The organism is Sphingobium sp. SYK-6 (assembly GCF_000283515.1).
In the GTDB taxonomy this organism is placed as follows: Bacteria; Pseudomonadota; Alphaproteobacteria; order Sphingomonadales; family Sphingomonadaceae; genus Sphingobium; species Sphingobium lignivorans.
In genome coordinates, this window is record NC_015976.1 from 3557692 (window position 1) to 3612785 (window position 55094).

The 55094-nt window shown below is 67.4% G+C and carries 58 protein-coding genes (2 of these 58 only partly in view); 16 read left to right on the forward strand and 42 right to left on the reverse strand.

Annotation, left to right across the window (positions count from 1 at the left end):
* Nucleotides 1-1286: the 5' portion of a glycosyltransferase family 2 protein gene (locus tag SLG_RS20570; protein WP_051003792.1), read on the reverse strand. It extends 709 nt beyond the left edge of the window; the window shows 1286 of its 1995 coding nt (coding positions 1-1286); its start codon is at nt 1284-1286; the stop codon falls past the left edge of the window.
* Nucleotides 1287-1538: 252 nt separating this feature from the next.
* Nucleotides 1539-2495 carry an L-threonylcarbamoyladenylate synthase gene (locus SLG_RS16315; protein WP_014077605.1) on the reverse strand — a complete coding sequence of 319 codons (957 nt, stop codon included), beginning with the start codon at nt 2493-2495 and terminating at the stop codon, nt 1539-1541.
* A 229-nt stretch (nt 2496-2724) separates the two neighbouring features.
* On the opposite strand from SLG_RS16315, the gene SLG_RS16320 reads away from it, so the two are divergent.
* Nucleotides 2725-3576 carry an ATP-binding protein gene (locus SLG_RS16320; RefSeq protein WP_014077606.1) on the forward strand — a complete coding sequence of 284 codons (852 nt, stop codon included), beginning with the start codon at nt 2725-2727 and terminating at the stop codon, nt 3574-3576.
* Between the two features lie 73 nt (nt 3577-3649).
* Here SLG_RS16320 and SLG_RS16325 read toward each other — a convergent pair whose 3' ends face one another.
* A complete protein-coding gene (locus SLG_RS16325; protein WP_041392141.1) occupies nt 3650-5002 on the reverse strand; it encodes a PQQ-dependent sugar dehydrogenase in 1353 nt (450 codons plus the stop codon).
* Between the two features lie 58 nt (nt 5003-5060).
* Complete coding sequence (locus SLG_RS16330) at nt 5061-5243, reverse strand: hypothetical protein (RefSeq protein WP_041392143.1); 183 nt, start codon at nt 5241-5243, stop codon at nt 5061-5063.
* Nucleotides 5244-5434: 191 nt separating this feature from the next.
* Between SLG_RS16330 and SLG_RS16335 the strand changes: the two genes are divergently transcribed.
* Nucleotides 5435-5644: a hypothetical protein gene (locus SLG_RS16335; RefSeq protein WP_014077609.1), complete on the forward strand. Its 210-nt coding sequence runs from the start codon at nt 5435-5437 to the stop codon at nt 5642-5644.
* Between the two features lie 101 nt (nt 5645-5745).
* On the opposite strand, the gene SLG_RS16340 is transcribed toward SLG_RS16335, so the two are convergent.
* The 7 genes from SLG_RS16340 to SLG_RS16370 form a co-directional block, all read right to left on the reverse strand.
* The gene (locus tag SLG_RS16340) at nt 5746-7431 is read right to left on the reverse strand and encodes a long-chain-fatty-acid--CoA ligase (RefSeq protein WP_014077610.1); all 1686 of its coding nucleotides are present in this window, start codon (nt 7429-7431) and stop codon (nt 5746-5748) included.
* A gap of 136 nt (nt 7432-7567) precedes the next feature.
* Nucleotides 7568-8200: a DUF1013 domain-containing protein gene (locus SLG_RS16345; protein WP_051003886.1), complete on the reverse strand. Its 633-nt coding sequence runs from the start codon at nt 8198-8200 to the stop codon at nt 7568-7570.
* A 135-nt stretch (nt 8201-8335) separates the two neighbouring features.
* Nucleotides 8336-9085: a class I SAM-dependent methyltransferase gene (locus tag SLG_RS16350; protein ID WP_014077612.1), complete on the reverse strand. Its 750-nt coding sequence runs from the start codon at nt 9083-9085 to the stop codon at nt 8336-8338.
* A 175-nt stretch (nt 9086-9260) separates the two neighbouring features.
* Entirely contained in the window at nt 9261-10319 is a 1059-nt protein-coding gene (locus SLG_RS16355; RefSeq protein ID WP_014077613.1) for a glycosyltransferase family 4 protein, read from the reverse strand.
* Nucleotides 10316-11155 (reverse strand): UDP-2,3-diacylglucosamine diphosphatase, encoded by an 840-nt coding sequence (locus SLG_RS16360; RefSeq protein ID WP_051003793.1) that lies wholly within the window; start codon nt 11153-11155, stop codon nt 10316-10318. Before SLG_RS16360 ends, SLG_RS16355 begins: the two co-directional genes overlap by 4 nt.
* Before the next feature lie 104 nt (nt 11156-11259).
* Nucleotides 11260-11880, reverse strand: a complete 621-nt coding sequence (locus tag SLG_RS16365; protein ID WP_014077615.1) for a glutathione S-transferase family protein — start codon at nt 11878-11880, stop codon at nt 11260-11262.
* On the reverse strand, nt 11880-12878 hold the full coding sequence (locus SLG_RS16370; protein WP_014077616.1) for an NAD(P)H-quinone oxidoreductase: 999 nt from the start codon (nt 12876-12878) through the stop codon (nt 11880-11882). Before SLG_RS16370 ends, SLG_RS16365 begins: the two co-directional genes overlap by 1 nt.
* 139 nt (nt 12879-13017) lie before the next feature.
* Between SLG_RS16370 and SLG_RS16375 the strand changes: the two genes are divergently transcribed.
* The 4 genes from SLG_RS16375 to SLG_RS16390 all read left to right on the forward strand — a co-directional run bounded on the left by SLG_RS16375 (nt 13018) and on the right by SLG_RS16390 (nt 17285).
* A complete protein-coding gene (locus SLG_RS16375; RefSeq protein WP_014077617.1) occupies nt 13018-13227 on the forward strand; it encodes a DUF1192 domain-containing protein in 210 nt (69 codons plus the stop codon).
* Nucleotides 13228-13372: 145 nt separating this feature from the next.
* Entirely contained in the window at nt 13373-15706 is a 2334-nt protein-coding gene (clpA, locus tag SLG_RS16380) for an ATP-dependent Clp protease ATP-binding subunit ClpA (RefSeq protein WP_014077618.1), read from the forward strand.
* Between the two features lie 202 nt (nt 15707-15908).
* Nucleotides 15909-16619 (forward strand): DUF7379 domain-containing protein, encoded by a 711-nt coding sequence (locus SLG_RS16385; protein ID WP_051003794.1) that lies wholly within the window; start codon nt 15909-15911, stop codon nt 16617-16619.
* Nucleotides 16620-16643: 24 nt separating this feature from the next.
* Nucleotides 16644-17285, forward strand: coding sequence for a glutathione S-transferase family protein (locus SLG_RS16390; protein WP_014077620.1), 642 nt, complete (start codon nt 16644-16646; stop codon nt 17283-17285).
* 102 nt (nt 17286-17387) lie between these two features.
* Here SLG_RS16390 and SLG_RS16395 read toward each other — a convergent pair whose 3' ends face one another.
* The 22 genes from SLG_RS16395 to lnt all read right to left on the reverse strand — a co-directional run bounded on the left by SLG_RS16395 (nt 17388) and on the right by lnt (nt 38322).
* Complete coding sequence (locus SLG_RS16395; protein ID WP_041392147.1) at nt 17388-18125, reverse strand: Bax inhibitor-1/YccA family protein; 738 nt, start codon at nt 18123-18125, stop codon at nt 17388-17390.
* Between the two features lie 235 nt (nt 18126-18360).
* A complete protein-coding gene (locus tag SLG_RS16400) occupies nt 18361-19425 on the reverse strand; it encodes an OmpA family protein (protein WP_014077622.1) in 1065 nt (354 codons plus the stop codon).
* 200 nt (nt 19426-19625) lie between these two features.
* Nucleotides 19626-20123 carry a DUF2793 domain-containing protein gene (locus SLG_RS16405; RefSeq protein WP_014077623.1) on the reverse strand — a complete coding sequence of 166 codons (498 nt, stop codon included), beginning with the start codon at nt 20121-20123 and terminating at the stop codon, nt 19626-19628.
* A 39-nt stretch (nt 20124-20162) separates the two neighbouring features.
* Nucleotides 20163-22388 carry a phage tail protein gene (locus SLG_RS16410; RefSeq protein WP_014077624.1) on the reverse strand — a complete coding sequence of 742 codons (2226 nt, stop codon included), beginning with the start codon at nt 22386-22388 and terminating at the stop codon, nt 20163-20165.
* Between the two features lie 4 nt (nt 22389-22392).
* Nucleotides 22393-22806 carry a hypothetical protein gene (locus SLG_RS16415; RefSeq protein WP_014077625.1) on the reverse strand — a complete coding sequence of 138 codons (414 nt, stop codon included), beginning with the start codon at nt 22804-22806 and terminating at the stop codon, nt 22393-22395.
* A 3-nt stretch (nt 22807-22809) separates the two neighbouring features.
* On the reverse strand, nt 22810-23631 hold the full coding sequence (locus tag SLG_RS16420; RefSeq protein WP_014077626.1) for a DUF2163 domain-containing protein: 822 nt from the start codon (nt 23629-23631) through the stop codon (nt 22810-22812).
* Entirely contained in the window at nt 23628-25958 is a 2331-nt protein-coding gene (locus SLG_RS16425; protein ID WP_014077627.1) for a DUF2460 domain-containing protein, read from the reverse strand. Before SLG_RS16425 ends, SLG_RS16420 begins: the two co-directional genes overlap by 4 nt.
* Before the next feature lie 81 nt (nt 25959-26039).
* A complete protein-coding gene (locus SLG_RS16430) occupies nt 26040-26618 on the reverse strand; it encodes a hypothetical protein (RefSeq protein ID WP_041393569.1) in 579 nt (192 codons plus the stop codon).
* Between the two features lie 7 nt (nt 26619-26625).
* Nucleotides 26626-26841 carry a phage tail assembly chaperone gene (locus SLG_RS16435; RefSeq protein WP_014077629.1) on the reverse strand — a complete coding sequence of 72 codons (216 nt, stop codon included), beginning with the start codon at nt 26839-26841 and terminating at the stop codon, nt 26626-26628.
* On the reverse strand, nt 26838-27152 hold the full coding sequence (locus SLG_RS16440) for a gene transfer agent family protein (protein ID WP_014077630.1): 315 nt from the start codon (nt 27150-27152) through the stop codon (nt 26838-26840). Before SLG_RS16440 ends, SLG_RS16435 begins: the two co-directional genes overlap by 4 nt.
* On the reverse strand, nt 27149-27556 hold the full coding sequence (locus SLG_RS16445; protein ID WP_014077631.1) for a phage major tail protein, TP901-1 family: 408 nt from the start codon (nt 27554-27556) through the stop codon (nt 27149-27151). Before SLG_RS16445 ends, SLG_RS16440 begins: the two co-directional genes overlap by 4 nt.
* A 49-nt stretch (nt 27557-27605) precedes the next feature.
* Complete coding sequence (gp17, locus tag SLG_RS16450; protein WP_014077632.1) at nt 27606-28001, reverse strand: tail completion protein gp17; 396 nt, start codon at nt 27999-28001, stop codon at nt 27606-27608.
* The gene (locus tag SLG_RS16455) at nt 27998-28537 is read right to left on the reverse strand and encodes a head-tail connector protein (protein ID WP_014077633.1); all 540 of its coding nucleotides are present in this window, start codon (nt 28535-28537) and stop codon (nt 27998-28000) included. The genes gp17 and SLG_RS16455 overlap by 4 nt, the downstream gene beginning before the upstream one ends.
* Nucleotides 28538-28642: 105 nt before the next feature.
* Nucleotides 28643-29782 carry a phage major capsid protein gene (locus tag SLG_RS16460; RefSeq protein WP_014077634.1) on the reverse strand — a complete coding sequence of 380 codons (1140 nt, stop codon included), beginning with the start codon at nt 29780-29782 and terminating at the stop codon, nt 28643-28645.
* Nucleotides 29783-29899: 117 nt separating this feature from the next.
* Nucleotides 29900-30373, reverse strand: a complete 474-nt coding sequence (locus tag SLG_RS16465; protein ID WP_014077635.1) for an HK97 family phage prohead protease — start codon at nt 30371-30373, stop codon at nt 29900-29902.
* On the reverse strand, nt 30370-31515 hold the full coding sequence (locus tag SLG_RS16470) for a phage portal protein (RefSeq protein WP_014077636.1): 1146 nt from the start codon (nt 31513-31515) through the stop codon (nt 30370-30372). The genes SLG_RS16465 and SLG_RS16470 overlap by 4 nt, the downstream gene beginning before the upstream one ends.
* Before the next feature lie 177 nt (nt 31516-31692).
* Nucleotides 31693-32400, reverse strand: coding sequence for a helix-turn-helix transcriptional regulator (locus SLG_RS16475; RefSeq protein WP_014077637.1), 708 nt, complete (start codon nt 32398-32400; stop codon nt 31693-31695).
* Nucleotides 32401-32497: 97 nt separating this feature from the next.
* Nucleotides 32498-33781 carry a DNA-packaging protein gene (locus tag SLG_RS16480; RefSeq protein WP_041393573.1) on the reverse strand — a complete coding sequence of 428 codons (1284 nt, stop codon included), beginning with the start codon at nt 33779-33781 and terminating at the stop codon, nt 32498-32500.
* A gap of 91 nt (nt 33782-33872) precedes the next feature.
* Nucleotides 33873-34466: a hypothetical protein gene (locus SLG_RS21820; protein WP_014077639.1), complete on the reverse strand. Its 594-nt coding sequence runs from the start codon at nt 34464-34466 to the stop codon at nt 33873-33875.
* 126 nt (nt 34467-34592) lie between these two features.
* A complete protein-coding gene (gene trmB, locus SLG_RS16490; RefSeq protein WP_014077640.1) occupies nt 34593-35306 on the reverse strand; it encodes a tRNA (guanine(46)-N(7))-methyltransferase TrmB in 714 nt (237 codons plus the stop codon).
* A 159-nt stretch (nt 35307-35465) separates the two neighbouring features.
* Nucleotides 35466-36674 carry a methionine adenosyltransferase gene (metK, locus tag SLG_RS16495; protein WP_014077641.1) on the reverse strand — a complete coding sequence of 403 codons (1209 nt, stop codon included), beginning with the start codon at nt 36672-36674 and terminating at the stop codon, nt 35466-35468.
* 73 nt (nt 36675-36747) lie between these two features.
* Nucleotides 36748-38322, reverse strand: a complete 1575-nt coding sequence (gene lnt / locus SLG_RS16500; RefSeq protein ID WP_014077642.1) for an apolipoprotein N-acyltransferase — start codon at nt 38320-38322, stop codon at nt 36748-36750.
* 64 nt (nt 38323-38386) lie between these two features.
* Between lnt and SLG_RS16505 the strand changes: the two genes are divergently transcribed.
* Complete coding sequence (locus SLG_RS16505; protein ID WP_014077643.1) at nt 38387-38803, forward strand: VOC family protein; 417 nt, start codon at nt 38387-38389, stop codon at nt 38801-38803.
* 40 nt (nt 38804-38843) lie between these two features.
* Here the strand turns inward: SLG_RS16505 and SLG_RS16510 are convergent, their stop codons facing one another.
* A complete protein-coding gene (locus tag SLG_RS16510) occupies nt 38844-39740 on the reverse strand; it encodes an AraC family transcriptional regulator (protein WP_014077644.1) in 897 nt (298 codons plus the stop codon).
* A gap of 144 nt (nt 39741-39884) precedes the next feature.
* On the opposite strand from SLG_RS16510, the gene SLG_RS16515 reads away from it, so the two are divergent.
* The 3 genes from SLG_RS16515 (at nt 39885) to SLG_RS16525 (ending at nt 42965) form a co-directional block, all read left to right on the forward strand.
* Complete coding sequence (locus SLG_RS16515; protein WP_014077645.1) at nt 39885-40610, forward strand: SDR family oxidoreductase; 726 nt, start codon at nt 39885-39887, stop codon at nt 40608-40610.
* Between the two features lie 157 nt (nt 40611-40767).
* Complete coding sequence (locus SLG_RS16520; RefSeq protein WP_041393579.1) at nt 40768-41529, forward strand: 16S rRNA (uracil(1498)-N(3))-methyltransferase; 762 nt, start codon at nt 40768-40770, stop codon at nt 41527-41529.
* 62 nt (nt 41530-41591) lie between these two features.
* Nucleotides 41592-42965: a glutamate--cysteine ligase gene (locus tag SLG_RS16525; RefSeq protein ID WP_014077647.1), complete on the forward strand. Its 1374-nt coding sequence runs from the start codon at nt 41592-41594 to the stop codon at nt 42963-42965.
* Between the two features lie 52 nt (nt 42966-43017).
* On the opposite strand, the gene SLG_RS16530 is transcribed toward SLG_RS16525, so the two are convergent.
* Together SLG_RS16530 and SLG_RS16535 are read right to left on the reverse strand one after the other, a co-directional pair.
* Nucleotides 43018-44328 (reverse strand): methyltransferase family protein, encoded by a 1311-nt coding sequence (locus SLG_RS16530; protein ID WP_014077648.1) that lies wholly within the window; start codon nt 44326-44328, stop codon nt 43018-43020.
* Between the two features lie 70 nt (nt 44329-44398).
* Nucleotides 44399-45037: a DUF1345 domain-containing protein gene (locus SLG_RS16535; RefSeq protein WP_014077649.1), complete on the reverse strand. Its 639-nt coding sequence runs from the start codon at nt 45035-45037 to the stop codon at nt 44399-44401.
* Between the two features lie 163 nt (nt 45038-45200).
* Between SLG_RS16535 and SLG_RS16540 the strand changes: the two genes are divergently transcribed.
* Nucleotides 45201-46247: an aldo/keto reductase gene (locus SLG_RS16540; protein WP_014077650.1), complete on the forward strand. Its 1047-nt coding sequence runs from the start codon at nt 45201-45203 to the stop codon at nt 46245-46247.
* Between the two features lie 43 nt (nt 46248-46290).
* Here SLG_RS16540 and SLG_RS16545 read toward each other — a convergent pair whose 3' ends face one another.
* Nucleotides 46291-46641, reverse strand: a complete 351-nt coding sequence (locus SLG_RS16545) for a hypothetical protein (RefSeq protein ID WP_014077651.1) — start codon at nt 46639-46641, stop codon at nt 46291-46293.
* A 105-nt stretch (nt 46642-46746) separates the two neighbouring features.
* Entirely contained in the window at nt 46747-47070 is a 324-nt protein-coding gene (locus tag SLG_RS16550) for an ArsR/SmtB family transcription factor (protein WP_014077652.1), read from the reverse strand.
* A 60-nt stretch (nt 47071-47130) separates the two neighbouring features.
* Here SLG_RS16550 and SLG_RS16555 point away from each other — a divergent pair, with 60 nt between their 5' ends.
* Nucleotides 47131-47607, forward strand: coding sequence for an SRPBCC family protein (locus SLG_RS16555; protein ID WP_014077653.1), 477 nt, complete (start codon nt 47131-47133; stop codon nt 47605-47607).
* Nucleotides 47608-47675: 68 nt separating this feature from the next.
* A complete protein-coding gene (locus SLG_RS21955) occupies nt 47676-47813 on the forward strand; it encodes a hypothetical protein (RefSeq protein ID WP_014077654.1) in 138 nt (45 codons plus the stop codon).
* 69 nt (nt 47814-47882) lie between these two features.
* Here the strand turns inward: SLG_RS21955 and SLG_RS16565 are convergent, their stop codons facing one another.
* Entirely contained in the window at nt 47883-49100 is a 1218-nt protein-coding gene (locus SLG_RS16565) for an argininosuccinate synthase (protein WP_014077655.1), read from the reverse strand.
* A 79-nt stretch (nt 49101-49179) separates the two neighbouring features.
* The gene (locus tag SLG_RS16570; RefSeq protein WP_231848693.1) at nt 49180-50337 is read right to left on the reverse strand and encodes a DUF3667 domain-containing protein; all 1158 of its coding nucleotides are present in this window, start codon (nt 50335-50337) and stop codon (nt 49180-49182) included.
* Between the two features lie 38 nt (nt 50338-50375).
* Here SLG_RS16570 and SLG_RS16575 point away from each other — a divergent pair, with 38 nt between their 5' ends.
* Nucleotides 50376-50795 carry a DUF1801 domain-containing protein gene (locus tag SLG_RS16575; protein ID WP_014077657.1) on the forward strand — a complete coding sequence of 140 codons (420 nt, stop codon included), beginning with the start codon at nt 50376-50378 and terminating at the stop codon, nt 50793-50795.
* A 177-nt stretch (nt 50796-50972) separates the two neighbouring features.
* Here SLG_RS16575 and SLG_RS16580 read toward each other — a convergent pair whose 3' ends face one another.
* Nucleotides 50973-52208: an SAM-dependent methyltransferase gene (locus tag SLG_RS16580; RefSeq protein ID WP_014077658.1), complete on the reverse strand. Its 1236-nt coding sequence runs from the start codon at nt 52206-52208 to the stop codon at nt 50973-50975.
* A gap of 210 nt (nt 52209-52418) precedes the next feature.
* Here SLG_RS16580 and SLG_RS16585 point away from each other — a divergent pair, with 210 nt between their 5' ends.
* Both SLG_RS16585 and SLG_RS16590 read left to right on the forward strand, forming a co-directional pair.
* Entirely contained in the window at nt 52419-53708 is a 1290-nt protein-coding gene (locus SLG_RS16585) for an aminotransferase class V-fold PLP-dependent enzyme (protein ID WP_014077660.1), read from the forward strand.
* A gap of 20 nt (nt 53709-53728) precedes the next feature.
* Entirely contained in the window at nt 53729-54487 is a 759-nt protein-coding gene (locus tag SLG_RS16590) for a tetratricopeptide repeat protein (protein ID WP_014077661.1), read from the forward strand.
* A 225-nt stretch (nt 54488-54712) separates the two neighbouring features.
* Here SLG_RS16590 and SLG_RS16595 read toward each other — a convergent pair whose 3' ends face one another.
* Nucleotides 54713-55094: the end of a molybdopterin-dependent oxidoreductase gene (locus SLG_RS16595; protein WP_014077662.1), read on the reverse strand. It continues 383 nt past the right edge of the window; only the last 382 of its 765 coding nucleotides appear in the window; its start codon lies off the right edge, out of view; the stop codon is at nt 54713-54715.

A 55094-nucleotide genomic window follows, 5' to 3' on the forward strand; every position in this document is an offset into this window, starting at 1 on the left:
GGCGGCGCGAATGGGGCGGGCAGGAACAGGCGCCAGTGGCGACGCAACTGCTGAACCGGGCCGGCGGTCCACCGGAAGCGCTGCTTCTTGTAGTCGTCGAACGTATCGGGGATGAGGCCGTGCCCGAATGTCTCGCCGAAATAGAAGCCGCGATAGCCCACCGCGCGCAACCGGACGGAAACCTCCGAATCCTCGGTCAGGCACCATTCCGCCCATCCGCCCGCCTTGCGGAGCGCCTCGGTCCGCAGCAGGCACATCGTGCCGATGGTGAAGGCCCCGCCATATTCGTTGATGCCGGGATAATCGACCTTGTTGGTCGGCATATATTCCCAGTGGCAGGCGGTCAGATAGCTGTTGCCCTCATAATCGCGATAATCGTGCGGCGTCTGGATATAGCCGAGCGAGGGATCGTCAAAGAACGGCACGAGGCGCGAGAGGAAATCGTTGCGGGCAAGGTAATCGGCATCGATCACGCCGATGAGCTCGGCGTCCGGCGCCATCTCACCCAGGAGGAAGTTCAGCGCACCCGCCTTCGCGCCTTCGAGCGGCGCGACATGGAAGAAGCGGAAGCGCTCGACGCCCAGCCGCCGGTTCAGCACCGCGCAATGCGCTTCCAGCGGGCGCCAGAGCTGCTCATCGGCGGTATTGTTGTCGCAGACCAGGACTTCATAATCGTCATAGTCCAGCGCGGCCAGGCGGTTCATCGTCTCCATGACCACTTCCGGCGGCTCCGCATAGCAGGGCAGCTGCAGCGAGACCTTGAAGCGCGCGCGCGGGCGCGGCTCGTCCATCGGCGAAAAGGGCAGGCTCCAGCGCTCATGCGTGAGCACCGCCTCCCGCGCGAAATTCGCGATCTGGCCGAGGACGAACAGCAGGCCGGCAAATCCCAGCGCAACGAACGCCGCGACCGTCAGCGGCCCGGGGAAATCCGCCTCGAGGATGAACAGCACCGCCCAGAGGCTCCCTACCACCCAGCCGGCAGCCACGCTCGTGAGCCAGAGAATGCCCGGCATGCTGAGCTGGTCGACCAGATAGCGCACCACGGCCGCCCCGCCCAGGCAAAGCAGGAAAACGGGGAAGACGGCCAGGAAAGCCCCTGTGGTCAGCGTCGTGGCGAGCAACGCGCCGATGCAGGCACCGACCAGCTCATAGCCTTCCGCCGAGACCGGACGGGACAGATTGTGGGGAGAGGAGACCGCCCGCAAGGTGAGCAATGCGGAGAAGAGGGCGAGAAACGCAACAAAGACCAGTGAGGAATCAAGCTCCGCTCGAGATAGCGCGATCAATGCCACTTCCTTTTCTTCTTTGCCTCGCTTGCCCTTGGCGGGCTTGAACGAGACACGACCCGGGACGGGCTGTACAGGGCAGCGCGATATCACGAAGTGTCAAGCGACAAACCGTGCGTCTGCAGCCGCCGCCTGAAGAAAGGCGCCAACCGCGAAACGGTTGCATTTTGGGCGCCGAAGCCTCTTTTCCTGCGTCAACCCGTGGCACCGATGCGGCGAGAGCGCGTCACAAGGGGGCTAGATACCGCGCGGTCAGGCAGCGGCGCGGCGCAGCCTGTCATTGATGGCAAGGCCGATGCCGCGATGCGGAACCGGCGCGACCGTTATCGCCGGAAAGCCACTGGCATCCGCTTCATGCAATGCAGCGAAGAGATTGGCGGCCGCTTCCACCAGATCGCCCGATGCGCTCAGGTTGCGCTGGCTCGGGCCCGGGCCGAAGCCGATATGGAACTGACCTTCGACAGGGTGCGGGCAATCGAGCCGGAGCGGCTTGGATGGCGCATAATGGCTCTCGAGCTGCCCCGGCGCCGTGATCGGCCCGCCATGGCCAGGCGAGACGACCGGCAGGCCGGAGGCCTCTCCCAGCGCCTCGATCGTCACCGGACCGGGTCGCAGCAGCACGACCGCGTCCTCGCGCGGCTGCACGATGGTGGATTCAAGCCCCTCGCTGGTCGGCCCCGCGTCGAGGATCAGCGGGATTCGCCCGTCGAGGCTGGCAAGCACATGGCTAGCGCGCGTGGGGCTGATCGCGCCGGATCGATTGGCCGAAGGCGCCGCGAGCGGAACCCCCGCGGCGGCGATGAGCGCGCGCATGGCCGGGTGGGACGGCAGGCGCACGGCGAGCGTGGGGAGACCGGCGCTGGCCAGCGTGGCAACGGGGCAATCGGGGCGGCGCGGCAGCACCATGGTCAGCGCGCCCGGCCAGAACGCCGCGGCCAGCGCCTCGGCGACGGGCGGGAAAGTGACCAGTTGCTGCGCCATCGCGATGTCGCTCACATGCACGATCAGCGGATTGAAGGCCGGCCGTCCCTTGGCGGCATAGATGCGCGCGACGGCCATCTCGTTCGTGGCATCGGCAGCGAGGCCATAGACCGTCTCGGTCGGCACGGCGACCGGCTCGCCCGCGCGGATCAGCGCCGCCGCCTCGGCAAGCCCGGCGCTGTCATAAGCGCGAATCTGGGTCGTGATAGAACGGGCGCGAAGCGGCATCGTGCGGCTATAGCGGCGCTTCGTGACAGTATGAAGCCGGCAATAGCGGCTTTGCCCGAGCCCGGGCTTGCCCTAGGGCTGATCGACATTCAGATGATGGCGTGACGAAAATGGTGGTTTTTCGGGACCCGGCGCGCAGCGTACTCAAAGTACGTGAGCACCGGAAGACCGGGAAAGCGCCATTTGCAGGCCGCTAGCGCTGAATGTCGATTAGACCTAGAGAGCGCGCATGACAGAGGTTTTTTCCCAGGACGCGCTCACCCGCATCGCGGCGGCACTGGAGCGGATGGCGCCACCCCCTGCCACGTCGGCTGATCTGGAGGCGCATGCCGCCTATCGGTGGGACGGCAAGGCGATCACGCCGGTGCTCCATTTCCAGCCGGTGGACTATGCCCTGCTCACCGGCATCGATGCGCAAAAGCAGGCTTGCCTGGAGAACAGCCGCCGCCTCGCCCTGGGCCATGCCGCTCATGACATCCTGCTCTGGGGCGCGCGCGGCACCGGCAAATCGGCCACTGTCGCGGCCTGCGTGGGGCAAGTACAGAAGGAAGGCCTGCCGCTCGCGCTGGTGGAAGTCGCGACAGACGATCTGCGCAGCCTCGCGACGCTCTTCTCGCTGCTGAGCGGCACGCGCCGGCCGATCATCCTCTATATCGACGATCTCGGCTTCGATGGCGATTTCGGCGCGGACGCGCGGGCCCTGCGCTCGCTGTTGCAGGGCGGCGCGAGCGCGCGGGGCAGCAATGTCCGCCTCTACGCCACCTCGAACCGCCGGCATATCGTGCCGCGCTCGATGTCGGAGCAGGACGATCCGATCAACCTGCGGGACGTGGTGGACGACCGGCTGGCGCTGGCCGATCGCTTCGGCCTTTCGCTCGGCTTCCATGCCCTCGACCAGGAGGCCTATCTCGCCATCGTGACGCGCTATGCCGCGCGCCACGGGCTGGACTTCGAGCCGGCCGCCGCGATCCAGTGGGCCACGCAGCGCGGCAATCGCTCGGGCCGCGTCGCCTGGCAATATGTGGTCGAGCTGGCAGGCCGCGCGGGCCGGAACCTCGACGCACCGGACATCGGCGACTGAACCCGCCGCGCGGGTCCGCAGGCCTGCATGCGCTTCCTCGGCGGCAGCGCATTCGCGCGACCGCTGCCTGTCTTCATTGCGCGTTGGCGCTGGCCTTTGCCGCTGCGGGATTGCTGATCCGCCAGACCATCCCGCCCACATCGTCGCTCACCAGCAGCGCGCCGTCGCGCGCGACCAGGACGCCCACCGGACGCCCCTGCGCATCGCCATCCTCGTTGAGGAAGCCGGTCAGCAGGTCGACGAGCTTGCCTTGCGGCACGCCTTTCTCGTTGAACGCGACATAAGCGACCTTGTAACCGGCCGGCGGCTTGCGGTTCCAGCTGCCGTGCAGGGCCACGAAAGCGCCATGATCGAACGGCGCGCCGAGCGCCGCGCCGGGGGTGAAGGCGAGCCCGAGCGGCGCGGTGTGTGCGCCGAGGCCAAAGGCGGGCCGCCTTGTATATTCGCGCAGATCATTGCGCTCGGGCTGCACGCGCTTGTCGATATAACCGCCCCAGTAATTCCACGGCCAGCCGTAGAAGGCAGCGAAATCCACGTCAGTGAGATAGTCCGGCACGAGATCGGAGCCCAGCATGTCGCGCTCGTTGACCACCGCCCACAAGCCGCCCGTCCACGGATTGAAGGCGAGATCGGTGGGATTGCGCAGGCCGCTCGCGTAGATGTTGAACGCGCCCTCGCGCGGATCGATCTCGATCACGGCCGCGCGCAGATCTTCCTTCTCCAGACCGTTCTCGGCGATGTTACTGTTGGATCCCACGCCGATATAGAGCTTGCCGTCCGGTCCGGCGGCGAGGCTCTTGGTCCAGTGATAATTGGGCGCATTGGCGGGGAGGCTCGCGACTTTCCGGCCCGGCTCGGTGATCCGCACCGCGTCGGGCGTGTAGGGGAAGGCCATGAGGCTGTCGGTATTGGCGACGTAGAGCGTGTCCCCGACGAGCGCCATGCCATAAGGCGAGTTCAGCCCCTCCAGGAAGCTGTAGCGGTCTTCCGCCACGCCGTCGCCGTCGCTGTCACGCAGGAGGGAAATGCGATTGGCCGACGGCGCGCCTGCGCCGGCCCGGCCCATGAGCTTCGCCATGACCCAGTCGGTGATGCCGTTCGTCGGGCGCGGCGGACTGGCGGTTTCCGCCACCAGCACGTCGCCATTGGGCAGCAGCAGCATGGTGCGGGGATGATCCAGCCCGGCCGCGAAACGCTGGACGCGCAGCCCTTTCGCTGCGACCGGCGCGGCATGATCGGCCCAGCCCACGGCGCGCGCGACGACCACGGTCGGGATGATCTGGCGCCGGGGCTCGGTGAAACGCGGCTCGCGCCCTTCCAGCTCGGCTTCCGCGAGACGCGCCACATCCGGCCGCGACACATAGAAAAATATGCCGCCCGCCGCGATGACCAGCGCCAGCAGCGCCATGAGAATATATCTCTTCATGGGCACGATCTATGCCGCCGGCCCGCCGCGCGCAACCGGAAGCCGCATCATCGACGACTCAGCGCGGTCCCATTCGCCAGACAAGGATCGCGATGAGGACGCCGATCCCGAAGCCGGCGAGCAATCCGATCACCGGCTGGCCGAGAAAGCCGCCGAGAATCGTGCCGAGAAGCGAAAGCAGCGCGATCGGCGCGCCGCCGCCCATGCGTTGCCGGGGATCGGGAGAAGAGGGACCACTCATGCAGGCGCCTTGCCACGTCCCGGGGCGGGACGCCAGCCGTCCGATCGCGGGACCCTCTGTTTCGCGCCGGGACATGCCTAAGGCGCCTTTCACCACCGAATGCCCCGATGCCGTAGCGTCACGGCAAACTGGCACGATGCTTGGTTGGCTTTCCGGTGTCGGCGCCGGGCCGATCTCACGGGAAGCCATTCATGCACCTGCCGATTCTGGTGGACCGTCAAAGCTATGAAGATGCCGCCGCGCTCATGGAAACCTTCGGGGAGCATGCCAGCGTGGAAGCCGCCCTGCGCGCGGACAGGAGCCGCGAGCGCGGCAATCATGTCCACTTCTGCCGCTGGCGCCAGATCGAGCGGATGCTCCTGCTGCTGACCGCCGAGCAGGCGATGGGAACCATCCACTGATTCTTCCGTTGCGACCGTTGGACGCGTGTCGCCAGCCCCTCTCTTCCGGTTTCTCTCCCTATGTCCCCACGAGGTTTCCGGGAGAGAGGGGCTCTCGACTCTCAGGCTAGCCCGGCCTTGGCGCGCTCCTCGGCCACGAGTTCCTTGCGCGAGAGCTTGCCGACCAGCGTCCTGGGCAGGTTGTCGCGGATCTCGACCGCGCAGACCCGCTCATGCTTGCCGAGCTGTTCGTTGAGCCAGTCCTTGAGGCCGTCCCCTTCCACGCCTTCCGTCTTGTCCGCCCAGAGCGTCACGAAGGCCTTGGGGCACTCGCCCCGGTAGGAATCCGGAATACCGATCACTAGGGCCTCGCGCACGGCGGGATGGCGATAAAGCACTTCCTCGACCTGACTGGGAAACACCTTGAAGCCGCCCACCGCGATCATGTCCTTGATCCGGTCGACGACGCTGAAATAGCCATCCTCGTCCGCGGTCCCGACATCGCCGGTCCGCAGATAGCCATCGGCGAACACATCGCCGTCCGCCGCCGGATTGTTCCAGTAGCCTTGCATGATCTGGGGCCCGGAGACCGCGATCTCGCCCGGCACGCCCGGCGGCGCGCGTCGGCTGGGGTCCTCGCGATCAAGCAGCCGGATCCGCGTCGCGGGTATCGGTTGGCCGATGGTCCCCACCTTGCCGAGCCGGTCATAGGGATTGGCCGAGACCACGCCGCTGCTTTCCGTCAGGCCATAGCCTTCCACCAGCCGTGCGCCGGTCGCGCGCTCGAAATGCTCCTTGAGCGGCAGCGGCAGCGGCGCACCGCCCGAAATGCAGATGCGCAGGGATGAGAGATTGGTCTTCGCAAGATCCGGGCAATCCAGCAAGGCCTGGAACATCGTCGGCACGCCCGGAAGCGACGTGATCCTGGTGCGCTGGATCGCCGCCAGCACCTGCCGCGAATCGAACCGGGGCAGCATCACGATCTCACCGCCATTGGCGACCGTGCGATTGAGCACCGCGGTATTGGCGAAGACATGGAAGAAGGGCAGCGCACCAAGAATGCGATCATTGTCATGCCAGGGGTCGAGCATATTGACCTGCCGGGCATTGGCCGTGAGGTTCTGGTGCGTCAGCATCGCGCCTTTGGGCCGGCCGGTCGTGCCGCCGGTATATTGCAGCAGCGCGAGATCACGCTCCGGATCGATGGCTGGCAGGGTTCGGGCCCCGTCGTTCGAGAGCATGTCGGCAAAGCGGGTCAGACGAGGATCGTGGGGGATCGGCTCGTCCGCCTTCCGCTTGAACAGGCGATACAGCATCGCCTTGCCAGCAGGCAGGGCCTCCGCCACGTTGCCCACCACGAGGCGCTCCACGCAGCACCGGTCGAGCATGGCCCGGGCATTGCCGAGCAGTGGCCGGGCCGACAATGTCACCATCATCCGCGTGCCGCTGTCCTCGGCCTGATGATCCAGTTCCTCGACCGTGTAGAGCGGCGAGAAGTTCACCGCGATCGCCCCGGCCATCATGATCCCGTAATAAGCGGTGACATAATGCGGCACGTTGGGAAGATAGAGGCCCACCCGGTCGCCGGGACGGATGCCGAGATCGATCAATCCGCAGGCGAAGCGCCGCGCCGCGTCCAGGCACTCGGCATAATTGAATCGCCGCCCGTAGAAATCGATGAGCGAGCGCCCGCCATCGCGCTCCGCCGCCGCCTGCAACATGCCCGGAAGGGACAACGGCGCAAAATCCTGCGCCCAGCCGACGGGGTGATCATAATGGTCCTGCCAGACCGGGTTCTCGCTCTCCATGCCGGAAAACTATGCGATGGCGGCGAGCAAGGCAATGCAGACGCGCGGACGCTACGGCGCGGCCTGCAGCGTCGGTCCGCGCCAGCCGCGACTCGGGAGGGACCGGCCCGGTCGGGGGCCGGTCATGCCATGATGCTCAGTCCTGCGACGGGCTGGAAAACAGCGCTTCCTCGGCGCGGCGCTGGGCTTCCTCGCGCTCCAGGCGCAGCTCGGCGATCAGGGCCTCGCGGTCGCCGGCGAGACGATTGTCCGTCGGCGCTTCGATGCCTGCCTTCTTCGCCGCCTTGGTGACGAGCAGGTCAAGCTCGCGCTGCGAGCACAGGCCCAGGGTCACCGGATCCTTGGGCTGGATGTTGGAGATGTTCCAGTGCGTGCGCTCGCGGATCGCCTGGATGGTGGTCCGCGTGGTGCCGATCAGCTTGCCGATCGCGCCGTCGGAGATCTCCGGATGGTGGCGCAGGATCCAGGCGATGCCGTCCGGCTTGTCCTGCCGCTTGGAGACCGGCGTGTAGCGCGGCCCCTTGGTGCGACGCACCGGATCGGGCCCCTTGAGCATCTGCAGGCGATAATCGGCATTCGCCTCGCCCTTGTGGATTTCGTCCATGGACAGCTCATGGGCGCGCACGGGATCGCGTCCGGTATATTTCGTGCCGGCGGTATCGTCGGCGATCGCCTGTACTTCGAGAATGTGCAGGCCGCAGAATTCGGCGATCTGCTCGAAGCTGAGCGCGGTGTTGTCGACCAGCCAGCTGGCGGTGGCATGGGGCATGAGCGGCTGGGCCACTGGAAATCTCCTGACGGTCAAAAAATGACACCAAAATGATAAGGGCCGCCCCTTGCGGAGCGGCCTGCCACAGCCAGATTTAGTATAGTCCGGCCCGCAGGGCAAGACCGCGTGGCGCCGTCATTCGGCCAGTCGCGCCATGGCGACGAGCTTCTCCCGCCAGGTCGGCCGCATGTAGAGCGGCGCGAGGAGCCTGCGCGCCAGCCGAGCCTTCGTGGAATGGCCGCTCGTGCCCAGCTGGTCGTGGCGGATGTCCTCCACGGCATAGCCGGCATGCCGCAGCTGCCAACTCATGTGATCCATCGAATATTCCATCTGATGACCGAGCCCGACATGGGGCAGCGGAAGCTGGAACCGGTCGAGATAGTCCTTGCCCAGCACCATCCGCGTGATGTTGCGCAGGCGGAACAGGTTCGGCGTGGTCAGAAAGACGCGGCCGCCCGGGTTGAGCAGGGAGGAGAGCCTGCGGAACGTGACATAAGGCGGCTCCGGGATATGCTCGATCACTTCCAGCATCACCACGAGGTCATAGCGCTTGTCGGCGTCGGGCACCGGCGGCTCCCAGGTGAGATTGCCGATCACGAAGGAGAGGCCGGCCGCATCGATGACCTTGCGGTATGATTCATTGATGTCGGCCACGGTGCAGTCCATGCCGAACATCTTGCTGAGCAGCAGCGCCATCTGGCCCCCGCCGAACTCGATCATCTTCATGTCCGAATCGAGGCCCATGTCGCAAAGCAATTGCAGCGAGCGCCAGTATCGTTCCCGGTCGATCTCGTAATATTCGGGCACTTCGAGAAAGTTGGATCCGATGACATGGTCGTTATAAGCCCGGTCGAATTCCGCGCGCGTCGGACTGCACTTCCCCATGAGCTTAATCGTCCTGCCTTCAATTCGTGGAACAAGGCCCCGCTCGTATCGGGGAATGACGAAGAATTGGTATCGCCAGTCCCCCGCAAAGTCCATGCCCGCGCGGCATCGTGCGGCGGACGCGGCGCCCGTCCCGGGCATGCGATGGATCGGAGAGTCGCCCCGGGCGGGGATGTCAGGCAGCGCGCGCGTATCCGTCCTCGCCAAGCCAGTGCAGGCTGCCGAGGAACTGTTCGGCGCTCCGGCGCCAGCTGAAGCTGCGGCCAAAAGCAGCGCAGGCCGTGCGGTCCATGGTCAGCGCCCGCTCCACCGCCGTTTCGAGCCGCTCGTCCATGGCGCCGCTCGTTGGCGTGAGAACGTCGACCGGCCCCATCACCGGATAAGCGGCGACCGGCGTCCCGCAGGCCAGCGCTTCGATCATCACCAAGCCGAACGTGTCGGTGCGGCTGGGGAAGACGAGGACGTCAGCGCCCCGATAGGCGTTCGCCAGCGCCTCCCCGGTCAGCAGCCCGAGGAAATGCGCATCGGGGTAGCGCTGCTCCAGCGCCGCGCGGGCCGGCCCGTCACCGACCACGACCTTGGTGCCCGGCAGATCCAGTCGCAGGAAGGCCTCGATATTCTTCTCGACCGCCACCCGGCCGACATGCAGCATCACCGGCCCCGGCAGGCCGGCATAGGCCGGATGCGCCGGGCCATCGGGCGTGAAGAGCGCCAGGTCCACGCCCCGCCCCCAATGATGGGTCTGGCTGATGCCCGCGCGGTGGAGCCCGGCCCGGATCGAGGGCGTGGAGGTCAGCACCGCGCTGGCAGGACCATGGAACCAGCGGAAATAGGGCCAGAAGAGATCCGCCGAGAGGCCGGTCCGGCTCTGGACATAATCGGGGAAATTGGTGTGATAGGCCGTGGTGAAATGATAGCCGCGGCGCAGGCACCAGCGGCGCGCGGCGACACACAGCGGCCCTTCGGTCGCCAGATGGATGGCATCGGGACGGAAAGCGGCGATCATCCGGCCGATCGTCCCCGGGGCCGCCATGGCGAGGCGGATCTCGGGATAAGTGGGGCAAGGCAGGGTCGCGAAGCGGTCCGGGCCGATCACGTCCACCACATGGCCCATGGCCCCCAGCTCGGCACTGACGGACTGGAGCGTGCGCACCACGCCATTGACTTGCGGCGCCCATGCGTCGGTGACGATGAGAATGCGCCGCCCCGGGGCGATCTGCCCGATCTCCGTCAAGCCGCCAGTTCCAGGAGCTGATCGGTCTCGGGCGTTTCCCGCGCGGCCATGATGTCGGCCCAGTGCAGGATTTCCATGCGCCCGTCATGATGCTCGACAAGCGCGGTGCAGCCTTCCACCCAGTCGCCGTCATTATAATAAGTGATGTCGCCGAACTGGCGGATTTCCGCCGTGTGGATATGGCCGCAGACCACCCCGTCCACATGGCGCCGCTCCGCTTCATGCGCAACGATCTCCTCGAAGCGCGATATGAAGGCCACCGCATTCTTGACCTTGTGCTTCGCCATCTTCGAGAGCGACCAATAAGGCATGCCAAGCAGCCGCCGTGCCTGGTTGACGCGGCGATTGATCGCCATCAGCGCGGTGTAGGCAGCGTCTCCCACCACGGCCAGCCAGCGATGTGCCAGCATGATCGCGTCGAACTCGTCGCCATGCAGGACGAGCAGCTTGCGCCCGTCGACGGTGGTGTGGATCATCTTGCGGCGGATCTCGACGCCGCCGAAGCTCATGCCCGTGAACTGCCGGAAAATCTCGTCATGATTGCCCGGAATGTAGATGACGCGCGTGCCCCTCCGCGCGCGCTTCATGATGCGCCAGACGACGTCATTGTGCGCGGTCGGCCAGTAGACGCGCTTCTTGAGCTGCCATCCATCGACGATGTCGCCCACCAGATAGAGCGTGTCGCTGTCGACGCTATCGAGGAAATCGACCAGCATCCCCGCATTGCATCCCTTGGTGCCGAGATGAATGTCGCTGATCCAGATCGTGCGAAAATGGAGCCGTGAACGCTCGCCTCTTGCCAAACGTTCCGGCGCTATCGTGCCAAGCGCGGTCATGCTGGTGCGGACCCCCGAGTGGAGTTTGTCTCCGCGCATGCCCCTAGCTGAGGATTATGACAGTTTTTCTTGAATTATGACGAAGCTGCGTCAGTCGCGCCGGCTCAATCCGTTATCGGGACATAACCCGGCAGCGCCTCAACCCGGGCGATCCAGCGCAGAATCGCGGGCCAGTGTTCGAGGTCGAAACCGCCGGCATCGGCGACATGGGTATAGGCGAACAGGCAGACGTCCGCGAGGCTCGGTGTCGCGCCGACCAGCCAGTCGCGCCGGTCGAGCTCCGCCGCCATCAGGTCGAGGGCCGCTTCCCCGGCCGCGCGCTTACCGGCGATCTGGCCGCGCTGCGCGTCAGTGAGCGCCGCTTCTCCCACAAAGGCCAGCCAGAAGCGCAGCATCGCGATGTTCGGCTCGTGATTATACTGCTCCCAGAACATCCAGCGCAGCATATCGGCGCGATCATAGCGATCATCCGGGATGAGCGCCGAGCCGGTCGCGAGCCAGAAGCAAGCTGCGTTGCTTTCGGGAAGGAAGCGTTCGCCGATCTGCAGCACCGGGATGCGGCCATTCGCGTTCACATTCGCCAGAAAATCGGGCGTCCGGGTTTCACCCCGCATGATGTCATAGTGCCGCCGCGCGAGTGGCAGGCCAAGCAGCGCGGCCGTCAGCCTGATCTTGTAGCAATTGCCTGACGGCGCATATTCGTGGAGGATCAGGGGCTCACTCATCAGCGCACCTTGAGGACGATCTTGCCGACATGCTCGCCCGCTTCCATGCGGCTGTGCGCGTCGGCGGCCTGTGCCAGCGGGAATATCCGGTCCATCGCCGGACGCAGCGTCCCTTCTGCGACGAAGGGCCAGGCCGTGCGCATGATCTCGTCGACCAGCAGGGCCTTGAACGCGCTCGTGCGCGGCCGCAAAGTCGATCCGGTCAGGGTCAGCCGCCGGGTCATGATCTGCGGGATCAGTATCTCCGCCTTCGCGCCGCCCAGCACCGCGATGGACACATGCCGCCCGTCCTCGGCGAGGCACTGCAGGTTGCGCGGGAGATAATCGCCGCCCACCATGTCCAGCACGGCATCAACGCCGGCCCCACCCGTGATGCGCTTCACCGCCTCGACGAAATCCTCGTCACGATAATTGACGGCGTGGCCGGCGCCCCAGTCCAGCGCGGCACGGCATTTCCCGTCGCTTCCGCACGTGACGATGGAGGTAATGCCGAACAGGCGGCAGAGCGAGATCGCCATGGTGCCGATGCCGCTCGTCCCGCCATGGATGAGCACATGGTCGCCGCTCGCCACATAAGCGCGCTCGAACAGATTATGCCAGACGGTCATGAGCGTCTCGGGCAGTGCCGCGGCCTCTTCCATGGCGAGGCCCGGCGGCAGCGGCATGCACTGGGCATGATCGGCGAGCGCATATTCGGCATAGCCGCCGCCCGCCACCAGCGAGCAGACGCGGCGTCCCACCGCACCGGGATCGACGCCCGCCCCCACCGCTGCGATCGTGCCGGCGACTTCCAGACCCGGCAGCGGCGAAGCGCCGGCCGGCGGCGGATAACGTCCCTGTCTCTGCAGCACGTCCGGGCGATTGACGCCGGCGGCGGCGACTTCGATCAGCACTTCCCCCTGCCCCGGCACGGGCACCGGCACCGTCGTCTCGACAAGCATCTCGGGGCCTCCCGGTGCCTTGATTTCCACCGCCCGCATCATGCCCGGCACCGCCATATCCGTCCCCCTCGGCTGCTGATCCTGCATTGCCGCCCTGTCTAGTCGCCCTCGCGGAAAAGGCCAGACCTGCGTGACAGGAGACGGTGAGAGAGCGGCCGTCGCGACGGCGTTGACACCGTCTCGCTTTGCGGCAACCATGGTGGCAATGGATTCTGACGACGCCTTTCCCCGGGCGCGGCCCGGCAGCCTGACGGCACAACTTGCCAGCGAGGACCTTGAGCGGCTGTCCGTGTCCGAGCTCGATCAGCGGATCGCATTGCTCACCGCCGAGGTCGAGCGGACCCGCAGGCAGCGCGAGCGCTCGGTTAATCACAAGGCAAGCGCCGAGGCGCTATTCAGAAAATGAGGAGAGTGGAAGCAGGATCGCCCTCCGGCGCATATCGGCTTCCGCAGCATCGGGTCGTTGACAGCTTGCTCTTGAAGGCAGGCGCGGGGGCTCCGACATTGGTCAGGTCGTGGCCTGGCTCTCAGGCCGCAGGAGTAAGATAGACATGCCCTCTTTCGCCCCCGCCCTTGAAACCACGCTCCACAATGCGCTGGCCCATGCCACGGAGCGAAGCCATGAATATGCGACGCTGGAGCATCTGCTCCTCGCGCTGATCGATGACGAGCATGCCGCCAAGGTGATGCAGGCATGCGGCGTCGATCTGGGCGAACTCGGCGACACCGTGACGCATTATCTCGACAGCGAGCTGGACAGCCTGAAGGTGACCGGCAGCGTCGATCCCTCGCCCACCAGCGGCTTTCAGCGCGTCGTCCAGCGCGCCATCCTGCATGTCCAGTCGTCCGGCAAGGAAGAAGTGACCGGCGCCAACGTGCTGGTGGCGCTCTTCTCCGAGCGGGAAAGCTATGCGGTCTATTTTCTGCAGCAGCAGGACATGAGCCGCCTGGATGCCGTCAGCTATCTCTCGCACGGCGTCGGCAAGGGCGCTGCCACGCAGGAGCCGCCCAAGCCGCCTCAGGCCGAGGAAGAGAAGAAGGGCGAGACCAAGAAGAAGGACGGCGCGCTCGACCAGTTCACCGTCAACCTCAACGAGAAGGCGAAGGACGGCAAGGTCGACCCGCTCATCGGCCGCAGTGCCGAGGTCGATCGCACGATCCAGATCCTCTGCCGCCGCTCGAAGAACAATCCGCTCTATGTGGGCGATCCCGGTGTGGGCAAGACCGCCATCGCGGAAGGCCTCGCGCGCAAGATCGTGCAGGGCGAAGTGCCCGACGTCCTCAAGGAAGCGGTGATCTACTCGCTCGACATGGGCTCGCTGCTGGCCGGCACGCGCTATCGCGGCGATTTCGAGGAGCGTTTGAAGGCCGTCGTCTCGGAGCTCGAGAAGATGCCGCACGCGGTGCTCTTCATCGACGAGATCCACACGGTGATCGGCGCGGGCGCGACCTCCGGCGGCGCTATGGATGCGTCCAACCTCCTGAAGCCGGCGCTCTCGGGAGGCTCGATCCGCTGCATCGGGTCGACCACCTACAAGGAGTTCCGTAACCACTTCGAGAAGGACCGCGCGCTGCTGCGGCGGTTCCAGAAGATCGACGTGAACGAGCCAACGGTCGAGGATACCATCAAGATCCTGATGGGCCTGCGCTCGGCTTTCGAGGACCATCACGCCGTCAAGTACACGCCCGACGCGATCAAGGCGGCCGTGGAGCTCTCCGCGCGCTACATCAATGACCGCAAGCTGCCGGACAAGGCGATCGACGTGATCGACGAGGTCGGCGCGATGCAGATGCTGGTGGCGCCGTCCAAGCGCAAGAAGATGATCACGCCCAAGGAGATCGAGGCCGTGATCGCGACCATGGCGCGCATCCCGCCCAAGACCGTCTCGACGGACGACAAGAGCGTGCTGGAATCGCTGGAAACCGATCTCAAGCGCGTCGTCTTCGGGCAGGACAAGGCGATCGGGGTGCTCAGCTCCGCGATCAAGCTGTCCCGCGCGGGCCTGCGCGATCCGGACAAGCCGATCGGCAATTATCTGTTCTCCGGCCCCACCGGGGTCGGCAAGACGGAAGTTGCCCGGCAGCTGGCCACGCTGCTCGGCATCCCGCTCCAGCGCTTCGACATGTCGGAATATATGGAGCGGCACTCGGTCAGCCGCCTGATCGGCGCGCCTCCGGGCTATGTCGGCTATGATCAGGGTGGCCTGCTCACCGATGCGATCGACCAGAATCCGCACTGCGTCCTCCTGCTCGACGAGATCGAGAAGGCGCATCCGGACCTGTTCAACATCCTGCTGCAGGTGATGGACAATGGTCGCCTGACCGATCACCACGGCAAGACGGTCGATTTCCGCAACGTCATCCTCATCATGACCACCAATGCCGGCGCGTCCGACATGGCGAAGGAATCGATCGGCTTCGGCGAGTCCACGCGCGAGGACGTGCAGGAAGAAGCCGTGAAGAAGCTCTTCACGCCGGAATTCCGCAACCGTCTCGATGCGATCGTGCCGTTCGACTATCTGCCGACCGAGGTGGTCTCCCGGGTGGTCGACAAGTTCGTCATTCAGCTCGAGCTGCAGCTGGCGGACCGCGACGTTCACATCACGCTCGACAATGATGCGCGCGAATGGCTCACCGCGCGCGGCTATGACAAGCTCTATGGTGCCCGCCCGATGGGCCGGCTCATTCAGGAGAAGATCAAGCAGCCGCTCGCCGAGGAGCTTCTGTTCGGCAAGCTGGTCAATGGCGGCGAAGTGCATGTGCGCCTGAAGGATGGTGCTCTTACATTCGAGATCACGCCCGCGGCGCCCCGGCGCGGCAAGAGTGGTCCCGCCGGCAAGGCCAGCGGCAAGGGCCGCAAGGCGCCGGCGCCGACCTCACGCTGACGAGACGAAGGGTGGGGAAGCAGGCTTTCCTCACCCTTCGCAGCGCCCGGACCCGCTCTCGCAGGTCGGTGCCCGGCTGGTCAGGAACGGCCCGCCACCTGACCGACATCTTTCCCGCCCCGCGACTGCGACCCGGCGCGAACCGGTCACGCTTCCTCCATCAGCCCTTTCGCCCGGGACCGGCTCCGGTCATCATGGGATGATGTCGGACGCGTCTTCCGCCTTGCCCACGGTGGTCATTCTGCACGGCTTCGGCGGGATCGGCCTGATGAACCGGCCCCTCGCCATCATGTTGCGCCGCGCCGGCTATCGGCCGGTCGAGATCACCTATGATAGCTGGGGAACGCCGCTCGACCGGATCTGCGAGCGCCTCCTGCCACGCATCGCGGCGTGCGGCGACGGAGAGGCGCCGCTTCATATCGTGGCGCATTCCATGGGCGGGCTGGTTGCGCGGGCCCTCATCACGCGCGAGCGCCCAGCCAATCTCGGCAGCGTCGTGATGCTCGGCACGCCCAATGGCGGCAGCGAGATCGCGGATTTCCTCCATCAACGGCCCTGGCTGCGGCCCATCCTCGGCAAGGCGGCCGAAGCGCTGGTCACCCAACGGGATGCCGCCACCGATGCGCTGCTCGGGCGCGTCGACTATCCGGTGGGAATCATCGCCGGCGACAGGCCGATCATGCCGATTGCGGCCGCCCGGCTGGTGCCCTTGCCGAGCGACGGCAAGGTCAGCGTCCTCTCCACGCGCCTGCAGGACGCAGCGGACCACATCGTCCTGCCCCTGCCCCACAGCCTGCTGCCCTATCACCCCTCCGCCCATTTGCAGATCAGGCATTTTCTCGCGACCGGCCGGTTCTTCCGCGACGATGCGCGCCCCATCGAGGAACGGCTGGCCAACGAGACTTGTTCCTGATATGTTCTCATCAGGAGGTGACCCATGACTGCTGCAATCCAGTTCTACACGAACCCCATGTCGCGCGGACAGATCATAAGATGGATGCTCGAGGAACTCGGGCAGCCCTATGAGACTCATCTGCTCGATTATGCGGGAAGCATGAAATCGCCCGACTATCTCGCGCTCAACCCGATGGGGAAGGTCCCGGCCATCGTTCATGATGGCAAGATCGTGACCGAATGTGCGGCGATCTGCGTCTATTTGGCGGAGTGCTTTCCCGAGGCCTCGCTCGGTCCCCGGCCGGAGGAGCGCGCGGATTATTATCGCTGGCTGTTCTTCGCGGCCGGGCCGGTCGAAGCCGCTGTCACCAATCAGGCGGCGGGCTTCACGGTCTCGGAGGAACGGGCGCGGATGTTTGGCTATGGCACTTACGACCTGGCGATGCAGACGCTCGAAAGCGCCGTCACGGGGCGTGATTATGTCTGCGGGCCCCGCTTCACGGCGGCCGACGTCTATGTGGGTTCGCAGATCGACTGGGGCCTGCAGTTCGGGACCATGCCGGACCGGCCGGCCTTCCGTGCCTATGCCGAGCAGCTGCGGGCAAGGCCTGCTTATCAGCGCGCCAAGGACATCGACAATGCGCTCATCGCGCAGATGAAAGGCGCAGCGGAGAAGCAATCATAGTGGGGTTCGCCACAGTCTTGTCGTGACGAGACTTGGCGGATGCAGAAAGGCCCGGCGAACCTGCGTTCGCCGGGCCTTCTGTCGCAGTCCGAAGGGATGCGCTTATTCGCGGCTGCCCATGAAGCGCAGCAGGAACATGAACATGTTCACGAAGTCGAGGTACAGCGACAGCGCACCCATGATGACGGCCTTGCCCATCATGTCCGTGCCCGCGACATAGCTGTACATGCTCTTGAGCCGCTGTGTGTCATAGGCGGTGAGGCCAGCGAAGATCAGCACGCCCAGGATGCTCACCACGAGGCCGAGCGCGCTCGACTGCAGGAACAGATTGATGACCGACGCGACCAGGATGCCGACCACGCCCATGATCAGGAACGTGCCGAAGCCCGACAGATCACGCTTGGTGGTGTAGCCGTAGAGGCTGAGGCCCGCAAAGGCCGCCGCCGTCGCGAAGAAGGTCTGCGCGATGGATTCGCCGGTGTAGACCAGGAAGATGGAGGCCATGGAAAGCCCCATCACGACGCAATAGGCCCAGTAGAGCATTTGCGCGGTGCCGGTCTGCAGCCTGTTGATGCCGAAGCTGAGCACCATCACGAAGCCGAGCGGCGCAAACATCAGCAGATATTTGAACGGGCCGGGGCCGAGCAGGATCTGCGCAGCAAAGCCGCTCTGCGCGAACAGCAAGGCGACGATGCCCGTCACCAGCACACCGCTCGCCATATAGTTGTAGATCGACAGCATATAGGACCGCAGACCTGCATCGAAGGCAGCGTCGTCCGCGCGCGTCGAGACGCCGCCAAAACCCGCCGAGGTTGTCCGGGGATCCGGCCAGTTCGCCATGTTCATTCTCCTTGTGACCAGCTTCAGTGCCAATCATTCGGGTGCAATATCATGTCTTTGGTGCCGCGTTTCAAGCAAAACCGGCCCCTTGGCGCCCGCGAGAGGTCCGCCAGGACGCCCCGGCGCGGAAATGCGCGGCTGCGCGGACGCGGAAAATCGCGCGGGCACGAAAAAAGGGGCCGGTCGCCCGGCCCCTTCTTTGTGGATGACCGCCCGAGAGCGGCCTATCCGTATCTTAGTTGCCCGAACCCGGACCGTAGGTGATTTCCACGCGACGGTTCTGGAGTTCACGGACGCCATCGGCGGTTTCGACGCGCGGACGGGTCTCACCGAAGGCCTCGGACGAAATCACGCCGTCCGAAATGCCACGCGAGGTCAGGTAACCGCGCACCGCCGTGTTGCGGCGAGCCGACAGACCCATGTTGTAGCGGGGCGAGCCCGACTTGTCCGCGTGACCGGCCAGCATGACCGACGCGCTGCCGCAGTTGGCATAAGCCGAGATCGCGTTGTCGAGGATCGAGGCAGCGTCCGGCGTAATGTCGGCGCTATCCCACTCGAAGAACACGATGTACGGCCCAGGCGCACACTGCACCACCGGCGGAGGCGGAGGCGGCGGAGGCGGCGGGGGAGGCGGCGGCGGGGGCGGCGGCGGCGGGGGAGGCGGCGGCGGAGCCGGCTCGGCGCCACCGAAGTTGTAGATGATGCCCGCCAGGATGCTGTGCGTGCTTGCCTCGGACTCGAGACCCACGCCACGGGTGTTCCGCAGCTTGATGTCGTCGTGGTTGAAGTAGCGATACTTCAGCGACAGATCGACGTTGGTGGTCACCGGATAACGGACGCCGGCGAGAGCCTGCCAGGCGAAGCCGCTGTCCGAATCGCGCGTGTCGGGGAGAGAGATCTTCGAACGAGCGATACCGACGCCACCGCCGATGAAGCCCTGCAGACCATCGTCCGGACCGAAATCGAGCAGACCGTTGAGCATCAGCGAGTCGATGCGCATCTGGCCGCCCGACAGGTTCGTCGAGAGGTTCGAATAGTTGGTCTGCTTGTTCATCGCCTTCTTGTGCGAATATTCCGCTTCGAGACGGAAACCGCCGAAGTCGTAGCCGACCATGCCGCCGGCATCATAGCCGGTCTTGTGCGGCGTGTTCGCGGTAACGCCATTATCATACGTCGAGTCCGCGTCCTCGGCGATCATCGCGCCAACTTCGGCACCAATGTACCAGGACTTGTCCTTGGCCAGCGATGGCGAGGCCATCGCAGTCGACGCGAGCGCTATGGCAATGCCAAGCTTCCGCATATCATTCCCCTTTCAGAGTTAAGACGAAAATGCTGCGCCAATGGTGTAATGTTGCGCGAAAGTAGATTCAAGGGAGATTCCGGGGGGTTCCAGCGCGCTGTTGCCGAAATGTCGCAGTTTTCATCACATGGAAGACGACCGGGAACAGGGGCGCGACGCGGGGCGTGAAACAATGAACGGCCCGAAGAAACGTTCCGCGATCAAAGTGAAATAAGGCCATGAGCGCGCAAGGCGGAAAGAATGGCGAGTAGAGCGATCCGCGCCTGATCGTCCTGCACCGCGCCGCCTATGGGGTCCGCGATGGCGCCCTGGCGTGCGGAAAGGACACGTTCGCCCCCGACATAGAAGCCATCCTCGCGCGCCAGGCCGTCCACCCAGGCCGATCCGTCGAAACGTAGTTCATGCCCCCTGTCGATTGTCCAGGCCCGCCATCCCGCCGCCGGGCGCAGGAACAGCCAGCCCTGGCTCGTCCAGCCGGCGATTGCGCCCTCCGCGTCCAGCCATGCGCCGGTGGCCCCGGTCGCTACGATCCAGCACTGGCCCGTCCCGGGATCCGCGGGCGGCGTGGCGATGTCCGCGCTTTCCACGATGAGCTGAACCGCCAGATCAAGCAGCGCAAGCGCCTCATTATGCGTGATTTCCTTTTGCGCTTGCCCGGCGGCAAGCAGCGGCAGGGCAAGCCGGTCGGTCGTAGCCATGGGTAATTCCTCCTGATGTCGTGAACGTCTGCAGCGAGGTCAGGCGATGTCGAGCACGAGCGGGCGGCTCAGGCCCCACATGCCCCGCTGCCGGATTTCCATCCTCAGCGGATGCCCATCGGCAGCGAGTAGGTCCGCGCTCCGCTGGGCGGCACCATAAAGGGTGGCGGTGGTTGCCGTTTCCCATTCCCGCAGGACGATGCCCCCGGCGGTCACCCGCACCAGATAGGCTTCCGTCTCCTCCCCCAGCGGACTGTCGGCATGGTCCGACCAGAGCCAACCGAGACGGCTGCGCCTGATCCAGCCGATCGCCAGGTCGCCGCCGCCGGCCGGCCGCACGCGGCCATGCACCGGAGAGAGCGGCAGCATGGCGCTGCCTTCGATTGCCCTGTGTGAAACGGCCGGGGTCAGGTCGCCGCTGCCGATGGCTTTCAGCGTCAGCAACCGTCCCGCATCAGCGGATGTCAGCGCCACGGCCGCGAGTCGCGCGGGATCGAGGAGAAGGAAGCGCTCGCCGGCCTCATGGTTGACCGCCGCCCATTCCGTGCCGCGCCAGCCGCGGATCAGGCGGGACAGGCGATAGCGCCGGGGCGCCAGCGGTTCGGCCTCTCCGAACAGCAGCAGTTCCTGCCCGATCTGGCAGGGATTGCCACCGCTGATGAGCGCATCGTCATCGATCGAGGTCAGCGCGTCGGCCGCATTGTCGAGTTCCACCTCGATGTGGCTATGGCGATCGATGCGCCACGGCACGCCGGCCGGCAGCGCGGTCAGCGCCGTGCCGATCACGGCCCGGGGCGCGGTACGGCCGATCGGTTCGTCGCCCGGCGGATCGGTGAGGGTCCGAAACAGCGCGGCGCGGCGCCAGCCTGCGTCGGCGCCCGTCGCCGCGACGCAGACCTGCGGCGCCGTGGCCAGCGTCGCCCCGTCCGGCGGCCATTCGACGATCGCGAGGCTGGTCGGCCCCTGCGCCAGGTCCGGCTCGCGCACCATGCCGCCCGGATCGCCTGCGGATGCGTCCGGGCGCGCACCCGCCCGCACCGCGCGCAGCGTCAGGCGCACGGCCATGTCTTCCCAGTCGCTCGCCTCGATGAGCCAGCGCCCCGCTTCGCCCTCCAGCGCCACGATGTCGCCCGGGGCGAGATCGAGTGCGGTCCAGTCCATCGCGCGCGTGCAGTGGCTGCGCTCGCGCCCCGCGGCGCGCAGCCGCTGCCCGGCGAGCGTGCGGGCCTGCGTCGCGGTCAGTACAGCCGGGAGATCGAGGTTCTCCTCGCGCGGCCCCGGCCCTGGCCGTTCCGCCGACTGGCTGCCGATCTGGAAGTCGCGGTCGGGATCATGATGGCGGATGGTGAGGCGCGCCGGCAAGGTCTCGATGGCCTCCCGGCGCTTCGTTCCCTCTTCCACGGCCCGGCCATCCAGACTTCGGATCGCGTGGGCGCGCGCCAGCGTCCGGTCCGTCCAGGCGCCGCGACCGAGCGCGACGGCCCCTTCCCGCTCCCGCCAGCGCATCCCGAAGACGTCCGTCAGCGGTGCCACCGTCTCGCGCACATCGCTTCCCTCGGCGGCAAAACCGGCGAGATGCGGCTCGTCCTCGTCTCCCGCATGGACCACGGGCTCGCCCGCCAGATCGGAGACGATCGACGCGATGCCGGGCGGCGCGGCGTCCGCGAACAGCTCGATGGTCAGCGAGGGAATGCGGTTGCCGAAATCGGCAAGGTCCAGTCCCTCGAACAGCACATAGGCGCAGCCCCGGCAGGCCGGCGCCGCCGCGATGCCCACATCCGCCGCGATCAGCGGATCGACCGGCTGGTCCTGCCCGCCATGATGGATGCGAAAGGCGCTCACCGGCGATTTCCAGTCGCCTGCCGCGCCGCGCAGCAGGTTGCCGTCCGCCCAGATGCGGCCGATGCCGGCGATCGGACGGGAGGAAAGCGCCACCGCGAAGCTTGCCGAATAGCTGTAGCGCGTGATGCTCGGCTGCCCCTTCCCCCCGCCGCTGGTGCTGCTGCTCTCGATGAGATCGGTGGACCAGATCACCGTGCCCGCCACGCGCATCGTCCCATAGATGCGCGGAATGCGCGCGCCATATCGGGAGGTCTGGACCTGCAGGTCGCTCAGGCGCGGGCCGGATTGCGGGCCGGGGCGAAAGATCAGGCCGTCGATCGCCTGCCCTGCCACCGCGCCGATGGCGCCGCCCATAGCCGCGCCGATCGCGCCCAGCGGTCCACCGATCGCGCTGCCCAGCGCCGTCAGAACAAGTGTCGCCATGTCTCTAGCTCCCTTCCTCTCGCGGCGCGCATCGCCAGCGCCCGAGCAGCGGCCAGGGGGATGGCGGCGGCATCAGCACGGCGCGGCCCAGCCCGGCATGCGCATGGACCAGCCCCCGGCTGGTCTCGATCATGAGATGAAGCTGCATTGGCCCGCTGCGAACCAGCAGGATGTCGCCCGGCCGGGGCTCGGCTGCCGGCAGCAGGCCGGCCTCGCGCAGTGCAGCGACGGCATGGTCCGGCGCGGTTCCCCGCAGCCGGTAGGCCGGCAGGCGATGCACCGGCACGCCCGCGCGCAGCAGTGCCAGCGCCCCCAGCCCCACGCAGTCCAGCCCCGTCCGCTCGGAGCGGCCATGCAGCCGGAACGGCGCGCCGACCAGCGCCAGCGCTTCGGCCGCGATACGGTCGTGAAGGGTCATCGTTCAGCTCCCGGGATAGCGCGTCAGCAGGTCCATGCCCGGCAGATGCGGTTCGCCGCGAAAATTGGCGGCGTTGGCGAAGCGGGCCGCGCAGGTGGCGAGGCGCTTGTCGCAGCCCTGTGTCAGCAGCGCCCGGCTCCCCGCGGCGACCGGAAAGGGCGGCGGTTCCGACAGGAAGAGCCGCGCGTCGTCCTGATCGATGATCGTCTGCACCAGCCCGGCATTCGCGCCATCAAGCCAGCGCAGGTTGCCGAAGGGATAGGCGCCCGGGCCGAGTCCGGCGCATGTCACGGCATCGTCCGCCACGCTTTCCACCGTCACGATCATGCGCAACGGCCGCAGGTCGACCCGGCAGGCCCGGTCGCCGAGCTGCGCCCGGCAGGTGGGGCTGGTGACCGGCGCCACTGGCCGGTCGAGCATTTCCCCGATGTGCGAGCGCAGCGCCACCGAATAGCTTTCGCCCTGCTGCTCGACGCTGCCCAGCGTGCCGCGCGCCAGCTCCAGCCAGAGTTCGCCGGGCCGCGCCCAGTCGGTGAGATGCAGCAGCAACGTCGCGCCGTCCCATCGCCCCGCATCGAGGTCATCCTGCGTGATGGCAGCGGAGCTGAGCGCACCGCGTATGTCGGTCAATTCCGCCGCGCCGTCGCTGCCGCGCAGCAGGGCGCCGGGCACAAGGCCGGGCGCGGGGCGATAGGTGAGCCCGCTCATGGTGATCGGCCGGTCATGGCTGGTAAGGCCAAGCGTCACGCCGTCGCGCCGTTCCAGCCGCCAGCAGAAGGCGAAGGCGCAAAGCGGCCCGGCGAGCATGTCGGTCAGCGCGGTCATTCCCGGATTTCCACCAACGGGACCGAGGGCACCGCGCCTGCCGCGAAGGTCTCCCGGTCGATGTCCAGACGATCCTCCGCGAACCGCACCGGCACGTCGAACAGGAAGCCCGCGGTCACGCTCGTGCCGGCAGCGGGTGCGGTCTCGAAAGCGATCAGGCCGAGGCCGGCATGATGCCACCCGGCCGCCTGCTCGACGCTGTCCAGCGCGACCCGGATCGTGCCCTCTTCCGGCCGGGTGATGAAGCGCACCTGCGCATCCGGTCCTTCGCCATAGCGCTTGAGCAGGCGGAAGTGCGCCGTCGTGCCGTCGCCGGTGCCGAGGCTCTGGTCGGTCGCGCTTGCCATGTCTTCGGCCGGTGCGGACGTGCAATCGAAGGGATCGCGGAAGCGAAAGCCTCGCGCCGCGCCCCGCCGCGCCCGGAAGAAGGCGATCAGCGTCGCAATGTCCGCTTCGGAGCGCACGCCCGGTCCGGCGTCGAAATGGAGCCGCGCGTCCGCCCACTGGGTGCTGCGCTGCTCATGGCCGGACACGCTCTCGACCACGCGCGTCGAGAAGGTCGGCGCCACTTGCGCCCGGCGGCCGATGTCGAGCGGAAAGGCGATGTCGTCGAATGCCTGCACGTCGGCGTCTCCCTGAAGATCGAAGAATGTGAAGCCGTCCCGCGCGACCTGCGGCAGTGCCCAGATGAATGTCGCGGCATGGCCGCGCTCCATTGCCGCTTCCGCCGCCGCCGCAATCCGCGACCAGGCCGTCGCCGTCTCATCCGCCGTCAGCCCGGCGGGCACGAAACCGGCGAGATAATGCTGCGCACCGGGGGGATAGCCGAGCCGCGCGTTCATCGCCGCGCGTCCCGCTGCCGAGAGCGCCACGCGGCCTTCCGTCACCCAGTCATAATCCTCGATCTGCAGCCGGTCGAAGGCCGGCGCCGCCCAGCCGACCGGCAGGTTCGCCCGCTTGAGCTCCGGCGCGGCGGGGTCGAGCACGCTCGGGAGATAGACCAGCAGCAGCGTCTCCGCCTCGATTGCTTCGTCCAGCACTGCTTCCCGCACCGCGGCCGTGGAAGCCGCGAGCAACGCCCCCGCTTCGTCGAGCAAGGCGATCTGCGCCGCGTCGAGCGGGCCACGCACGGTCGGGATGTCCGGCGGCGCGCCGCCCAGCGCCAGCCGCGCGGCATCGTCATAGAGGCAAGGCCGCCCGTCCGGCATGATCCACCACCAGGGCTCGCCGATCTGGAACCGCACCGCCAGCCCCGCGTCGCGCGCAATGGCGACGAAGGCGCGGGCTACCGCCGCCAGATAGGCCGTCGCGCCGTCATGGGCCGGGGAGAGCAGGGTCGATGGCGGCACCCATCCGGTCAGCGCCGGTGCCCCGTCCCAGGCCCGCTGCTTCCACGCCGCCGGGCAATAGGCATCGAACAGCTCGTATGAGAGCGAGAGGATGAGCCCGAACCCCAACGCCACGCAGCGCGCCGCGAAGTCCGCGAGCCAGCGCGCACAGGGCGTCGCCAGCGCACCGCCGGCCAGGCTCGCCTCGAAGCCGTCGGAGACCGGCGCGAGCCGCATATAATGGCTCATGCCGACATAATGATTGATCGCGCCGCGATAGCCCAGCGCCAGCGCCTGCCGCAGCAGCCGCTCGGGCGTCTGATTATAGGCGTCGTCATAGCCCGTCGCGATGGAAAGGCCGTGCTCGGGCACCATGATGTCCCCGATGGCGAGCACCGAACCGGGGCCATCGCAGCGCATGTCGCTGATCTCGACCCAGGCCTCGGCCGCTTCCGGGAACAGCGTGTCGCCCGCGTCATAAGCCTGCGGCACGAGGGAAATGAACATCCGGTCGATGTCGCCGGGATGGACAGCGTCGGCTTCGTCGGGCAGCAGGAAGCCGCCATTAAGCGCATCGAAATCGAGCGTGATCCGCGCATCTTCCGGATCGCCGGTCGCGTAGTTCCACAGCCGCACATACCATGCGCGCGGCGCGCCGGAGGCATCCCGCCCCTCGATGGTCAGGGTCGGCCCGTGGACCGCATCCAGCGGCTTCATGCCTTCGCTGCGCCAGCGGAAGGACAGGCGGCAACCGCCATGGTCCCGCCGCGTCTCGTAGCGCAGCAGCGGATGATCCCAGCGGTCCTCCGACTCCCAGATGAGGCCCGCAAGATCGCCCGAACCGTGGAACACCGCGTCGATGCGCAGTCCGTCCGCGCCCTGCGTCACGACCGAGGCCATCATCGGCCGGGGGAAATCGACCGTCCAGAACGGCGGCGAGAAACGCTTGACGACGCCGCTCTCCTGATGGCGCCGGGCATCGGCCAGCCAGTAAGCCATGGTTTTTCCTTCCGATAGCGCAAGTGAATCGACGCGGGCCGCACGCTTTCCGGATGGCGATTTTCCGGGATGGCCCCGCCGCTATTCCATCAGCGCGCCGCGCACCGCCCGGGCCACTTGCCGCACACTGCGGGCGAGCGCGCGCGGCGCATCCTGCCCGCTGCCGTGGACGGTGATCGCCACGCGCACGTCCCGCGCGCTGCCCGGCCCGGCCGCGCCGGGCAGGATTTGCCCGCTGCTCGTCGGCAGGAACAGCTCCGGCCCGCGCTCGCCGACCAGATAGGCGCGGCCGGGCGCGACCGGCCCGCCGGTCGCCCGGCCCGGCAGACCCAGCAATCCGGCGACCAGGCTCGTCCCCAGTCCCGCAAGGCCGGCCTGCCCGGCCCCGCCGCCGCCCAGCGCCGCGTTCATGCCGTTGCGCACGGCCGCCTGCGCGATCTGCGCCATCACGGAGAGCGCGACCTTGCCCAGATCCTCGAAGCCGAAGCGCCCCGTCCTCACCGCGCGCAGCAGGCCGGCTTCGATCGTCCGGCTTGCCCGCTCGGCGCCGGAGGCAAGCTGGGCGATCTCGTCGCGCAGTCCGGCGGCCTCGCCGCGCGTGCGCGCCAGCTCCGCCTGCGCCGTCTGCCAGTCGCCGTCATTCGGCCAGTCCTCGTCCATCGCGCGCTCATTCATCGGGATGTGCCTCCATCAATTGCCCAAGCGAGGCCCGGTCCAGCGGATGACCCGCCCCGCCCACGCCGCTCGCATCGCCGATCGCCCGCAGCGCGGCGAAGGCGTCGGCCAGTTCGTCAGGCGTGGCGCGCCAGAATTCGTTCGGGCGCCAGCCGAGCAGCAGGCCCGCCTGCCCCGCGAGCCGTCGCGCCGCCTGCGCGAAGCTCATTGCCCGCCGGCCAGTGCCTGCCGCAGGATCGCGCGGATCGCCGGCATGGCGGCGCCCAGACCCTTCGCCAGCAGCGCCTCGCCCAGCGTGGCCCGCGCCATCGTCTTCGGCCGGTCGACAAGGCAATGCCAGAGCAGCGCTTCCATCTCCGCGAGCGTCAGTCGCCCCTCGGCCGCCCGGTCGACCAGCGCCAACAGCGGCCCCGTCTCGCTTTCCGCCGCCACCAGCGCGGCGAAGCTGGGGCGCACCGTCATCAGCCGGTCGCCGACGCGCAACATGGCCTCGCCGCGGGCAGGATTGGCGCCGCTCACAGCGCGCTCACCGGACCGGAGCTTTCCAGGCTGAGCGTGTAGGTCCGCTCGGCATTATAGTCCCCGGCATAATCGAGCCGCGTCACGAGGAAGCGGCCGCGCAGCCGCTCCCCGCTTTCGAAGCTCAGCTCATAGTCGTCGATGGCGCCGCCCAGCGCATGGTCGCGCAGCCGCACTTCCGCCGCCGATCCGGTGAAGATGCCCGCGCCCGACACGCTCACCGAGCGTACGCCCGCGCCCGGCAGCAATTGCCGCCAGCCGCCCGAATCCTTGGACGTGATGTTCACGGCCTCGCCGTTCACGGAGAGCTGCGTCGCGCGCAGCCCGGCGATGGTCGCGTAAGTCACCGGCGCACCGCCGTCGCCGATCTTGAGCAGGAATGCGCTGCCCTTCTCCACTGCCATGGGGTCTTCCTTTCGCTTCGTGATGATGTGAGAGAGCCGGGGCGCTTCGTCAGTGCAGCCGTGCGATCCGCACGGCATAATCGAGGCTCGCGCGCCAGGCCGTCCGCCCATGGGCAATGCTCGTGCGCGCCCGGTGCAGGCTGGTGATTCGCCACGCGCCCAGATCGCCCTCCATGGCGCGAAGCACGCTGTCGATCCGCTCCAGCACGGACGCCATCCGGGCGGAATCGTCGCTGCGCACCGTCAGTAGCAGCGGCTGCCGCAACGCCAGCCCGTCCACGCCCCGCGCGCCCCAGCCGGTTCCCGTCGGGTCGCCGACCAGCAGCCAGGGGGGGCTGGCCTTCATCCGCTCGCCATCGGCGACAAGGTTGACCAGCGCCATGAGCGCCGCGTCTTCCCGCAACGCCGCGAGGATCGCGCCGCGCACGGCAACGGCGCCGCTCATGCCAGCACCATGCGCCGCCAGGGCCGCAGCAGCGCGCTGACCGATGCCGGCAGGTCCGTTTCCAGCCCTTCGCGCCGCGCATGGCGCTCGCCTGCCAGCCGCACGATGGCATGGCGGATCGCGTCCGGCAGGGCCGCTGCCTCGCTTGCGAGCCCCGCGACATAAGTCACGCGGATGCGCCCTGCGGCGCCGGGATTGGCGACGCGCACGCGCCCTGTGCCGTCCGCGCCGATGTCGAGCGTGTAGTTTTCGACCGGCAAGGCGAACTCCGCGCCCTCTGCCGGAATGCCGGAGACTGCCGTGATCGCCTGCACTGGCCGGATCGCCAGCGACCGCCATGCGCTGACGGCGGGGACGATCTCGTCCACCGGCCGCACGATCAGCAGCTGGCCGATAAAGCGCTCCGCCGTTTCGCTGGCGGCGCGGATGAGGCCGGTCAGTGCCGCATCCTCGTCGGGCAGGCTGATCTGCAGATAGGCCTTGAGGTCGTCGAGCGGCACCGCGAGCGGCCCGCCGGTCGAGATCGTGACAGTCATGAGGGAGTGCGCCTTTCGCGTGATGATCGCGGGAGAAGGGAAAAGCGCCATGCCGGCGGGGAGGAACCGGCATGGCGCTGCACCGGGCGGGGCCCGGCGCGATGCTCAGCTCTCGGCGAACTTCATGAGCTTGATGGCCTCGCTGTTCGACACCGCGCCGCCGATCCGCTTGACGGCATAGAAGTGCACGAACGGCTTGTTGGTGAAGGGGTCGCGCAGGATGCTCGTCTCGGCGCGCTCGGCGATCACATAACCATGCGTGAAATTGCCGAAGGCGATCGAGAGGCTGTTCGCGGCGAGATCGGGCATGTCTTCCGCCTCGATCACCGGATAGCCGAGCAGCGTCGCCGGCTGGCCTGCGGCGAGCCCCGGCTGCCACAGGAACGCGCCGTCGCTGGTCTTGAACTTGCGGATACGCGCCAGCGTCGCCGAGTTCATCACGAACGCCGCGCCCTGCCGATACGGCGCCCGGAGCGACTGGACGAGGTCGATCAGCCGGTCCTGCGGATTGCTCGCCGGGAAGCCGCCGGCCGCGCCCGAGGGCACATATTGCAGCGTACCGAAGGCGCGCGCGCCGTCCGCCTGGGCGGTCGTGGCGTAGGTCAGGAAGCCCTTGGGCTTGTTCGTGCCGTCCCCGCCGACGAAGGCGGCGCCTTCCGCCCTGGCGAATTCCTGCGCGATTTCCTGCGCCAGCCAGCCTTCCACGTCGAACTGCGCGTCGTCCAGCATCGCCTGGCTCGCCGACGGATTGGCGAACAGCTCGCCGGAGGACGGCGCGATTTCCTGGAAGGTCGGCGTCGCCGTCTCGGCGCGCGCGCCGGTCTCGGATGCCCAGCCGGACACGATGCCGCCGGTCGTCACCAGCTTGCGATAGCCCGCCGAGCCGGTGCGAACGACATTGGCAATCGCGCGGATGGGCGAGATGGACTTGAGCGTCGCCTCGATCATCTCGTCGATCTCGCGCGGCACGGCATAGCCGCCGCTGCCGCCGCTCGCACCGGAGAAGCTCTTCAGTTCCACGCCGGCCTCGATGCCCCGGCGCAGATAACGCTCCGTGAAGGCGGCCCGCGCCGGATCGGTCTCGCTGCCCTTGGCGCCGTCGAGCGGCGGGCGGGCGGCCCTGGTCGCCTGCGTCCTCACGGCATCGTCGAGCGCGTCCATGCGCGCCTCGATCCCGGCAATACGGTCTGCCTGCAGCACCGCGTCGAAGCTCTCCTCGAGCGCATCGGCTTTCACTTCCAGCATGGTTCACGTCTCCTTGGTCAAAAAGAAGGGGGCCCTTGCGGGCCCCGTCGATCGATCGTGCGCGCGCCTCGCGGCAGCGCGGAAAAGCCTGTCCTTCGCGCGCGAAGGCGATCGCCCTCAGGGCCCGCCCCGCCGGCCCGCCGTCCCGGCAGGGAGAGGCACTTCCCCCTCCACCGCATGCACGCGGGCAAGCGGCTGCATCGGGTGCGTGACGAGGCTCACTTCCACCAGGTCGAGCGCATCCAGCCGCCGGGGCTGCGCGCCCTGCGCCGCGACCACGCGGTAGCCGAACGACAGGCCGTCGATCCGTCCCGCGCGCACCAGCGCCGCCGCGCGCCGGCCGGTCTCGCTCGCGCCGTCGATCGTGCCGATCACCCGCAGCCCGCGCCCGTCCTCGCTTGCCGTGTCGATCCGCCCGACGGGCTGGTCCGCCCGATGCTGCCAGAGCAGTGGCAGGCCGTCCTTGCCGCGCCGGGCAAGGCTTGCCGCGAAGGCACCGGGGCTGATGACGTCCCCGCCATTGTCCGGCCGCGCGAAGATCGCGGCATAGCCCGCGAAGCGCACCGGCGCGCTGCCCTTGCCCGCCCTCATGCGCCGGCCGCCTCGATGCCCAGCATCGCCTTCTTCTCTTCCGCGCTCAGGAAATCGGCCGCGCCGACCTGTTCCCAGAGCAGCGTACGGTCATCGACCAGGGCGGGCACGCGGTTCATGTCCACGCCGAGCGTCAGGCCCGGCATGAAGTCGCCCAGCCCCTGCGCCAGCGCGCCGAGGATCTTGTCCGCCAGCGGCAGGACACTCTGGCGCCAGAGCGCCTTGTTGGCCTCGCGGTAATTGGAATAAGTGCTGTCGCCCGGCAGGCCGACGAGCACTGGCGGCACGCCGAAGGCAAGCGCGATGTCGCGCGCCGCCGCCGCCTTCAATTGCACGAAGTCCATGTCGGCGGGTGACAGGCTCATCGATTGCCAGGAGAGGCCGCCTTCCAGCAGCATCGGCCGCCCGGCATTCTCCCGCCCCTGGAAAGCGCTTTCCAGCTCCGCCCTCAGCCGGTCGAACTGGTCGGAGGAGAGCGCGCTGCCATCCTTGGGATCGTAGACCAGCGCGCCGGAGGGGCGAGCGGCATTGTCCAGCAGTGCCTTGTTCCAGGCCGTCGCCGCATTGTGGATGGCGACGGCGCCCGCCGCCGCGCACAGGCAACCCAGCCCCAGCAGGTCATCGCCCGGGTTGAGCGCCTTCACATGGATCACCGCCGTCCTCCCGGCAGCGTCCTCGCCCGGGTAGCGCAGCAGCCGCTCGCCCGCCCGGTAGCGATAGGCGACCGGCCAGCCCTGCATGTCCTGCTCGATCGTGATCCGGTCCGGCCGCAGCGCATAGAGGCCGGCGGGCCGTCCGTCCGGGCCATGGCTGATCTGCGCATAGCCATTGCCATGGACGAGCACATGCGCCGCGAGCGTCTCCAGCAGCCCCTGTCCCGCCGAACGGTGCTGGACGAGGCGCAGCGCGTCCCGCGCATCGCCGGCATTGTCCGCCGTCGCGCTCAGCGCTGCGCTGCCGACGGCCTCGCTGACCAGCCGCAGCGCGCGCTGCGCCACGGGATTGACGGTCACCGCCGCCTTGAGCTGCGCCGCATAATCCTGCGGCCAGGCGCCCGAGCCCGAGCAGCCCGGGCCGATCCACGCGCGCGCCAGCGGTGGTCGCGCCTCTGCCGGCGCGGCCTTGCGTCCAAACCATTTCAATGATTGTCTCCTTCTCCGGAGCAGAGGAATGTCAGGCAGGCAGAACCACTGCCGGCCGGGCGAAAGCCCGCACGAGGCCCATGTGGGCCGTCCGTCATGGATTCCGGTCTCTATGAAAAACGTCCGCAGCCACCCTTCACCGCGCCGCGCGGTTCGCAACCGCAGCGGCAGCGCAGGTCAGGCCGCGATCAGCCCCAGTCCCACGCCTTTCACGGCGGCGGAGGTCCGGTCGGAGACTTCCAGCTTCTCGTAGATGCGCCGCATGTAGGTATCGACCGTTCCCGGCGAGATGGCGAGAATCTCGGCGATCACATTGTTGCTCTTGCCGCGCGCCACCCAGTCGAGGATTTCCTTCTCCCGCGTGGAGAGCTGCCGGTCGCGGACCACCTCGTCGGCAAACAGCGTGCAGATGCGCAGATGCGCCGCCTGCGCCGCAAAGTGTAGCAGGGAGAGGTGGCTCGGGCTGATGTCGGTCTGCTCCGTCATCTTCCCGATGCCGACCACCGCGTTGCGGCTGTTGGGGCCATAGCAGGGCAGCGAGAAGCCGTCGGTGAAGTCGATCGTCCTCATCGCGGCCAGGAACTCGCGTTCCTCGCCGGTCAGTTCGCTGTTCTTCCAGATGTCGCTCCAGCGGATCGGCATGCCGGCGGCCAGCGCCGCGCGCGGCACGATGTCGAGCCGCTGGAAATCGAACGAGAGATAAAGCTCGATCTCGCTTTTGGAGAAGCCATATTGCAGCGGGACGCTGGCGGGCAGATTGGTCGTCGTGCGCACCCAGTAATAGCTCACCCCGCCGAAGCCGTGGCGATGGTAATAACGGGTCATCTGCCGCCAGAGCAGCGGCAGGGTCGTAGCACCCGCAATCCTTTTCAAGATGTCGTCCACCCCGGGCTCCTCCCGCAGCCCTGCAGTCCGGCGATCGTCCGCCCTTCCCGTCCCAAAAGCAAGTCAATAACCGGAGCGGCGCCCGGTACGTCCCGTTTCAAAGGCGCCTGAGCCGGGCTTTGGCTCCACCCGGCGCGAGGAGGTCGGCGAGGCTCCACACCAGCGCGTCCGCCCGGTCGGGCGAGCGGCCCGGCCCCTCATAGCCTCCGCCGATCATCATGCCGCAAAGCTGGTCCTCCAGCGCGGCGAACAAGCCCGCGTGGCGCACCCGTCCGGCCTCGTAGGCCGCCGCCACCGGCTCGGCCCGCGCGCTCTTGCCGCGCGAGGCATGGACGAGACGGACCGGCAGCGCGATGTCGGCCGCGCGCAGCACGGCTGCCACCATCGCGCCGCCATTATTGGCCTCGGCCACGACCCTGTCCGCATTCCACCGCGCCGCCGCGGCAGCCGCCGCCTGCGCCCAGCGTTGCGGGCTCGCCTGTTCGACTGTCGCATCCTCCAGCACCAGCGCGCCGCCATCGGCATCGAGCGCCGCCACCACGATCCCGCATGCGTCGCCATGCTCGCTTGCCGGCGGATCGACGCCCACGACCACCCGCACGAGATCGCCGGGCGAAGGCACCGGCCCTGCCAAGCGGCATCGGTCCAGCAGGTCGCGCGTCCAGAGCGCGCCCGGCGTATCGAGCAGCAATTCCCCGTCCAGCTCCTGCCGGCCGAGCCGCGTGGCCGCGAAGCTGCGGTCCATTTCCCGCACGAACTGTCGGGGCAGCATGGCGCGGTTGTCGCGCATCCGGCCCTGCGTCACAGCAACCGCCGGGTCGCTCGCCAGCCGTCGCACCAGCGCCACCGGGCGCGGTGTCGTCGTCGCGACGATCCTCGGGCGCCGGCCCAGCCGCAGCCCCATCACCAGATTGTCCCAGGCGCGGATGCCGCGCGGCCATTTGGCGATCTCGTCCGCCCAGCCATGGCTGTGCTGCGGCCCGCGCAGCGTATCCGGCTCGCTCGCGCCATAGATCGTCGCACGCGCGCCGCCGGGCCAGACGAGCTGGCGCAAGGCGGGGTGCCAGTGCGGCCGCCGGCCGGCCGGCGCGATCGCCAGCAGGCCGCTTTCGCCTTCCACCATGATGCTGCGCGCTTCGTGCAGGCTGGCCGCCACCAGCGCGATGCGGGCCGTGTGGTCCGCTTCGGCGATGGCGCGCACCCATTCCGCGCCGGCGCGCGTCTTGCCGAAGCCGCGTCCTGCCATGATGAGCCAGACGAACCAGTCGCCCGGCGGCGGGAGCTGCGCCGGGCGCGCCCGGCAGGCCCAGCCCTCCATCAACGCCCGTCGCGTGCCCGCGCCAAGCCGGTCGAGCGCATCCTGACGCTTCGCCCGTTCCAGCCAGGCAACGCGTTCGTAAAGGGAAAGCGCGTGTAGGCCCGACTGGCCTCCGGACCGGAGCCGGTGTGCCCGGCCCTTCCCCTGCCAGACGTCAGTCACGTTCCGCCTCACCCGATTCCATCCCGCTCGGTTCCGTCTCGTCCGATTCAGCCTCGCCTTCCGCCATTGCGTCCGCGTCGCCGCAGGGCTCCTGCAGGCGCTCATATACCACGTCCATGTCCTGGAGCAGCCGCTCCACCACCGCTGCTGCGTCCGCGTCCTCCGCGTCCCCGCCAGCCGCCGCCGCGCCGCGATCGGGTCGCGCTGATCGATGCGCCTCGAGCAGCCGAAGCCCCAGCATGGGCGCCGGGGCGCGAGTCAGTTTGATCTGCTTCACGCTGCTGGTCGCGCCGTCGAAAACCACTTCGGTCCGCACCGTGCCTTTCAACGCCTGCAGCATCAGCGACAATTCGAGTTCGGAATAGCCATCGTCCACCGCCGCGCGCCATTGCCATGCGAAGATCTCGTCCCGTGCCTTGAGTTCATAGGCACCCGAGCGGCTGACGCCCGCCGCGCGTGCGGCCGCCGCCACATTGGGGTAGGCGGCGAGCGCGCTCAGGAAGAGCGACCTGCGCCGCCCCGACCAGCGAGAGCGGCGGCCCGGACGCGCGGCGCGACCGGCCGTGCCGTCTTGGCGATCCTTCATCCGACGATGTCCTGTTGACTGGAGCCGTCCAGGCTGGCGCCCCGCGCCGCCGACTGACTCGAATTGCGATGTTGCGCTTCTCTAACCAGATAGCGTCACGATGTCAACATGAAAGTTCCAAATAGGTTAGTCTGGCCGCCGCCGATACCGGAAGTACCAGACCTCATGCCCCTTCTGGCGCGCTTTCGCTTCATAGCGGGTTTCGGGCCAACCGCCGGGGCGCTGGAGGAAGTCGCGCGGCGTCTCGCACAGCCATTCGAAGTCGGTCCGCCCGCGCATCGTCATCAGCGCCCAGCGCAGATAGACCGGATGATCGGTGCCGAAGCGGAATTCCCCGCCCGGCTTCAGCTTGGCGGCAATGAGGTCCACCGGGCCCTTGTTCATCATTCGCCGCTTGGCATGGCGCGCCTTGGGCCATGGATCGGGATGCAACAGGTAGACGAAGCTCAGCGCTCCGTCGGGAATGCGCGCCAGCACGTCGAGCGCATTGCCCATGTGCAGGCGGACATTGGCCAGGTGCCTGTCGCGCACATGCCCCAGCGCCCCGACCACACCATTGAGGAAGGGTTCGCAGCCGATGAAGCCGTGATCCGGCAGCATGTCCGCCCGGTAAGCGAGATGCTCGCCCGATCCGAAGCCGATCTCGAAATGCAGGGGCCGCTCGCCAAAGGCGCTCGGGCCGAACAGCCGCGTCGCGGTGATCTCCCCGTCCTCGGGCACGCTGATTGCCGGCAGCAGTTCCTCGACCAGCGCCTGCTGCCCCGCCCGCAGCTTGTGGCCGGACTGGCGCCCGTAAAGACGGTTGAGCGTGGTCGGATCGCCGGTTTTGAAAGCAGTCATCGGCGCGTTCCTACTCCCTGCCGCGCCGAGCGCAAGAGGGGCCGGGCGCCGCGCCCTTCCCGCGATGGCCTTGCGCCTGCAAAGGAAAAGGCGCCCGCATGATCGCGAGCGCCTTCCTGTCAGTCTGCGATGCCGCGCTCCCCGGCGAGGGAAGCAGCGTCAGCCCAGTGCGGCCTTGATGTCTTCGACGAGGTCGGTCCGCTCCCAGGGGAAGAAGTCGCCCTCGGCATTGCGGCCGAAGTGCCCGTAGGCCGCCGTGCGCTTGTAGATCGGCTTGTTGAGGCCGAGATGCGTGCGGATGCCGCGCGGGGTCATGCCGCCCAGCTTCTCGATCTTGCCGATCGCCGCTTCGATCTTGTCGTCGCTCACCGTGCCGGTGCCGTGCGTGTCGACATAGAGCGAGAGCGGCTTGGCGACACCGATGGCGTAGGCAAGCTGGATGGTGCACTTCTTGGCGAGGCCCGCCGCCACGATGTTCTTGGCGAGATAGCGGGTGATGTAGGCGGCCGAGCGGTCCACCTTGGTCGGGTCCTTGCCGCTGAACGCGCCGCCGCCATGCGGGGCCGCGCCGCCATAAGTGTCGACGATGATCTTGCGGCCGGTGAGGCCCGCGTCGCCGTCCGGCCCGCCGATCTCGAAGCTGCCGGTCGGGTTGATGTGGTAGACCGTCTCGTCGGAGAGCAGTTCGGCCGGGATGATGTCGGCGACGACCTTCTTCACATAGGCCTTCAGCTCGGCTTCCTTCTCGCCCTTGTCATAGCCCGGCGCATGCTGGGTGGAGACGACGATCGCGGTGCAGGCGACCGGCACGCCGTTCTCGAAGCGCAGGGTCACCTGGCTCTTGGCATCGGGCTCCAGGAAGGGAGCCGCGCCCGAGTGGCGGTCCTGTGCCATGCGGTGCAGGATGCGATGGGAATAATAGAGCGTCGCGGGCATGAGGTCCGGCGTCTCGTCGCAGGCGAAGCCGAACATGATGCCCTGGTCGCCGGCGCCTTCGTCCTTGTTGCCCGAGGCGTCCACGCCCTGTGCGATATGCGCGCTCTGGCCGTGCAGGTGGTTCTCGAAGGTCAGCGTTTCCCAGTGGAAGCCGGACTGCTCATAGCCGATCTCGCGCACGGTATCGCGCGCGGCCTTCTCGATTTCCTCGAGCGCGCCGGGCGCCCATTCCCCGTTCTCGTAGACGCCCTTGCAGCGGATCTCGCCGGCAAGCACCACGAGCTGGGTGGTGGTGAGCGTCTCGCACGCCACGCGGGCCTCGGGGTCCTTGCTCAGGAACAGGTCGACGATTGCATCGCTGATCTGATCCGACACCTTGTCTGGATGACCCTCCGACACTGATTCTGACGTGAAGAGATAGCTCGAACGCATCGGGGAACGCACCTTTCTTCTAGCGGCTCTGACATGGCCGCGGTTGATATAAAGAAATGTTTATGTGTGCCCCTTAGCGGTTGCGTCGCCCAATGGCAACGCCGCTAACGATAAGCAAAGCAGCGAGCGTGAGAGGGAGGATGTTGCCCCAGCGGGCGAAGGGCGTCGGTCCGGTCGCGGCGGGCAGGCGCGCATCGAAAGCGCCGGCCGTGCCGTGCGGAATGGCGGCCACCACGTGCCCGGCGGCATCCACGAGTGCCGAGATGCCGGTGGGTGTCGAGCGGATCACCGGCAGCCCTTCCTCGATTCCCCGCAGCCGCGCCTGCGCGAGATGCTGCGGCGGCCCCCAGGTGCCGAACCAGGCGTCATTGGACGGGTTGAAGATGAACTCCGGACGGTTCGCGCGGTCGATGATCTGGCCGGAGAACACGATCTCGTAGCAGATCTGCACTGCCATGCGCAGCGATGGCCGCTCCGGCGCGCCGGGCAGGTCCAGCGTGCGCGGCCCCGGCCCGGGCCAGAAATCGATGTCGCCGGGCACCAGCCGCGCAAGACCGATGCCCGAGAGCAGCGATCGCATCGGCAGATATTCGCCATAAGGGACGAGATGCGCCTTGTCGTAGCGCCCGAGCAGCGCGCCGCGCGCGTCCATCACCCACAGGCTGTTGTTGGCGCCTTCCAGCACATTGGCGTCCATGATCCCGTCCCGCTCGCGGAAATGGAACTTGTCGCCGCCCAGCATCAGCAGGTCGCCCGGCCCCAGCAGCGAGGCGATGCGCGCGCGCCAGGCCGGTTCCATGTCGAGAATGGCGGGCACGGCGGCTTCCGGCCAGAACACCAGTCGCGGCGCTCCGCCCGGCGCGCCGGTCAGCGCGGAGAGGCGACGGAAATTCAGTTCCTCGAGCTGCGGATCATATTTCTCGTTCTGGTTGATGTTGGGCTGGACGACGCGAATCGCCACGCCACCGCCCTCGACCGGTGCGCCGACCTGCCCGGCGCGCAGCAGGCCGAGCAGCGCGACCAGCACGAGGCCGCCCGCCACCATCGCCGCCGGGCGCCATTGCCGGTGCGCGGCCCACCACAGCGCGCCTGCCGCGAGCATGGCGACAAGGCCCAGGCCATAAGTGCCGATCGCGATCGCGAGCTGGTCGACGCCGGTGCCCAGCCAGATCACGCCCAGCGGGTTCCAGGCAAAGCCGGTGAACATCGTGGCGCGCAGATATTCCGTCAGCAGCCACGCGCAGCCGAGGAACAGCGCGAAGAGCTGCGGCCGCCCGCGCCCGAGCTGCCAGCCGATGAGCGCGGCCATGGCCGGATAGAAAGCGAGGTAGAAGGAGAGGAGGAGAATGGCGGGATAGCCGAGCCAGTGCGGCATGGCGTCCTGGAAGGTGAAGGCGTGGGCGATCCAGTTGAGCCCTACGGTGAACTGCCCCAGGCCGAAGGCATAGCCGATGCGCGCGGCCTCGCGCCGGCTCGGGGCGCGCCAGAGCAGTTGCATGAACAGCGCCAGCATCGCCAGCATCACGGGCCACAGGTGCAGCGGCTCGAAGCCGGTCGCGGAGAGGACGCCCGCGCCCAGGGCCACGAGGCCCGGCCGTTTCGCGAGCCATGCCTGCGCGGCTGCCCGATCGATTGTCTGGATTTTCATCTTGGGCGCTCCTATCGCGCGCCTTGATGACAGTTGCAATTCCGCGCTGACCGGAGGCCCGCCGATGAGACCCTTCCACATCGCCTTTCCCGTCCACGATCTTGCCGCTGCGCGCGCTTTCTACGGGGACGTCATGGGCTGCCGGGAAGGGCGCAGCAGCGACTCCTGGATCGATTTCGATCTTTATGGCCACCAGATCGTCGCGCATCTCGATCCGGCCGGAAAGGCGCATGACCCGATCCGCAACCCGGTCGACGGCCACGACGTGCCGGTCCCGCATTTCGGTGTCATCCTTGACCGGGCGGACTGGGACGATCTCGCCGCGCGGATGAAAGCGGCCGGCACGCGCTTCGTCATCGAGCCCTATGTGCGCTTCGCGGGCGAGGTCGGCGAGCAGGCGACGATGTTCTTCCTCGATCCGAGCGGCAATGCGCTCGAATTCAAGAGCTTCGCCAGCGACGACATGATCTTCGCCACCTGAGCCGGGGCCGGGAGCGCCCGCGGCACCGAACGCCGGACTCTCAGGCGGCGTTCAGATAGTCGCGGCCCATCTGCATGCGGTCGATGTCCTGGCGCGGCGGCGCGCCGAACAGCCGGCGATATTCCCGGCTGAACTGCGAGGGGCTGTCATAGCCCACGGCGAAGCCCGCGCTGCCCGCGCTCACGCCTTCCGCCAGCATCAGCCGCCGTGCTTCCTGCAGGCGCAGCTGCTTTTGATATTCGAGCGGCGTCATCCGCGTGATCGCCTTGAAATGCTCGTGTAGCGAGGATTCGCTCATGCCGGCCGCCGCGGCGATGTCCCGGATGCGCAGCTGCTCGCGGAACTGCCCACGAATCCGGGCGATCGCGCGGCTCACCTGGCTGAGATGGCTGTCGGCCGCCGCGAGGTGCCGCAATGTCGCGCCGTGCGGTCCGGTCAGCAGCCGGTAGAGGATTTCCCGCTCGATCAGCGGCGCGAGCGTGGGCACGGCCTGCGGCTGATCGAGCAGCTTCACCAGCCGGCAGGCCGCGTCGATGAGGTCCGGGTCGCTGGGATAGACGGCGAGGGCCGGCGTGGGCGCGGCGCGGGCCGTCAGTCCCTGCGCTATGATGAGGTCCGCCAGCGCGGAGAGATCGAGGTCGATCTGGCAGCAGAGATAGGGCGCGCCCTCCCTCGCCTCGATGATGTGCCCGGTCAGCGGAAGGTCCACCGAGACGACGAGATAATGCGAGGCGTCATAGACCAGGCTATGGTCGTGAAGCGAGACCCGCTTGGCACCCTGGGCGATCAGGCAAAGCGACGCTTTGTAGACGGACGGTATGGGCAGCGTCGGCCGATCCGCCCGAAAGAGGGACAGGCACCCGACCGAGGTGCCATACATCCCCGTCGCCGGGGCATGCCGTGTGATGATCTCCGCGAGCGTCTGCATCCTGTCCATGCCCTTCCTGTCCCTCAGGATGGACCGGAGCGCAAGCGGCGCGCACCGATTTCGGAGGATCGTGCAATTCGGACGGACGATCGATCTACCGCGTCCCGCCCCCTTCGCTGCATTTCGGGGTCACCAACAGCGAAGGAGTTCATCATGACTGGAGTGACCGACAAGATCATACTCGTGACCGGCGCCTCGAGCGGCATCGGTGAAGCGACGGTGCGCGAACTCGTCCAAGGCGGCGCGAAGCTGTTCATCGGTGCCCGCCGGGGCGATCGCCTGCAGGCGCTGGCGGAGGAGCTCGGCGAGCAGGTCGCTTGGCAAGTGCTGGACGTGACCGATTCCGACAGCGTCGAGGCCTTCGTCGCCGCTGCCGAGGCGCGCTTCGGGCGCGTCGATGCGCTGGTGAACAATGCCGGCGTCATGCCTCTCTCTCCGCTCGCGGCGCTCAAGCGCGACGAGTGGAAGAAGATGATCGACGTCAACATCCATGGCGTGCTGAACGGCATTGCCGCGGTCCTGCCGCGCTTCGTCGCGCAGCGCTCGGGCCATGTCGTCAATGTCGCCTCCATCGCGGCGCATTTCGTGATGCCCACGGCGGCGGTCTATTGCGCCACCAAACATGCCGTCTGGGCCATCACCGACGGCCTGCGGCAGGAGCATGACGACATCCGCGCGACCGTCATTTCCCCCGGCGTGGTCGCGACCGAGCTCGGCCATGACATCACGGACCAGAATGTCGCGGCGGCATTGCAGGAGTGGCGCAGGAAGTCGCTGACGCCCGACGCGATCGCCCGCGCGATCCGCTTCGCGCTCGAACAGCCCGAGGGCGTGGACATCAACGAGATCGTCGTCCGGCCCACTGCCGCCGGGATGTGATTCGCGTCAGGGGAGGCTGCGCCTTCCCTGAGCGCCATGGCCGCCGGTGCCCCATCGGCGACCATGTCCGCTTTGCGCACTGCCGGCCCCGCTTCCGACCTGCCTCCCCGAGCAAAACACTCGCTTTCGCCGCCGCCCTCATATTATGGGCGCTTTCATGCCCGCCACGCCCGCCTGGCCTCCGCGATCCGCTCCGCGCCTCTTCGTCGAGGCAGCGCTGGGTGCGGGCGTCGCCGTGCCGGTGGACGGCAATGGCGCCCATTATCTCATCTCCGTGATGCGGATCCGGGAAGGCGACACTGTCCTCCTGTTCGATGGCCGCGCAGGGGAATGGGCTGCAACGGCCGGGCAGGTCCGCAAGCGCGATCTCGTCCTCCAGTGCACGCAGCAGACGCGCCCGCTCGAATCGGTGCCGGATTTCTGGCTCTGCGCCGCGCCGATCCGCAAGGGCCGCATCGATCTGGTGGCGGAGAAGGCCTGCGAGCTGGGCGTCGCGCGCCTCGTGCCTGTGCTCGCCGAGCGCTGCGTGGTGGACAAGGTCAATGCGGACCGGCTGCATGCCCATCTGGTGGAGGCGGCCGAGCAATGCGGCCGCACTGCCCTGCCCGCGCTGGCCGATCTTACGCCCCTCGCCGCGCTGCTGGCGGACTGGCCGCAGGGCCGCACCCTGTTCTTCGCGGACGAGACCGGCGGCGCGCCCATGCGCGATGCCTTCGCCGCGCATCCCGGTCCGGCGGCGCTGCTCGTCGGCCCGGAAGGCGGCTTCGCACCGGCCGAACGGGCGCTGATCCGCGCTCATCCCGGCGCGCGTCCCATCTCGCTCGGCCCGCGCATCCTGCGCGCGGAAACCGCCGCCATCGCGGCCACCGCCTGCTGGATGGCGATCAACGGCGACTGGACAAGTTGCGAAACGAAATGAAATTGCACGCCTCCCGCAAAGACCCTATGGGCCCCGGCGAAGGGTGAGGACACGAACCGGCCATGAGCACACGCACTGAATCGACCGGCAAGGACGACATCATCGAATCCCGGGACCAGCTGGTCAGCCTGTTCGAGCGCGGCGAGAAGCCGCCGACCGACTGGAAGATCGGCACCGAGCACGAGAAGTTCGTCTATCGCAAGGCCGATTACCGCGCGCCTTCCTATGACGAGCCCGGCGGCATCCGCGATCTGCTCGAGGGGCTGCGCGCTTATGGCTGGGAGCCCGTCATGGAAGGCGGCAATGTCATTGCGCTCGCCGGCGCGGATGGCGGCATCAGCCTGGAGCCTGCCGGCCAGCTCGAGCTGTCCGGCGCGGCGCGCGACAATCTGCATGAGACCTGCGCCGAGACCGGCCGCCATCTCGAGCAGGTGAAGGCGGTGGGCGATCGGCTCGGCCTGGGCTTCCTCGGCCTTGGCATGTGGCCGGACAAGACGCGCGCGGAACTGCCCGTCATGCCCAAGGGCCGCTATGCCATCATGCTGCGCCACATGCCGCGCGTCGGCAGTCTCGGGCTCGACATGATGCTGCGCACCTGCACCATCCAGGTCAATCTCGATTATTCGGACGAAACGCGGATGGCGAAGATGTTCCGCGTCTCCCTCGCGCTCCAGCCGCTCGCGACGGCCCTGTTCGCCAACTCGCCGTTCACGGAAGGCAAGCCCAACGGCTATCTTTCCTATCGCAGCCACATCTGGTCGGATACCGATCCGGCACGCACCGGCATGCTGCCTTTCGTCTTCGAGGATGGCTTCGGTTACGAGCGCTATGCCGACTATGCGCTCGATGTGCCGATGTACTTCGTCTACCGGGACGGGAAATATATCGACGCCGCCGGCCAGAACTTCCGCGATTTTCTGGAAGGCCGGCTCCCCGCGCTGCCCGGTGAGAAGCCGCGCATGAGCGACTGGTCGGACCATCTCTCCACCGCCTTTCCCGAAGTGCGCATGAAGAGCTTCCTGGAGATGCGCGGCGCGGATGGTGGCCCGTGGAACCGCATCTGCGCGCTGCCCGCTTTCTGGGTGGGCCTGCTCTATGACGATGCCGCGCTGGATGCGGCATGGGATGTGGTGAGGCACTGGACGATGGACGCGCGCGAGACGCTGCGGGCCGAAGTGCCCCGGCTCGGCCTCGCCACGCCGCTGGGCGACGGACGCACGCTGCGCGACATCGCGGCGCAGGTGCTGGACATCGCGCGCGCCGGCCTTGCCGCCCGCGCCCGGCTCAACAGCATCGGCGACAATGAGACCGGCTATCTCGCCGCGCTCGATGAAGTGGTGGCGAGCGGCCGCACCCATGCCGAGCGCCTGCTGGCGCGCTATGAGGGCGCATGGGGCGGCGACATCTCGCGCATCTATGCCGAGGAAAGCTACTGAACGTCGCCGCCGCCCTTCAGGCGCGGCGGAGTGACGGAACGACCTCCGCCGGTCATTCGGCCGGCTGGATGTCCCCTTCCCGCTTCGGCGCGCGCTGCCCGCCGAGCAACGCGAGCAGGCGCGGTACCGGGCCATGGCGCGCCATCCAGTCGGAATAGGCGCGATAGGCCGGGTCGGTGCCCAGATGCGCTTCCTCGGTGCGGGCCCGCCAGTAATAGACCCCGCTGGTGAGCGCGAGCAGCAGCGTGTTGCGCACCGCCGTCTCCAGGCTGCCCGTCGTCACGAGGAACGGCATGGCCGAGCACCACCAGAAGGCGTTCTTGGAGAGATAGGCAGGATGCCGGCTCAGCCGATAGGGCCCGTGCGTCAGGATACCGCGATGCGTGAGGTTGGAGAAACGCAGGCCGAAGGCCACCGTCGCCCAGGCATAGACGCCCGTGAGCGCCACCAGCAGCCCACCCCACATCCAGAGCAGTGCCGGATGGCCGGCCAGCCAATAGTCCCAGCTTCGCGTGTCCGTCTCATAGAAGAGCGGCCCGCCCGGCCCCATCAGCACGAAGGGCGGATAGCAGATCAGCGCCGCGATCCAGCCGCCGAGCAGCGGATTGGCGGAGCGGATATGCGCATCGAGCGGCCGCATGGTCAGCACATAGCCCGCCGTGGCGAAGGCGACGTCCACCACGAACATCAGCGTGATGAGGAATCCCGCGAGGCTGACGGGATTGGTCCACAGGTCCGCCGCCTGCCAGCGCACCATGCCCGCGAAATTGCCCGGCACGACGGCAAGCATGAAGGCAAGGAAGAAGGCCTTGACCGTCCAGCTCAGCGCGTGGTTGGCGATCGCGCCGCGCGCGGGCCTGCCGGCCGCGCCGCCGATCAGCCATTGCCCGAAGGCGTAGGCGCCGTCGCGCGGCTTCACCATGTGACGGTCGATCCACAGCACATAGGGGATGGAGAGCAGGACCACCGCTGGCGCCGCGTGGCTGATGACGGAGAGCGCATAGCGATAGTCGCCCTGCATGTACCAGCCGCCGGTCACGTAGAAGAGCGCGATGATGCCCCATGTCGTCCACAGGCCAGTGATCTTGACGACGGCGCCGTCCACCACCGCGCGCAGCGGGCGCGGGTTCGACCAGTCGAGCCCGGTGCTGGCGCGGCGATGCACCTTGTCGACGAGCAGCGACCAGAGGATCATGGGGATGCCGCAGGCGAACACGGCAGCGAGGCCGGCATGCGGCCCGTCCATGTGATAATGGCGCGCCACCGCGATCCAGATGGCCAGCCCGGCAAGGCCGGCCAGCCCGACACCATGGCTGACCGCCGAGGGCGGGCATGGTTCCGGCGCGGCGGGGCGATCGTTCATGCCGCTGTCCTAGCCCGCAATGGTAAGCAAGCCGTGAAGCCGCCTGTCCTACCGTGCGCGGGAAAGCCGCTCAGCCGCCCAGCATGTTGATGGTGAAGGCGACGATGCCGAGATTGAACACGAAGGCGGCAAGGCAATGGAACAGCGCCACCTTGCGCAGGCCCGGATCGGTGATCGCGATGTCGCTGGTCTGGAAGGTCATGCCGAGCGTGAAGGCGAAATAGGCGAAGTCCCAGTAATCCGGCTCCTCCCGGCGCGGGAAGTCGAGCCCGCCCCGGTCACCGCCATCCTTGCCGCCACTGTAGAACAGGAAGGCGTAATGCAGCGTGTAGACGATGTTGGAGAAGAGCCAGGCCAGCGTCAGCGTCGCCATGATGAGCGCGGCGGTCGGCAGCGGCGTCCCGTGGCCATACAGGAGCGCGCTGGCGACCACCACGAGGATGACGCCCATGACGATGCCGGTCAGCGCCAGGATCAGCGTGCGGTTGGCGTCGTTGCGGCGGGCATTCTCGCGCATCCGCTCCGCCCCGTGAGTCAGCATCGAGGGGACGGTGGCGAGCAGCGCGAGCACGCCCAGGTCGAAACCGAGCATGATGCCGTGGACCGGCCCCAGCAGCAGCGAGAGCGGGAGCGCGCTGGCGAAGATCAGCAAAAACAGGCCATAGCGCCAGGGCAGGATCGCCTTGTCGGCCCGTCGCGTCATGCTCATGATCCGGCACTCTTCCTGTCGCCGCCACTCGCCGGCAGCCTCGCCCGCTTATGACATGGCAGCCGCATCCCTGAACAGCCTGCCCGGCGTGCCCGGTCCGGCATTGCATCCGCTTCGGGCCGGTCCATATTGGCATGCATCCCCCCCGCCGGAGTCGTCCCCCATGCGCTACAACCAGCTTGGCCGCACAGGCCTCACCGTTTCTGAACTCTGCCTCGGCACCATGACTTTCGGCTCGGGCGAAGGCCTGTGGACGCAGATCGGCCAGCTCAGCCAGTCCGCCGCCGACGCAATGGTGAAGACCGCCTTCGATGCCGGGATCAATTTCTACGATACCGCCAATGTCTATTCGTCCGGCTCCTCGGAGGCGGTGCTGGGCCAGGCGATCCGCAATCTCGGCCTTGCCCGCACGGACGTGGTGATCGCCACCAAGGTGCTCGGGCCGATGGGAAGCGGCGTCAATGATCGGGGCCTCTCGCGCGGCCATATCATGGATCAGGTCAAGGCGAGCCTGAAGCGCCTGCAGACCGACCATATCGATCTCTATCAGGTTCACGGCTTCGACAATGCCACGCCCATCGAGGAGACCGTGCGCGCGCTCGACGATCTCGTGCGTCAGGGCCATGTCCGCTATGTCGGCGTCTCGAACTGGGCGGCCTGGCAGATCGTCAAGGCGCATGGCATCGCGCTGGCGCAGAATCTGGCGCGCTTCGAGAGCCTGCAGGCCTATTACAGCATCGCCGGGCGCGATCTGGAGCGCGAGCTGGTGCCCATGCTGCTGTCCGAACGCGTCGGCCTCATGGTCTGGAGTCCGCTGGCGGGCGGCCTGCTGTCGGGCAAGTTCAGCCGGGATGGCGCGGGCGAAGGACGCCGCGCCAGCTTCGATTTCCCGCCCGTCGACAAGGACAAGGCCTTCGACATCATCGATGTCATGCGGCCGATGGCGCAGAGCCGGTCCGTCTCGGTCGCGCAGATCGCGCTGGCCTGGCTGCTTCACCAGCGCGTGGTGACCAGCGTGATCGTCGGCGCGACTCGCCTTGACCAGCTCTCCGACAATATCGCTGCCAGCGATGTCGAGCTCACCGAGCCAGAACTGGCCGCGCTTGACGAGGCAAGCCGGCTCGCGCCCGAATATCCCGGCTGGATGCTCGCTCGGCAGGGCGAATATCGCGAGGTGGCCGGCGCAGCGCCCCCGCGCTGGCGGCGCTGACGCAGGGCGGCCAGCGGAACGACCGGCGCCCCGCGCCGTCCGGTCAGGAGACCAGAGCGGCCGGGTTGGGCACCGTATCGCCCGGCTTGTCGTCGATGCGCGCGGCCTGTTCCTCGGCGGCTTCCGCCACCTTCTGCACATGGGCGCTGGCGCCCTCGGCCGCGACCTTCGCGGCCCCGCGCGCCTGATTCATCATTTCCTGCCCCATCGCGTCCTGACCCAGCGTCTTCTGCGCCCCGAGCGCCATCGGCAGCATCTGCGTCGCCATCGCCATGCCGTTCTGCATCGCGGCAAGGCCGAGGCGGGCCGGGAGAGTCCAGAGCGTCATCATGGCATCGATGGCCGAAGCCGGCGCGGCGGGAGACATTTGCGTGGCGTCCGTCGGGAGGGTCATGGCTGGGTCCTCTTTGCGGTGGATGATGTTGGCGGTGGCTTATCATCGCAACGCTTCAGGTCACTTTCGTGTCCACCCTTCCTGCCGGCCCCTCCGCTGGCCGCGTCAGCGCTCCAGATCGTCCTTGAGCCGGCGCAGCATCGTGACGGCCTGCGCTGCATGCGGGCCGATCCATCGCTCGTGGATGTCATGGATGGGCAGCGGATTGAGGTGGTTCCAGCGCTCACGCCCGCGCCGCACCACCGTCACCAGATCGGCTTCTTCGAGCACCTTGAGATGCTGCATCACCGTGCAGCGGTCGAGGTCCGGAAAGTGCGCACACAGCGTGCCGGTGGTGAGGGGCTGGTCGCGCAGATCGTCCAGGATCTGGCGGCGGACGGAGGCGGCCAGCGCCTTGAACACGCGGTCATGGGCATCGCTGATTGACATGTTATAAATTTATAACATAGTCGGGACCGACTCAAGCGGAGACTCAGGCGGAGAGGACCGATGGATCTCAAATTTCAGGTGTCGATCCGGATTGCCCGGCCGGTTCACGAGGTGTTCGAGGCAGTTGCCGACCCGGGACAGCTGTCTCGCTATTTCACCACCGGCGGCGCGCAGGGCCGGCTGGAGGCGGGCAGCACCGTCATGTGGTCGTTCCATGATTTCCCCGGCGCCTTCCCCGTCGAGGTGACGGCGCTCGAGCCGGACCGGCTGATCGTCCTGCGCTGGGAAGCCAATGAAGGCGTACCGGAGGATGGTGATCCGGTGGTCAGTGTCGGCTACCAGACGGAAGTCACCATGCGCTTCGAGCCGCTGGAGGGCGGGCGCACGCTCGTCTCCATCAGCGAGCATGGCTGGCGCGAGACGCCCGAGGGTCTCGCCGGCTCCTACGGCAATTGCATGGGCTGGACCCACATGCTCTGCGCGCTCAAGGCGTGGCTGGAACATGGGATCAATCTGCGCGAGGGCGCCTTCAGCTGAGCGCATGCTCCCGGATCGCCGGAAACGCACGGGGACCTCGCGCGTTCTGGCTGTGAAAGGAGTGACTCATGGAACGCGAGATTCACAAGAATACCGAAGAGGCGCGTGCGGGCTCGACGCCGCACATCGTGCGCTATGTCCTGTCCATCTCGCTCGTGCTGGCGCTGGTGGCGATGGCCGTACTGCTGCTCTGGGGGGCCGTCTAATCCCTGCCCGCAGATCGGACTGCGTGAGAAGATCGGACTGCGTGGCTGGCCGCCCCGGCCGATCCCGCCTTACCGGTCTCGCCGGCCCAGCAGCCGCAGGCGCAGCGCGTTGAGCTTGATGAAGCCCGCCGCGTCGCGCTGGTCATATGCGCCGGCATCATCCTCGAAGGTCACGACCTTCTCGCTGTAGAGCGAATGGGGCGATTTGCGGCCCACCACGATGCAGCTTCCCTTGTAGAGCTTGAGACGCACCGTCCCGCTGACTTTTTCCTGACTGTGATCGATCGCCGCCTGCAGCATTTCCCGCTCGGGCGAGAACCAGAAGCCATTGTAGATCAGCTCGGCATAGCGCGGCATCAGCTCGTCCTTGAGATGCGCGGCGCCCCGGTCGAGCGTGAGCTGCTCGATCCCGCGATGGGCAAGTGCATAGATGGTGCCGCCCGGCGTCTCGTACATGCCGCGCGACTTCATGCCCACGAAGCGGTTCTCGACGAGGTCGAGCCGCCCGATGCCGTGCTTGCAGCCCAGGTCGTTGAGCGAGGAGAGCAGCGTCGCCGGGCTCACCCCCACGCCGTTCAGCGCGACACCATCGCCTTTCTCGAAATCGATGGTGATATATTCCGGCTGGTCCGGCGCGTCCTCGGGATTGACGGTGCGCGAATAGACATAGTCGGGCACTTCCTCCCACGGGTCTTCCAGCACCTTGCCCTCGGAGGAGGTGTGCAGCATGTTCGCGTCGGTCGAGAAAGGCGCTTCGCCGCGCTTGTCCTTCGGCACGGCGATCTGGTGCTGCTCGGCCCATTCGATGAGGCGGGTGCGACTGGTGAGGTCCCATTCGCGCCAGGGCGCGATCACCTTGATGTCCGGCTGCAGCGCATAATAGCTGAGCTCGAAGCGCACCTGGTCATTGCCCTTGCCGGTGGCGCCATGGGCCACGGCGTCCGCGCCCACCTGCTGCGCGATCTCGATCTGGCGCTTGGCGATCAGCGGCCGCGCGATGGACGTGCCGAGCAGATAGAGCCCTTCGTAGAGCGCATTGGCGCGCATCATCGGGAAGACATAGTCGCGCACGAATTCCTCGCGCAGGTCGTCGATGAAGATATGCTCTTCCTTGACGCCGGCGCTGCGCGCCTTCTGCCGCGCGGGCTCCAGTTCCTCGCCCTGCCCGAGATCGGCCGTGAAGGTCACGACCTCGCACTGATATTCCTGCTGCAGCCACTTGAGGATGACGCTGGTGTCGAGACCGCCGGAATAAGCGAGGACGACGCGGTTGATCTTATCGGTCATGGGCGGTTTCCGCTGCTGGAAGGAGGAACGGCGCGCGGTTATCAGTCGCCGCCCTCTTGCGCAACACCTCGCCCGTGCCTCACTTCATGATGCCCATCACCAGCAGGATGGTGAGGAACAACGAAAGCGCCACGAAGGCCGACATCACCAGGAAGCTCGCGCGGAACAGCGCCGTGATCCGGCGGCTCCGATAGGCGCCGCGCACTTGCTTGTAGATGTGCACCGGCGGCACGATCATCGCCGCGAGGGCGATCGCGGTGGAAGAGACGCCCACCGCGCCGAGGATCGTCAGCGTCGTCACCAGCAGGCTCATGAAGGTGATCGAGAGCGTGACGAACACCAGATGGTCGTAGAAGCGATATTGCCGCTTCCAGAAGAACAGGATCCACACGAACGGCAGCGAGAGCGGGATCAGCAGCCAGCTGAACTTGTAGGCGCTGGTCTGCATCCGATAGAGGAACAGGTCGGGATTGTCGTTGACCGCCGCGATGCCCTTGTCGAGCTTCGCCCAGCCGGTCTTGAACGTGTCCTTCTCCGCCTCCGCGGCGGGCTTCACCTTGTCGGCGAACAATTTCGTGGCCTCGATGTTCTCGCGCGTGGAGGCCAGCCGCTGCTCCAGCTCCGCTGTGTCCTCGCCCGCCGCGCGCGCTTTCTCGATGCGGCTTTCCAGCCGCGTCGCCCGCTCTTCGAGATCGCCGATCTCCTGCTCGACATTGGCGCGCGTGAGCGAGCGATATTCGTTGGCGCTCCACGAGCCCGCGAGATTGTTCACCACCGCGAACATCAGGAACACGCTGAACAGGAACAGCGCGACCGGCGAGACGAATTTCGCGCGCTCGCCCGCGATGTAGCGCCGCGTCAGCTCGCCCGGCTTGAACAGCAGCAGCGGCAGCGTGTTCCAAAACTTGCCCTCGAAATGCAGGACGCCGTGCATGATGTCATGCGCAAAGCCCCCGAGCGAGCGATGCAGATGGCCGTTCTGGCCGCAGGCGTGGCAATAATGGCCCTTGAGCGGCGTGCCGCAGTTGAGGCAGTCGCCATGCACTGCCGCCCCGCCCTCGCCATGCCCCGGTTCGACGGCCCCGGCGACCACCGCGCCGGTCATGGCCTCGCCCACTGCCTCGATGCCTGAGGCCATGATGCACTTCCCCTTGTTCGATCCCGCCCCGGCCGGTTTACCAGCGGCACCCGGCGCGGGCAATTGCAGGGCGCTCAATTGGCGAAAGCGGGCAGACATGGCATCCTGCGGCGCGAGTCGGAGGCCGGAGCGCAAGCATGGCGGAACTCAAGACGAAGACGACCGGGCAAGATCCTGCCGCGTTCCTCGCGGCGCTGGACAATCCCGCGCGCCGCGAGGATGGCCTGCGGCTGCTGGACCTCATGGCCCGGATCAGCGACGAGCCGGCCGCGATGTGGGGCCCGTCCATCATCGGCTTCGGCCGCTATCATTATCGGTATGACAGCGGCCATGAAGGGAAGATGTGCCGGATCGGCTTCTCGCCCCGCAAGGCCAATCTCGTCCTCTATGTGCTGGCGGGCTCGGCGGATGCCCAGCCCCTGCTCGCGCGCCTCGGCAAGCACAGGACGGGCAAGGCCTGCCTCTACATCAACCGGCTGGACGATGTGGACATGGCCGTCCTCGAGCAGATCGTGCGCGCGGGCTGGGCGGAGATGGCAGCGCGCCACCCCGCCTGAACCGGGCGAACGGCCATCGCCGACCGGCCCGACCTAGGGCTGATCGACATCCAGATGATGGCGTGGCGAAAATGGTGGTTTTTCGGGACCCGGCGCGCAGCGTACTTACGGTACGTGAGCACCGGAAGCACGGGAAACCGCCATTTGCAGTCCGTCAGCGCTGGATGTCGATCAGCCCTAACCCAGCGCGCGATAGCGGGCTTCGGCCTGCGCCATATAGTCGCGCGTCAGCGGCAGCGTGTGGCGGTTGCGGCAATATTGGAGCTGGTAGATGGTCTGGCTGCCGTACAGGAAGCCGGACGCGGCAGCCGCCAGATAGAAAGTCCACATGCGGTAGAAGCGCTCGTCGTAAAGCGCCACGATCTGGTCCTTCGCGTCGAGCACGCGCGCATACCAGTGGCGCAGCGTGTGATAATAATGGAGCCGCAGCACCTCGATGTCCGTGAGCAGCAGCTTGTTGGGCTCGCTGCCCTCCATGATCTCGGAGAGCGCGGGCGCATAGCCTCCGGGGAAGATATATTTGCGCATGAAGGCATCGGTCGAAGAGGGGCCGTTCAGCCGCCCGATCGTGTGCAGCAGCATCACGCCGTCCTGCTTCAGCAGATTGTGGCAGACGCGGAAGAATTCCCGGTAATGCCGCGCGCCGACATGCTCGAACATGCCCACCGAGACGATCCGGTCGAACTCGCCCTGCACGTCGCGATAATCGATCAGCTCGAAGCGCACCCGGTCCGCCACGCCCGCTTCCTGCGCCCGCCGCCGCGCGACCTTGAGCTGTTCCTCGGAGAGCGTGACGCCCAGCACGTCCACATCCGCCACGCGGTGGAGATACAGTGCCATGCCGCCCCAGCCGCAGCCGATGTCCAGCACCCGCTGGCCCGGGCTCAGCGCCAGCTTGGCCGCGATATGGGCCTTCTTGTGGAGCTGCGCGTCCTCGAGGCTGTCGGTCTCCGGATCGTCGAAATAGGCGCAGCTATATTGCCGGTCCGCGTCGAGGAAGAGATCGTAGAGCTTGTCGGAGAGATCATAATGATGCGCGACATTCGCTTTCGAGCGGTCGCGCTTGTTGTAGGTGTCGTGCCAGTGCTTGAGCCGCTCCCCGACATGGCCGAGCAGGCCCGGCGTCTCGAGGCTGCGGCTGCTTTCCATCGGCGCATTGGCCGAAACCAGCATGAGCAGATCCCAGATGGTGCCGCGCTCCAGCAGCATCCGCCCGTCCATGAAGCCCTCGGCGGCGCCCAGCGCCGGGTTGGTGACGATGGCGCGCGCGGCGGCATCATCCGTGAAGCTGATGGCGACGTCGGGCCAGTTCTCGGCCGGTGTGCCGAGCACTTCCTGCGTCCCGTCCGCATAGCGGATGGTGAGCGTGCCCTGGTTGATGATCCTCGCGAGCAGCCTTGTCAGTATCGTCATGGCGGCTGGTCTATCGCGACCCGCCGGGGTCGACCAGACCCATTTTGCACCATGCCGGCGCGATGACCGCCACACCCCGCACCGCGATGCGCGGAAGATGCGCGCCGCACGCAAGATTGCACTTGCGTTGGATGCGGCAGACGGCAGTCTGCGCGGGACCGGCCGATCTCGCGCCGGACGCCATCTTCGCTTCCGCCAGACGAGGTGCCCATGCTCAACCGCCGTTCGTTCCTGGGCAGTGCCGCCCTTGCCGGAGGACTGGCCGCGCTGCCGGACACGGCGCTCGCCGGGCTGCCGCCCAAGACGCCCCTGCCCTCGCCCGATCTCCATGCGCGCGACGAGGACGCCTACTGGGCCGCGCTGCGCCGGCAGTTCCTCATCCCCGCCGATGTGGTGAACCTCAACGTCGGCACGGTCGGCTCCTCGCCCCGCCCTGTGCTCAAGGCGATCTTCGATGGCTATGAGCAGACCGAGCAGATGACGCAGGCGAAATCGGAGGATTATCCGATCTGGGGCTATGACCGCTGGGACGAGTATCGCCGTCCCTTCGCCGATTTCATGGGCGCCCGCGTCGACCAGCTGGCGCTGCTGCGCAACTGCACGGAAGCGAACAGCTACATCGCCAACGGCTTCGACATGAAGGCGGGCGACGAAGTGCTGATCAGCGACGAGGAGCATGGCTCGGGCGAGATGCCCTGGATGCTGCGCTCGCGCCGCTACGGGATCGTCGTGCGCAAGTTCGCGATGCCCAAGCCACCGAAGGACGCGGCCGAGATCCTGAGCCGCATCAATGACGCCATCACCCCGCGCACCCGCATCATCTTCGTCAGCCATGTGAGCACGACGACGGGCGTGGTCCTGCCGATCCGGGAGATCGCCGCGCTGGCCCGCGCGAAGGGGATCGTCACCGCCGTGGACGGCGCCCATGTGCCCGGCATGATGGCGGTGGACCTCAATGCACTGGGCTGCGATCTCTACACCGGCTCCATGCACAAATGGCTGTTCGCGCCCAAGGGCACCGGCTTCCTCTATCTGCGCGACGAGGCGATCATGGACCGGGTGTGGAGCACCATCGTCACTGGCGGCTATGACAATCCCGATCGCAAGGCGGATCGCTACATGCAGATCGGCTCCTCCTGCATCCCCACGCTGATGGGCCTCAATGCCGCCGTCGCGCTCGCCGGGCAGATCGGCATGGACCGGATCGAGCAGCGCGGCCGGATGCTCGCCGATTATATTCATGCGCAGATGCTCGAGCGCGGCGCGCAGAGCTGGACCTCGCCCGACCCCGCGCTGCGCTGCGCGATCGTCACCGTCAACGTGCCGCCGGTCAGCCGCATGGAACTGCAGGACTGGCTCTGGGCCAACCACAAGGTCCGCGTGCGCGGCGGCGAACCCAGCAAGCTCCGCCTCGCGACGCCCTATTTCCTCAGCAAGGCCGACATCGACCGCTTCCTCACCCTGTTCGACCGCTTCCGGGCGATGAAGGGTATGGCGTAGGGCGGATCGACCATCAGATCATGGCATGGCGGGAGAAGATGATGCGAACGGTCGCGCTGATGGTGGCCCTTGCATGCGCCACCTTGCCTGCATGCGGACACGCGCAGGATGCCGGCAGGTTGATCACAGCACTGGAGACGCTCGCCGCGAAGGACAATGCGGAAGCGATCTACCATCTCGGGATGGCCTACCAGACGGGAGCCGGATTGCCGAGGAACCCTGCCAAGGCCCTTGAAGCCTTCCGCCGTGCCGCAGCCCTCGGCGACGTTCTCGCGGCCTACAAGCTTGGCTGTTTCTACGCCGGACAGGGCGAGGGGCTTGTGCAGGATGATCCCGGGATTGCCCTGCAGCACAAGCTGGTCGCGGCGGAAGCAGGCTATGCCCTTGCGCAGCAGGACGTCGCCGCCCTGTATGCGGCGCGCGGCGATCTCCCCGCCGCGACCGACTGGTTGGAGAAGGCCATGCGTCAGGGCTGGCCCGACGCTCTGGCCACCTATGCCGCCATCTACAACGGTGCGGAGGGTATCCCGCCCGACCCGGTCAAGACCGCCGCATATTTTCGCATCCTGCTCGACCGGACGGAAGCCACCCAGGATCAACGCGACTGGCTCTCGAACTTCGAGCAGCGAATGACAGCCGAACAGCGGCGACAGGCCAGTGAGATCGTGCGGTCTTACCGGCCGGCGCCCACGGCTCTCACCATGAAGGCACTGTCCGGCCAGCGCGCCGCGGCAGAGCTTGTCTCCCGTCATGGCAGCGCAGCTTCCCGACCTCGTTGAGCGCTCTCGCGCCGCCCGGGCCCGCCCCGCTCAAGGGCGGATCGACATTCATTTCCTCCGGTGAACAGGCACCCTTCCTGCCAATAACCTCGTCATGCTGAACTTGTTTCAGCATCCATCGTGCCTTCAAGCTCCGGTCTCGGACGCGAAATGGATGCTGAAACAAGTTCAGCATGACGTTTTACAGGGAGGCAACGCGCTCCAGAGGTTGAATGTCGATTAGCCCTAAATCCCCGCATACCAGTCATAGCCCGCCACATCCTCCCAGAAGCCGCCATGGCCGCCGCGCACGGCGGAGAGGTCGGCCACGGCCTCGATGCGGCTCAAATATTTGGCGTGCTTGTAGCCCAGCTGCCGTTCGACGCGCAGCCGCAGCGGGGCGCCGTTGCGCACCGGCAGCAGCGCATCGTTGAGCGCGAAGGCGAGGATGGTCTGTGGGTGGAAGGCGTCGACCAGATCGATGCTCTCATAATAATCCACGCCGCCGCCCATGTCGTCCATGCAGTGGAACACCAGATAGCGCGCGCGGGTGGAGAGCGCGGCCGCGTCCAGCACCGTGGCGAGCGGCACGCCTCGCCAGGTGCCGATGGCGCTCCATCCCTCCACG

Excerpts from the sequence above, each read along its gene's own strand:
- SLG_RS16315 (WP_014077605.1), bottom strand. The coding sequence starts at position 2,495 with ATGCCGCTTCGCGCCCGTTCTATCACGACCCAGATTCGCGCTTATGAC.
- SLG_RS16320 (WP_014077606.1), top strand. The coding sequence starts at position 2,725 with ATGACAGAGGTTTTTTCCCAGGACGCGCTCACCCGCATCGCGGCGGCA.
- SLG_RS16325 (WP_041392141.1), bottom strand. The coding sequence starts at position 5,002 with ATGAAGAGATATATTCTCATGGCGCTGCTGGCGCTGGTCATCGCGGCG.
- SLG_RS16330 (WP_041392143.1), bottom strand. The coding sequence starts at position 5,243 with ATGAGTGGTCCCTCTTCTCCCGATCCCCGGCAACGCATGGGCGGCGGC.
- SLG_RS16335 (WP_014077609.1), top strand. The coding sequence starts at position 5,435 with ATGCACCTGCCGATTCTGGTGGACCGTCAAAGCTATGAAGATGCCGCC.
- SLG_RS16340 (WP_014077610.1), bottom strand. The coding sequence starts at position 7,431 with ATGGAGAGCGAGAACCCGGTCTGGCAGGACCATTATGATCACCCCGTC.
- SLG_RS16345 (WP_051003886.1), bottom strand. The coding sequence starts at position 8,200 with ATGCCCCATGCCACCGCCAGCTGGCTGGTCGACAACACCGCGCTCAGC.
- SLG_RS16350 (WP_014077612.1), bottom strand. The coding sequence starts at position 9,085 with ATGGGGAAGTGCAGTCCGACGCGCGCGGAATTCGACCGGGCTTATAAC.
- SLG_RS16360 (WP_051003793.1), bottom strand. The coding sequence starts at position 11,155 with ATGACCGCGCTTGGCACGATAGCGCCGGAACGTTTGGCAAGAGGCGAG.
- SLG_RS16365 (WP_014077615.1), bottom strand. The coding sequence starts at position 11,880 with ATGAGTGAGCCCCTGATCCTCCACGAATATGCGCCGTCAGGCAATTGC.
- SLG_RS16370 (WP_014077616.1), bottom strand. The coding sequence starts at position 12,878 with ATGGCGGTGCCGGGCATGATGCGGGCGGTGGAAATCAAGGCACCGGGA.
- SLG_RS16375 (WP_014077617.1), top strand. The coding sequence starts at position 13,018 with ATGGTGGCAATGGATTCTGACGACGCCTTTCCCCGGGCGCGGCCCGGC.
- clpA (WP_014077618.1), top strand. The coding sequence starts at position 13,373 with ATGCCCTCTTTCGCCCCCGCCCTTGAAACCACGCTCCACAATGCGCTG.
- SLG_RS16385 (WP_051003794.1), top strand. The coding sequence starts at position 15,909 with ATGTCGGACGCGTCTTCCGCCTTGCCCACGGTGGTCATTCTGCACGGC.
- SLG_RS16390 (WP_014077620.1), top strand. The coding sequence starts at position 16,644 with ATGACTGCTGCAATCCAGTTCTACACGAACCCCATGTCGCGCGGACAG.
- SLG_RS16395 (WP_041392147.1), bottom strand. The coding sequence starts at position 18,125 with ATGGCGAACTGGCCGGATCCCCGGACAACCTCGGCGGGTTTTGGCGGC.
- SLG_RS16400 (WP_014077622.1), bottom strand. The coding sequence starts at position 19,425 with ATGCGGAAGCTTGGCATTGCCATAGCGCTCGCGTCGACTGCGATGGCC.
- SLG_RS16405 (WP_014077623.1), bottom strand. The coding sequence starts at position 20,123 with ATGGCTACGACCGACCGGCTTGCCCTGCCGCTGCTTGCCGCCGGGCAA.
- SLG_RS16410 (WP_014077624.1), bottom strand. The coding sequence starts at position 22,388 with ATGGCGACACTTGTTCTGACGGCGCTGGGCAGCGCGATCGGTGGACCG.
- SLG_RS16415 (WP_014077625.1), bottom strand. The coding sequence starts at position 22,806 with ATGACCCTTCACGACCGTATCGCGGCCGAAGCGCTGGCGCTGGTCGGC.
- SLG_RS16420 (WP_014077626.1), bottom strand. The coding sequence starts at position 23,631 with ATGACCGCGCTGACCGACATGCTCGCCGGGCCGCTTTGCGCCTTCGCC.
- SLG_RS16425 (WP_014077627.1), bottom strand. The coding sequence starts at position 25,958 with ATGGCTTACTGGCTGGCCGATGCCCGGCGCCATCAGGAGAGCGGCGTC.
- SLG_RS16430 (WP_041393569.1), bottom strand. The coding sequence starts at position 26,618 with ATGGACGAGGACTGGCCGAATGACGGCGACTGGCAGACGGCGCAGGCG.
- SLG_RS16435 (WP_014077629.1), bottom strand. The coding sequence starts at position 26,841 with ATGAGCTTCGCGCAGGCGGCGCGACGGCTCGCGGGGCAGGCGGGCCTG.
- SLG_RS16445 (WP_014077631.1), bottom strand. The coding sequence starts at position 27,556 with ATGGCAGTGGAGAAGGGCAGCGCATTCCTGCTCAAGATCGGCGACGGC.
- gp17 (WP_014077632.1), bottom strand. The coding sequence starts at position 28,001 with ATGAGCGGCGCCGTTGCCGTGCGCGGCGCGATCCTCGCGGCGTTGCGG.
- SLG_RS16455 (WP_014077633.1), bottom strand. The coding sequence starts at position 28,537 with ATGACTGTCACGATCTCGACCGGCGGGCCGCTCGCGGTGCCGCTCGAC.
- SLG_RS16460 (WP_014077634.1), bottom strand. The coding sequence starts at position 29,782 with ATGCTGGAAGTGAAAGCCGATGCGCTCGAGGAGAGCTTCGACGCGGTG.
- SLG_RS16465 (WP_014077635.1), bottom strand. The coding sequence starts at position 30,373 with ATGAGGGCGGGCAAGGGCAGCGCGCCGGTGCGCTTCGCGGGCTATGCC.
- SLG_RS21820 (WP_014077639.1), bottom strand. The coding sequence starts at position 34,466 with ATGAAGGATCGCCAAGACGGCACGGCCGGTCGCGCCGCGCGTCCGGGC.
- trmB (WP_014077640.1), bottom strand. The coding sequence starts at position 35,306 with ATGACTGCTTTCAAAACCGGCGATCCGACCACGCTCAACCGTCTTTAC.
- metK (WP_014077641.1), bottom strand. The coding sequence starts at position 36,674 with ATGCGTTCGAGCTATCTCTTCACGTCAGAATCAGTGTCGGAGGGTCAT.
- lnt (WP_014077642.1), bottom strand. The coding sequence starts at position 38,322 with ATGAAAATCCAGACAATCGATCGGGCAGCCGCGCAGGCATGGCTCGCG.
- SLG_RS16505 (WP_014077643.1), top strand. The coding sequence starts at position 38,387 with ATGAGACCCTTCCACATCGCCTTTCCCGTCCACGATCTTGCCGCTGCG.
- SLG_RS16510 (WP_014077644.1), bottom strand. The coding sequence starts at position 39,740 with ATGGACAGGATGCAGACGCTCGCGGAGATCATCACACGGCATGCCCCG.
- SLG_RS16515 (WP_014077645.1), top strand. The coding sequence starts at position 39,885 with ATGACTGGAGTGACCGACAAGATCATACTCGTGACCGGCGCCTCGAGC.
- SLG_RS16520 (WP_041393579.1), top strand. The coding sequence starts at position 40,768 with ATGCCCGCCACGCCCGCCTGGCCTCCGCGATCCGCTCCGCGCCTCTTC.
- SLG_RS16525 (WP_014077647.1), top strand. The coding sequence starts at position 41,592 with ATGAGCACACGCACTGAATCGACCGGCAAGGACGACATCATCGAATCC.
- SLG_RS16530 (WP_014077648.1), bottom strand. The coding sequence starts at position 44,328 with ATGAACGATCGCCCCGCCGCGCCGGAACCATGCCCGCCCTCGGCGGTC.
- SLG_RS16535 (WP_014077649.1), bottom strand. The coding sequence starts at position 45,037 with ATGAGCATGACGCGACGGGCCGACAAGGCGATCCTGCCCTGGCGCTAT.
- SLG_RS16540 (WP_014077650.1), top strand. The coding sequence starts at position 45,201 with ATGCGCTACAACCAGCTTGGCCGCACAGGCCTCACCGTTTCTGAACTC.
- SLG_RS16545 (WP_014077651.1), bottom strand. The coding sequence starts at position 46,641 with ATGACCCTCCCGACGGACGCCACGCAAATGTCTCCCGCCGCGCCGGCT.
- SLG_RS16550 (WP_014077652.1), bottom strand. The coding sequence starts at position 47,070 with ATGTCAATCAGCGATGCCCATGACCGCGTGTTCAAGGCGCTGGCCGCC.
- SLG_RS16555 (WP_014077653.1), top strand. The coding sequence starts at position 47,131 with ATGGATCTCAAATTTCAGGTGTCGATCCGGATTGCCCGGCCGGTTCAC.
- SLG_RS21955 (WP_014077654.1), top strand. The coding sequence starts at position 47,676 with ATGGAACGCGAGATTCACAAGAATACCGAAGAGGCGCGTGCGGGCTCG.
- SLG_RS16565 (WP_014077655.1), bottom strand. The coding sequence starts at position 49,100 with ATGACCGATAAGATCAACCGCGTCGTCCTCGCTTATTCCGGCGGTCTC.
- SLG_RS16570 (WP_231848693.1), bottom strand. The coding sequence starts at position 50,337 with ATGTCTGCCCGCTTTCGCCAATTGAGCGCCCTGCAATTGCCCGCGCCG.
- SLG_RS16575 (WP_014077657.1), top strand. The coding sequence starts at position 50,376 with ATGGCGGAACTCAAGACGAAGACGACCGGGCAAGATCCTGCCGCGTTC.
- SLG_RS16580 (WP_014077658.1), bottom strand. The coding sequence starts at position 52,208 with ATGACGATACTGACAAGGCTGCTCGCGAGGATCATCAACCAGGGCACG.
- SLG_RS16585 (WP_014077660.1), top strand. The coding sequence starts at position 52,419 with ATGCTCAACCGCCGTTCGTTCCTGGGCAGTGCCGCCCTTGCCGGAGGA.
- SLG_RS16590 (WP_014077661.1), top strand. The coding sequence starts at position 53,729 with ATGGCATGGCGGGAGAAGATGATGCGAACGGTCGCGCTGATGGTGGCC.